General features: G+C 70.9%; 33 protein-coding genes (1 of these 33 only partly in view). 13 read left to right on the top strand and 20 right to left on the bottom strand.

Features of this window, described 5'->3' with window-relative positions:
- From AB0F52_RS28445 to AB0F52_RS28480, 8 genes are all read right to left on the bottom strand, one after another.
- Nucleotides 1-5, bottom strand: the 5' portion of a protein-coding gene (locus tag AB0F52_RS28445; RefSeq protein WP_360177427.1) for an NAD(P)-dependent oxidoreductase. The gene continues 832 nt to the left of window position 1, outside the view; 5 of the gene's 837 nt are visible here — the first part of the coding sequence; its start codon is at nt 3-5; the stop codon falls past the left edge of the window.
- Nucleotides 6-13: 8 nt separating this feature from the next.
- Nucleotides 14-1,180, bottom strand: coding sequence for an acyl-CoA dehydrogenase (locus tag AB0F52_RS28450; RefSeq protein WP_360177430.1), 1,167 nt, complete (start codon nt 1,178-1,180; stop codon nt 14-16).
- Nucleotides 1,177-3,126: a biotin carboxylase N-terminal domain-containing protein gene (locus AB0F52_RS28455; protein WP_360177433.1), complete on the bottom strand. Its 1,950-nt coding sequence runs from the start codon at nt 3,124-3,126 to the stop codon at nt 1,177-1,179. The genes AB0F52_RS28450 and AB0F52_RS28455 overlap by 4 nt, the downstream gene beginning before the upstream one ends.
- Before the next feature lie 7 nt (nt 3,127-3,133).
- Nucleotides 3,134-4,732 carry a carboxyl transferase domain-containing protein gene (locus tag AB0F52_RS28460; RefSeq protein ID WP_360177436.1) on the bottom strand — a complete coding sequence of 533 codons (1,599 nt, stop codon included), beginning with the start codon at nt 4,730-4,732 and terminating at the stop codon, nt 3,134-3,136.
- Nucleotides 4,729-5,877, bottom strand: a complete 1,149-nt coding sequence (locus tag AB0F52_RS28465; protein ID WP_360177439.1) for an acyl-CoA dehydrogenase family protein — start codon at nt 5,875-5,877, stop codon at nt 4,729-4,731. The genes AB0F52_RS28460 and AB0F52_RS28465 overlap by 4 nt, the downstream gene beginning before the upstream one ends.
- A complete protein-coding gene (locus AB0F52_RS28470) occupies nt 5,874-7,562 on the bottom strand; it encodes an acyclic terpene utilization AtuA family protein (RefSeq protein WP_360177442.1) in 1,689 nt (562 codons plus the stop codon). Before AB0F52_RS28470 ends, AB0F52_RS28465 begins: the two co-directional genes overlap by 4 nt.
- Nucleotides 7,559-8,350 carry a TIGR03084 family metal-binding protein gene (locus AB0F52_RS28475; RefSeq protein WP_360177445.1) on the bottom strand — a complete coding sequence of 264 codons (792 nt, stop codon included), beginning with the start codon at nt 8,348-8,350 and terminating at the stop codon, nt 7,559-7,561. The genes AB0F52_RS28470 and AB0F52_RS28475 overlap by 4 nt, the downstream gene beginning before the upstream one ends.
- A 123-nt stretch (nt 8,351-8,473) precedes the next feature.
- Entirely contained in the window at nt 8,474-11,695 is a 3,222-nt protein-coding gene (locus AB0F52_RS28480) for a HEAT repeat domain-containing protein (RefSeq protein ID WP_360177448.1), read from the bottom strand.
- Between the two features lie 256 nt (nt 11,696-11,951).
- On the opposite strand from AB0F52_RS28480, the gene AB0F52_RS28485 reads away from it, so the two are divergent.
- The 5 genes from AB0F52_RS28485 (at nt 11,952) to AB0F52_RS28505 (ending at nt 17,958) form a co-directional block, all read left to right on the top strand.
- Entirely contained in the window at nt 11,952-12,284 is a 333-nt protein-coding gene (locus AB0F52_RS28485; RefSeq protein ID WP_360177451.1) for a hypothetical protein, read from the top strand.
- Nucleotides 12,285-12,309: 25 nt separating this feature from the next.
- Nucleotides 12,310-13,149 carry an enoyl-CoA hydratase-related protein gene (locus tag AB0F52_RS28490; RefSeq protein WP_360177454.1) on the top strand — a complete coding sequence of 280 codons (840 nt, stop codon included), beginning with the start codon at nt 12,310-12,312 and terminating at the stop codon, nt 13,147-13,149.
- The gene (locus AB0F52_RS28495; protein WP_360177457.1) at nt 13,146-13,730 is read left to right on the top strand and encodes an acetoacetate decarboxylase family protein; all 585 of its coding nucleotides are present in this window, start codon (nt 13,146-13,148) and stop codon (nt 13,728-13,730) included. The genes AB0F52_RS28490 and AB0F52_RS28495 overlap by 4 nt, the downstream gene beginning before the upstream one ends.
- Before the next feature lie 225 nt (nt 13,731-13,955).
- Nucleotides 13,956-16,868, top strand: a complete 2,913-nt coding sequence (locus AB0F52_RS28500) for a ribonucleoside-diphosphate reductase subunit alpha (protein WP_360177460.1) — start codon at nt 13,956-13,958, stop codon at nt 16,866-16,868.
- Between the two features lie 16 nt (nt 16,869-16,884).
- Nucleotides 16,885-17,958: a ribonucleotide-diphosphate reductase subunit beta gene (locus tag AB0F52_RS28505; protein ID WP_360177463.1), complete on the top strand. Its 1,074-nt coding sequence runs from the start codon at nt 16,885-16,887 to the stop codon at nt 17,956-17,958.
- 48 nt (nt 17,959-18,006) lie between these two features.
- Here the strand turns inward: AB0F52_RS28505 and AB0F52_RS28510 are convergent, their stop codons facing one another.
- Together AB0F52_RS28510 and AB0F52_RS28515 are read right to left on the bottom strand one after the other, a co-directional pair.
- Nucleotides 18,007-18,465, bottom strand: coding sequence for an NUDIX domain-containing protein (locus tag AB0F52_RS28510; protein ID WP_360177466.1), 459 nt, complete (start codon nt 18,463-18,465; stop codon nt 18,007-18,009).
- Between the two features lie 17 nt (nt 18,466-18,482).
- Complete coding sequence (locus AB0F52_RS28515; protein ID WP_360177469.1) at nt 18,483-18,887, bottom strand: pyridoxamine 5'-phosphate oxidase family protein; 405 nt, start codon at nt 18,885-18,887, stop codon at nt 18,483-18,485.
- 82 nt (nt 18,888-18,969) lie between these two features.
- On the opposite strand from AB0F52_RS28515, the gene AB0F52_RS28520 reads away from it, so the two are divergent.
- From AB0F52_RS28520 to AB0F52_RS28535, 4 genes are all read left to right on the top strand, one after another.
- On the top strand, nt 18,970-19,908 hold the full coding sequence (locus AB0F52_RS28520) for an AraC family transcriptional regulator (protein ID WP_360177472.1): 939 nt from the start codon (nt 18,970-18,972) through the stop codon (nt 19,906-19,908).
- Between the two features lie 131 nt (nt 19,909-20,039).
- Nucleotides 20,040-21,500 carry a cytochrome P450 gene (locus AB0F52_RS28525; protein ID WP_360177554.1) on the top strand — a complete coding sequence of 487 codons (1,461 nt, stop codon included), beginning with the start codon at nt 20,040-20,042 and terminating at the stop codon, nt 21,498-21,500.
- 237 nt (nt 21,501-21,737) lie between these two features.
- A complete protein-coding gene (locus AB0F52_RS28530) occupies nt 21,738-23,555 on the top strand; it encodes an EAL domain-containing protein (RefSeq protein WP_360177475.1) in 1,818 nt (605 codons plus the stop codon).
- Nucleotides 23,556-23,941: 386 nt separating this feature from the next.
- On the top strand, nt 23,942-24,403 hold the full coding sequence (locus AB0F52_RS28535) for a peroxiredoxin (RefSeq protein WP_360177478.1): 462 nt from the start codon (nt 23,942-23,944) through the stop codon (nt 24,401-24,403).
- On the opposite strand, the gene AB0F52_RS28540 is transcribed toward AB0F52_RS28535, so the two are convergent.
- From AB0F52_RS28540 to AB0F52_RS28555, 4 genes are all read right to left on the bottom strand, one after another.
- Nucleotides 24,400-24,930: a GNAT family N-acetyltransferase gene (locus AB0F52_RS28540; RefSeq protein ID WP_360177481.1), complete on the bottom strand. Its 531-nt coding sequence runs from the start codon at nt 24,928-24,930 to the stop codon at nt 24,400-24,402. The genes AB0F52_RS28535 and AB0F52_RS28540 overlap by 4 nt on opposite strands.
- Before the next feature lie 38 nt (nt 24,931-24,968).
- On the bottom strand, nt 24,969-26,180 hold the full coding sequence (locus AB0F52_RS28545) for an LCP family protein (RefSeq protein ID WP_360177483.1): 1,212 nt from the start codon (nt 26,178-26,180) through the stop codon (nt 24,969-24,971).
- 97 nt (nt 26,181-26,277) lie between these two features.
- The gene (locus AB0F52_RS28550) at nt 26,278-27,531 is read right to left on the bottom strand and encodes a cyclopropane-fatty-acyl-phospholipid synthase family protein (RefSeq protein ID WP_360177486.1); all 1,254 of its coding nucleotides are present in this window, start codon (nt 27,529-27,531) and stop codon (nt 26,278-26,280) included.
- 95 nt (nt 27,532-27,626) lie between these two features.
- A complete protein-coding gene (locus AB0F52_RS28555) occupies nt 27,627-28,319 on the bottom strand; it encodes an alpha/beta fold hydrolase (protein WP_360177489.1) in 693 nt (230 codons plus the stop codon).
- Between the two features lie 118 nt (nt 28,320-28,437).
- Here AB0F52_RS28555 and AB0F52_RS28560 point away from each other — a divergent pair, with 118 nt between their 5' ends.
- On the top strand, nt 28,438-29,166 hold the full coding sequence (locus AB0F52_RS28560) for an SIS domain-containing protein (protein WP_360177492.1): 729 nt from the start codon (nt 28,438-28,440) through the stop codon (nt 29,164-29,166).
- A gap of 107 nt (nt 29,167-29,273) precedes the next feature.
- Nucleotides 29,274-30,440: a serine hydrolase domain-containing protein gene (locus AB0F52_RS28565; protein WP_360177495.1), complete on the top strand. Its 1,167-nt coding sequence runs from the start codon at nt 29,274-29,276 to the stop codon at nt 30,438-30,440.
- A gap of 136 nt (nt 30,441-30,576) precedes the next feature.
- Here AB0F52_RS28565 and AB0F52_RS28570 read toward each other — a convergent pair whose 3' ends face one another.
- Nucleotides 30,577-32,448: an ABC transporter ATP-binding protein gene (locus AB0F52_RS28570; protein ID WP_360177498.1), complete on the bottom strand. Its 1,872-nt coding sequence runs from the start codon at nt 32,446-32,448 to the stop codon at nt 30,577-30,579.
- Between the two features lie 98 nt (nt 32,449-32,546).
- Nucleotides 32,547-32,978, bottom strand: coding sequence for a MarR family transcriptional regulator (locus AB0F52_RS28575; protein ID WP_360177501.1), 432 nt, complete (start codon nt 32,976-32,978; stop codon nt 32,547-32,549).
- A gap of 72 nt (nt 32,979-33,050) precedes the next feature.
- Between AB0F52_RS28575 and AB0F52_RS28580 the strand changes: the two genes are divergently transcribed.
- A complete protein-coding gene (locus AB0F52_RS28580; RefSeq protein ID WP_360177504.1) occupies nt 33,051-33,905 on the top strand; it encodes an LLM class flavin-dependent oxidoreductase in 855 nt (284 codons plus the stop codon).
- 33 nt (nt 33,906-33,938) lie between these two features.
- Nucleotides 33,939-35,291 carry a glycosyltransferase 87 family protein gene (locus AB0F52_RS28585; RefSeq protein WP_360177507.1) on the top strand — a complete coding sequence of 451 codons (1,353 nt, stop codon included), beginning with the start codon at nt 33,939-33,941 and terminating at the stop codon, nt 35,289-35,291.
- On the opposite strand, the gene AB0F52_RS28590 is transcribed toward AB0F52_RS28585, so the two are convergent.
- The 4 genes from AB0F52_RS28590 to AB0F52_RS28605 all read right to left on the bottom strand — a co-directional run bounded on the left by AB0F52_RS28590 (nt 35,278) and on the right by AB0F52_RS28605 (nt 41,058).
- Nucleotides 35,278-35,487 carry a helix-turn-helix domain-containing protein gene (locus tag AB0F52_RS28590; protein ID WP_003071237.1) on the bottom strand — a complete coding sequence of 70 codons (210 nt, stop codon included), beginning with the start codon at nt 35,485-35,487 and terminating at the stop codon, nt 35,278-35,280. The genes AB0F52_RS28585 and AB0F52_RS28590 overlap by 14 nt on opposite strands.
- Before the next feature lie 178 nt (nt 35,488-35,665).
- A complete protein-coding gene (locus AB0F52_RS28595; RefSeq protein WP_360177510.1) occupies nt 35,666-37,294 on the bottom strand; it encodes an ABC-F family ATP-binding cassette domain-containing protein in 1,629 nt (542 codons plus the stop codon).
- A gap of 165 nt (nt 37,295-37,459) precedes the next feature.
- Entirely contained in the window at nt 37,460-38,110 is a 651-nt protein-coding gene (locus AB0F52_RS28600; protein WP_360177513.1) for an acVLRF1 family peptidyl-tRNA hydrolase, read from the bottom strand.
- Nucleotides 38,111-38,169: 59 nt separating this feature from the next.
- Entirely contained in the window at nt 38,170-41,058 is a 2,889-nt protein-coding gene (locus tag AB0F52_RS28605) for a S8 family serine peptidase (protein WP_360177516.1), read from the bottom strand.
- Between the last annotated feature and the right edge of the window lie 399 nt (nt 41,059-41,457).

The following is a 41,457-nucleotide window of genomic DNA, read 5'->3' on the forward strand; positions in this document are numbered from 1 at the left end:
GACATGTCGGCTCCTAGTAGGACTTCGGGAGGCCGAGGCTGTGCTGGCCGACGAAGTTGAGCACCATCTCGCGGCTGACCGGCGCGATCCGGCCCAGGCGCACCGCCGTCACCAGCGTGCCGAGGCCGTATTCGGTGGCCAGGCCGTTGCCCCCGTGGGTCTGCACGGCCTGATCGGTGGCCCGGATGGCGACCTCGGCGGCGGCGTACTTCGCCATGTTGGCCGACTCCCCTGCGCCGAAGTCGTCACCGGAGTCGTAGAGCGACGCCGCTTTCTGCGTCATCAGCTTCGCGAGTTCCAGCTCGATCTTGATCTCGGCGAGCGGGTGCGCGAGGCCCTGGTGGGTGCCGATCGGCGCGCCCCAGACCCGCCGCTCGTTCGCGTAGCCGACGGCCTTGGCCAGCGCGTACCGCGCGATGCCGAGGGAGAACGACGCGCCCATGATGCGTTCCGGGTTGAGGCCCGCGAACAGCTGCGCGATCGCCGCGTCCTCCTCGCCGACCAGCGCTTCGGCCGGGAGCTTGACGTCGTCGAGGAAGAGCGAGAACTGGTCCTCCGGCGCGACGATGTCCATCGGGATCTTCGTGTACTCGAAGCCCTCCGTCCCGGTCGGCAGGATGAACAGCGCGGGCTTGAGCTTGCCGGTCCTCGAGTCCTCCATGCGGCCGACGACGAGCACCGCGTCGGCCTCGTCGACGCCGGAGATGTAGACCTTGCGTCCATTGAGGACCCAGCCGTCACCGTCCCGCTTCGCGGTGGTCGTGATCTTGTGCGAGTTCGACCCGGCATCGGGCTCGGTGATCGCGAAGACCATCCGCTTGGTGCCGTCGGCGATGCCGGGCAGCCACTGCTTCTTCTGCTCTTCGGTGCCGAAGCGGGAGATGACGGTGCCGCAGATGGCCGGCGAGACGACCATGAGCAGCAGCGGCGAGCCCGCGGCGGCGAGTTCTTCGAGCACCGCGGCGAGGTCGGCGATGCCCGCGCCCCCGCCACCGTACTCTTCGGGGATGTTGACGCCGAGGTAGCCCAGCCGGCCGGCCTCGTCCCAGAGTTCGTGGGTCTTCTCGTCGGCGCGGGCCTTGCGGGCGTAGTACTCGTGCCCGTACTTGGCGCCGAGCTCGGCGACGGCCTTCCGGAGGGCGATCCGCTCTTCCGGCTCGATGAAGTTCATGGCATTCATGCTTCGTCTCCCACCACAGCTAGGATCGTGCCCACTTCGACCTGTTGGCCCACGGTCACCGGCAGCTCGGTCACCACGCCGTCGGCGGGGGCGGCGATCCGGTGTTCCATCTTCATCGCTTCGAGCCACAGCAGGGGGTCGCCGGCCTTGACCGCGTCCCCGGCCTGCACGGCGAGCCGGACGACGGTGCCCGGCATCGGCGCGACGAGCGAACCGGCGGCCAGCGCCGCGTCCGGGTCGGCGAACCGCGGTGCCGCCGTCAGCGCGACCGAACCGAGCGCGGAGTCCACATAGGACGTGCCGTCCTGGCGGGCGACGTCGAACGCGCGCCGCACCCCGGCGACGTCCAGGATCACGCGCCCCGGCTCAGCCGACACCAGCTCGGCTTCGAACCCGTCCGCCTTCAGGCCGTCGCGGGTGAGCGAGTAGACGACCTCGTACTCGCGGTCCGCGACCGAGAAGACCTTGCGCTGCCCGGCCGAGCGGACGTTGCGCCAGCCGCTGGGCAGCCGCGCCTGCGTGGTCGCCGACGCCCGGTTGCCCGCCGCGTCCGCCAACGCCGACGCGAGGGCCGAGAGCCGCTCGGTGTCCACCGTGGCCAGGGGGGCGGCCAGGGTGTCGAGGCCGTGCCGGTCGAAGAACGCGGTGTCCGTCTCCCCGGCCAGGAAAGCTTCGTGGCGCAGGATGTTCACCAGGAGATCGCGGTTGGTGACCACACCGTGGATCTTCGCCGCCGACAAGGCCTTCGCCAGCCGCCTCGCCGCTTCGGCGCGGGTGGGCGCCCAGGTGATCACCTTGGCGAGCATCGGGTCGTAGTGGACGCCCACCACCGAGCCGCTCTCGAAGCCGGAGTCCAGCCGGAGCCCAGCGCCTTCGGTGAACTGACGGTCCACATCGGGCACTTCGAACGTGTGCAAGGTGCCGCTCTGCGGCTGCCAGCCCGCCGCCGGATCCTCGGCGTAGAGCCGGACCTCGATGGAGTGTCCCACCGTGGGCGGCGGGTCGGCCGGGAGGCGCTCGCCCTCGGCGATCCGCAGCTGCAAGGCAACCAGGTCGAGCCCCGTGACGTTCTCGGTGACCGGGTGCTCGACCTGCAGCCGAGTGTTCATTTCGAGGAAGTAGAAGCGGCCGTCGGGCCCGGCGAGGAACTCGACCGTGCCCGCGCCGACGTAGTCGATCGCCTGGGCGGCCTTGCGCGCGGCGTCGAACAGCTCCGCGCGCAGGGCGTCGTCGACGAACGGCGAGGGCGCCTCCTCGACGACCTTCTGGTGGCGGCGCTGGATCGAGCACTCCCGCTCACCCACCGCCCACACCGTGCCGTGCCGATCGGCGAGCACCTGGACCTCGATGTGGCGTCCGGTCTCCAGGTAGCGCTCGCAGAACACAGTCGGGTCGCCGAACGCCGACGCGGCCTCCGCACTGGCGCCTTCCACCGCCTCGGCCAGCTCGTCGAGCGACCGGACCACGCGCATCCCGCGACCGCCACCCCCGGCGGACGCCTTGACCAGCAACGGCAAGTCTTCGGAGGTCACCGACGCCGGGTCCAGTTCGGACAGGACCGGCACCCCGGCCGCGGCCATCAGCCGCTTCGACTCCACTTTGGAGCCCATGGTCTCGATGGCCTCGGGCGGCGGGCCCACCCAGGTGAGCCCGGCGTCGAGCACGGCGCGGGCGAACGCGGCGTTCTCGGACAGGAAGCCGTAGCCGGGGTGGACGGCGTCGGCGCCGGTCTCGGCCGCGGCCTTGACCAGCAGCTCCGCCCGCAAGTACGTCTCCGACGGCGCGTTGCCGGGCAGCCGGACGGCCGCGTCGGCTTCCCGGGCGTGCGGTGCGGCGGCATCGGCGTCGGAGAACACCGCGACGGTGCCGATCCCGGCGTCGCGGCAGGTGCGGAAGACGCGGCGGGCGATCTCGCCGCGGTTGGCGACCAGCAGGTTCTGGATCATCGCTCGCTCACATCCGGAAGACGCCGAAGCCCTCGGCGCCCTTCACTGGTCCATTGTGGATCGCGGACAGGCTCAGCCCCAGCACGGTGCGGGTGTCGCGCGGGTCGATGATGCCGTCGTCGTAGAGCATGCCGGAGAGGAACATCGGCATCGACTCGGCCTCGATCTGGCCCTCCACCATGGCACGCATGGCTTTGTCGTGTTCCTCGTTGTACTCCTGGCCGCGGCTCTCGGCCGCCGCGCGGGCCACGATGGACAGCACGCCGGCCAGCTGCGCCGGGCCCATCACCGCGGACTTGGCGCTCGGCCAGGCGAACAGGAAGCGGGGATCGAAGGCGCGGCCGCACATCCCGTAGTGCCCGGCACCGTAGGACGCTCCCATCAGGACGGACAGGTGCGGCACCTTCGAGTTCGAGACGGCGTTGATCATCATCGCGCCGTGCTTGATGATGCCGCTCTGCTCGTACTCCTTGCCGACCATGTAGCCGGTCGTGTTGTGCAGGAACACCAGCGGGGTGTGGATCTGGTTGGCCAGCTGGATGAACTGCGCGGCCTTCTGCGACTCCTCGCCGAACAGCACACCCTGCGCGTTCGCCAGCACGCCGACCGGGTAGCCGTGGATGCTCGCCCAGCCCGTCACCAGCGACGAGCCGTAGAGCGGCTTGAACTCGTCGAAGTCGGAGCCGTCGACGACACGGGCGACGACCTCGCGCGGGTCGAAGGGCACCTTGAGGTCGGTCGGCACGATGCCGAGCAGGTCCTCGGCGTCGTAGAGCGGCTCTTCGTAGTCCGGCTTCGGCGAAGGCCCCTGCTTGGTCCAGTTGAGCCGCTTGACGATGTTCCGGCCGAGCCGGATGGCGTCCTGCTCGTCGGCGGCCAGGTAGTCGGCCAGGCCCGAGGTCCGCGCGTGCATCTCGGCGCCGCCGAGCGACTCGTCGTCGGACTCCTCACCGGTCGCCATCTTCACCAGCGGCGGCCCGCCGAGGAACACCTTCGCGCGTTCCTTGACCATCACGACGTAGTCCGACATGCCCGGCAGGTACGCGCCGCCCGCGGTGGAGTTGCCGAAGACCAGCGCGATCGTCGGGCAGCCCGCGGCCGAGGCCCGCGTGATGTCCCGGAAGATCCGGCCGCCCGGGATGAAGATCTCCTTCTGCGTCGGCAGGTCCGCGCCGCCGGACTCGACGAGGTTGATCGACGGCAGCCGGTTCTGCGCGGCGATGTCCGCGGCCCGGAAACTCTTCTTCGTCGTCCACGGGTTGCTCGCGCCGCCCTTGACCGTCGGGTCGCTGGCCGAGACCAGGCACTCGACGCCTTCGACGACGCCGATGCCGGTCACCAGGCTCGCGCCGACGCGGTAGTCGGTGCCCCACGCGGCCAGCGGCGACAGCTCCAGGAACGGCGAATCCGCGTCGAGGAGCAGCTCGATGCGTTCCCGCGCGAGGAGCTTGCCGCGCTTGCGGTGCCGCTCGACGTACTTCTCGCCGCCGCCGGCGACGGCTTTGGCGTGCTCGGCGTCGATCTCGGCGAGCTTCTCCAGCATCGCCTCGCGGTTCGCGCCGAACTCGGCGGCCCGCGTGTCCACTGTGGACCTCAGAGCAGTCACGAGGTGTATCCCAATCGCTTCGCGGCCAGGCCGGTGAGGATCTCGGTGGTGCCGCCGCCGATGCCGAGGATCCGGACGTCGCGGTAGTGGCGCTCCACTTCGGACTCGCGCATGTAGCCGAGCCCGCCGTGCAGCTGGACGGCCTCGTTGACCACCCACTCGGCGGCCTCGACGGCGGTGTTCTTGGCGAAACAGGCTTCGGCGATGACCTCTTCACCGGAGACGTGCCGGATCGCGGCCTGCCGGGTGTAGGTGCGGGCGACGTCGATCTTCCGCGCCATTTCGGTGAGTTTGTGCTGGACGACCTGCCGCGAGATGAGCGGACGGCCGAACGTCTCGCGCAGCCGGCACCAGTCCAGCGTCAGGTCGAGCGCGCGCTGGGCGTGCGCGTACGCCTGCACGGCCAGCGACAGCCGTTCGGTGACGAACTGGGTGGCCACCTGCGCGAACCCGCTGTTCTCGGCGCCCACCAGGTGCTCCACCGGCACCCGGACGTCCACGTAGGACAGTTCGGCGGTGTCCGAGCAGAGCCAGCCCATCTTCTCGAGCTTGCGGCTCACCGTGAACCCCGGTGTCCCGCGTTCGACGACGATCAGCGAGAGCCCGTGGGCGCCGTCGCCGCCGGTGCGCACGACCGTCGTCACGAAGTCCGCCCGGCACCCGGAGGTGATGAACGTCTTGGCACCGTTGATGACGTACTCGTCGCCCTCGCGCACAGCGGTGGTCCGGATCCCGGCGACGTCGGAGCCGCCGTCCGGCTCGGTCACGGCGAGGGCGCCGATCTTGGCCCCGGCCAGCGTCGGCCGCACCCAGCGTTCGACCTGGACCGGGTCGCCCGCCTCGGCGATGTGCGGCACGGCGATGCCGCAGGTGAACAGCGACGCGAAGAGCCCGCCGGAACCGCCGGCGTAGTGCATCTCCTCCGCGACGACCAGAGCGTCGAGGTAGTTGCCGTCGCCGCCGCCGATCTCTTCCGGGAAGGCGACGCCGAGCAGGCCGAGGTCTCCGGCCTTGCGGTGCAGGTCCCGGGGCAGTTCGCCGGCGCGCTCCCAGTCGTCGAGGTGCGGCAGGACCTCCTGCTCGGCGAACTTCCGCACGGTCTCGCGCAGCTCGGCCCGTTCGGGCGTCCGGAAGGGATCGGTCACAGCAGGACCTCCGGGACGTCGATCTCCCGCGACCGCAGCCATTCGCCGAGCGCCTTGGCCTGCGGGTCGAACCGGGCCTGCGACGCGACACCCTCACCGAGGAGGCCTTCGACGACGAAGTTCATCGCCCGCAGGTTCGGCAGCAGGTACCGCGTCACCGGCAGGTCCGCGGTCTCGGGCAGCAGCAGCTTGAACTCCGCGACGGTCAGCCGGTGCACCAGCCAGCGCCACGCCTCTTCCGACCGCACCCAGACGCCGAGGTTGGCGTTGCCGCCCTTGTCGCCGCTGCGCGCGCCGGCGATCATGCCGAGGGGCACCCGCCGCACCGGCCCGTGGCCGAGGGGTTCGGGCAGCGCCGGTTCGTCCACTTCGGACATGTCCTGAGTAGACGCCGAAGGCGCGATGTCGACCCGCATCCCGTCCGGCAGCACGGCGACGTGCGGCACTTTCGCGGCGTCCACGTAGGCCGCGGTGTAGACACCGTACGGCGAGGCGTCCGACGGCGGCGCCGTGACGTGGAACCCCGGGTAGCTGGCCAGCGCGAGTTCGACGGCCGCGCCGGTGAACGCGCGCCCGGCGACCTTCGGGTCGGCGTCCTTGACGGCGACGTGCAGGAGCGCACTCGCGGCCTGCTCGGTGTCGGCGTCCTGGTGGTCGGTGCGGGCGAGGGTCCAGCGGACGTCGGCCGGCGGCCGGTCCTTCATGGACGCTTCGAGCTGTTCCCGCACCAGCGCGGCTTTCGCCTCGATGTCGAGTCCGGTGAGGACGAACGTCGTCTCGTTGCGGAACCCGCCGAGGGTGTTCAGCGCGACCTTCAGCGTCGGCGGCGGGGCTTCCCCGCGGACGCCGGAGATGCGCACGCGATCGGGTCCGTCCTCGGTCAGCGAGAGCGTGTCGAACCGGGTCGTGACGTCCGGCCCGGCGTACCGCGCGCCGGTGATTTCGTACAGCAGCTGCGCGGTGACCGTGCCGGCGTTGACCACGCCGCCGGTGCCGGGGTGCTTGGTGATGACGCTGGAACCGTCGGCCTCGATCTCGGCGATCGGAAACCCGGGCACGCCGAGGGAGTGCTCGGTGAAGAAGGCGTAGTTGCCGCCGGTGGCCTGGGCGCCGCATTCGATGACGTGCCCGGCGGCGACCGCGCCGGCGAGGGCGTCGAAGTCGTCACGGGCCCAGCCGTAGTGCGCGGCGGCCGGGCCGACGATGACGGAGGCGTCGGTGACGCGCCCGGTGACGACGACGTCGGCGCCCGCGTTGAGGCACTCCGCGATGCCCCAGGCGCCGAGGTAGGCGTTGGCGGTCAGCGGTTCGCCGAGGTCCAGCTCCTCGGCCCGCGCCACGAGATCGTCGCCTTCGACGTGCGCGATCTTGACGTCGAGACCCAGGCGATCGGCCAGCTCCCGGAGCGCGTCCGCGAGCCCGGCGGGATTGAGCCCGCCCGCGTTGGCGACGATCTTGACGCCCTTTTCCTTCGCCAGGCCGAGGTTCTCCTCCATCTGGCGCAGGAACGTCTTGGCGTAGCCGCGGTTCGCGTCCTTCATCCGGTCGCGGCCGAGGATGAGCATGGTCAGCTCGGCCAGGTAGTCGCCGGTCAGGACGTCGAGGGCCCCGCCGGTGAGCATCTCGCGGACCGCGGAAAACCGGTCGCCGTAGAAGCCCGAAGCGTTGCCGATGCGGTACGTCATGCGAACTGCCCCGGCTTGCGGCCGTTCCCGGGCGGACCCGCGAAGGCCTGCGCGATGCCGAGCCATTCCTCGACGTCGGCGCCGTGGGCGACCAGATCGGTGTCGGCCGGGTGCCGCCGCCGGGTGACGACGAGACAGAAGTCCACCGCGGTGCCGGTGAGCTTCTGCTCGGCGTCCTCGGGGCCGAACGCCCAGGTGGAGCCGTCGGGCGCGATCAGTTCGACACGGAACTCCTCGGGCGGCGGCGCGAGCGCGTGGACCTTGTAGGCGAAGTCGCGGGTCCGGGTGCCGAAGCGGGCGATGTGCCACAGCCGCGCGGTGGGCTCACGGGTCAGGCCGAGGGCGTCGAAGATGTCTTGGCCGTGCGCCCAGGTCTCCATCATCCGCGCGGTGGCCATCGAGGCGGCGCTCATCGGCGGCCCGTACCAGGGCAGCTTCTGCCCCTCGGGGACGGCGGCGAGGGCCGCGGCGAGCAATACGCGCCCTTCGCGCCAGTCTTCGAGGATTTCCCCCGGCGGCCGCTGCGCCACGGCCGCGGCCCCGTCGTCGACGTAGGTCTCCCCGCCTTTGAGGAGCTCTTCGACCTCGGCCGGCCAGTCTTCCGGGTGCGCGGCCGCGATCAGGGCCTTGCGATCGGTCCAGGCCAGGTGCGCGATCTGGTGCGCGATCGTCCACCCTTCGGCCGGTGTCGGCCGTGCCCAGTCCGCCGCGGGCAGGTTCGCCACCACGTCTTCGATCGTCCGTGTCTCCGCGTCGAGATCCCCGAGGATCACGCCGAGATCCGCCATCGCCCGCCTCCTTGCGTCTCGGGCCAGCGTGGCACCGGGAAGGAGAAAAATCAAGCACGCCTGATTGTTTCGCTCCGGACGCTGCGAACCACCGGACCGGAACCTCCGTCGGCGTGGTCCGGACTAGCGCCGTTCCAGGGAGAACCGGCGGAGGACCTCGAACGCCCGGCCGCGATCAGCTCTCGGCACCCTCCGATCGCGGCTCAGGTCGTCGATCAGGTCGATGATCGTGACCCGATCCAGGTCGACGTGGCCGACGGGGTCCACACGGAAGTCTTCCGAGGTGTGCGTCCGGACGTCCACCGCGTCCGGCAGCCGCGCGTGCTCGCCGAGCAGAAGATGGGCGAGCAACTCGGCCGCGTCGACCCGGGCTGCCCCCGCCACGCTCCGGTCACCGATGAAGTCGAGGAGGGTGCGAACCGCGGCGGGCCGATCGACGGATCCCTGGAGGCCCGCGACGAAGACGCGGGCGCGGTCACCGAGAGAACGGTCGCCGACCAGCGAATTCACCGCGTCGGCTCCGCGACGGCCACCGGTCTCGAGCATGATCTCGAGGATCCGGAGCCGGCCGTCGTCGTCGAGTGTCGTGTCCCGGACCAGCAACTCGAGCAGTTCCATCGGGTGGTACTCCCCCAAGGCTGCCAGCATTTCGACCGCACCGATCCGCACGTTGTGGTCACTCAAGTGCTGCGTCGCGATGCGTTCGAGCTCCTTCAGCGCTTCCTTGTCCCCGTGTTCGGCCAACGCACCGGCAGCACGGATCCCGACGTGGGGATCGATCGAACGGTCCGAGGCCAACTTCGACAACGCGTTCTCCGCCTTGGAACCACCGTGCTTGACCAGCGCACGCACCGCCTCCTCGCGCACGTAGACCGGAAGGTCCTCGGCCCGGGCCAATCCGTCGAGCAGTTCGATCCCGCGCACGTCCCCCGCACCGGCCAGGACACCGGCGGACCGGACCCGCGAGTACCCGCTCATCCTGGTGTCCAGGGCGAGTTCGGCGAACAGATCCGCCGCCAACGCGGCTTCGTGGCCGCGCAGGGTCATGACCGACGCGACCCGTTCCCGCCCGGCCAACGTGGCGTCCCGGGCGAGATCGACGAGTAGGCGGGACACGTGGTCCGGATCCAGCGACTCGACCCGCGCCGCCAGGGTGGCCCGCATCCGCGAGCCGATCGACTTGTTCCTCGCCAGCTCGTCCAGGAGCCCGACCGCGGCGGTGACATCGACGTCGAGGTCGACGACGGCCTCGGCCGCCCTAGCCCGGACAGCGGGGTGGAGATCGGCGTCGCGGGCGATCGAGCGCAGCCGGTCGAGCGCGTCCTCCGCACCGATGGAAGCCAGCAGGCGCAGGGCCAGGAAAGCGTTTTCGAACCGCTCATGATCACTGCGCACCACTCCTCGAGCGAGACGGGGAGGTGCGGGATTCGAGGTGTTGCCCAGGACCCAAACCAGGTCCACGAGCTTCCTCGCCATGGCCAGGATGACGCGGCGCGGAACATCGGTGCCGAGGCGGAGCAGCACGGCGATGAACCCGCACCCGGCCAAGCCGCCGCGGTCGACGAGCCGGAGCAAGTGATCGGCGACCGCGTCCTGGACTTCGCCGCACTGGTCGAGCACGAACCCCGTGAACGAGGTGTCCACCTCCGGCGGCGGCGGGACGCGCCGGCCGAGAACCTGTTCCAAGAGGGGAACGCGGCGCTTCCTCCCGAAGAGGGCGGCCAGCGACTCCAGGCTGGCCGGCGCCGACCGCGTCGCGTGGGTCGCGGCCAGGAACTCTTCGACCGTCTGGTGGAAGAAAGACAGTACCCCGCCGCGCAGGATCACCAGGCCGCTGCGAAGCAACAGGCTTTGCAGGTACTCGTGCCAAACGGTGGCTGGTACTCGTTGGGGGCATGCGGCACCGGGCAGCCCGGAGATGATGTCCAAGATCGAAGCCGGACAACCACCGCGTAGCTCTGCCGCCGATCGGGCGATCAGTTCGGGCAGCCGTTCGAGGGTCCGCCAGCCGTCCTTCAGTGCCTCGTCCCCGTAGCGTGCCAAGCCGGCTCGCACCTGAGCCTGGATGCCCGACAGGTCCGCGCTCTGCATGCGCCGGGTCAGCTGCTCCACGTACTTGCGGTAGATCTCGCCGCGGCTGGCCGGCAACGGAGCGTCCGGGTTCGCACCGTGCAGCTGACAGAGCAGCGCCGCCATCAGCGGCGTCCGGGCCAGCCCGAACACCCTGGTCCGCCGCACCGCGCTCGCGAACCGCTCGGCCACCCGGTCGGGATACGAGAGTCCAAGGACCCGGAACCAGTCGGCGGAAACGCGGTTCAGATCCGACCAGGTGAACGGTTCCAACTCGTACACCGGAGCCTGCGCCCCGAGGACCGCGAGCTCCCAATCGGGCAGGGGACGGGTCGCGATGACGAACCGGTACTGACGTCCACGGGTGCCGTCGGAGATCTGCTCCAGCGCGGCCAGGAGGTTCCGGCGGGCGGCCGGATCGGTGATTTCGTCGAGCCCGTCGACCATGACGAGCCACGGCACGTCCTCGTACGGGCACTCCTTGAACAAGGCGTCCGGCAGCTTCTCGAGCAGGCCGAAACTGCTCAGTTCGGCGGTCGCCGCCTCCGCGAGCGCAGCCGCCAGCGGTTTGCCCGACAAGGCGGCCGCGGGCACGAGGATCGGCAGCGGAGTTTCGAGTTCACCCGCCTTCCTCGCTTCCACAGCACGGATCAAGTGGGTGCGGAAGAGACTGGTCTTGCCTCCGCCGGGGGTGCCGACGACCACGCAGATGCGATCTCTGTCCAGAATCTCTTCGGCGGACATCCGGCCCGAGACCCGCCGGGGCGGCGGCACGGACGTCCACGAAGCCGCCTCGCCGACCAAGGCGGAGACCGGGCCCGTGAGTTTCCCGGGTGCCGCCGACCGCGCGCGCGGCTCCCCCACCCGCACCCGCTGACGGACGTAGACCTCGGTCAGCGGCGGCGTGTTCCCCGGCAGCACACCCGGGTACGGGTGTTCTCGAGCCGCCCGTACGGCCGCCGCGATGTAGTCGTCGATCAGGGCGTGGACCGGACGGTCAGGCGGCTCGGGCTCGGTTCGCGTCCGGCTCTTGGCGGATCGGTCGGGCTGGGCAGCTTCCAGCAGGTCGGCCCAGTACCGCTCGGCGGGAGCGGTGACGCCGGCCTGTTCGCTCCAGACCCGTACCAGTGCGAATACGGCGGCCAAACTGCCCGCCGATGGCGTTTTCGCCTTCGAAAAATCTTCTGCCAGCCAGTCGCTGAGCCGCTGCCCCCGAAAATCGGCGACGAGATACGGCGACTTGCGCAGGATCCGTTCGGTTTCGTCCTGCGACAACGGACGGAGTCCGGCTTTGCGCCGCGCGGCGTCGGCCTTACCCCTGAGAGCGCGCAACTCGTCGTACAAGCGCCGCTCACTCCGCGTAGCGATATCTCCCTCCCCGCCGCCATTCCTCCCCCGCAGCGGGTGAAATCGCCACCCGAAGCAGCGTGCAGCGTAGCCCACGACCTGCCCGCTTCACCCGTTCGATACCCCGACGCGCCGGAGCCCGACGAAGGATCTTCCTCTACCACCCCATGACCGAGGAGGACCCGTGCACAACCGGAAACGCGAACGCGACGAGAACGCGACAACAACGGAGCAGATCCACGCCATCTCGGACGAAGAATTGCGCCGAGATCCCACGGACACCGGTTCTCCGTTGCTCACTCGGGTGATCGGCCTTGCGGTCACCGGCGACCGGGAAACCTTTGTCAGGATCGTTTCGCTGTTCATCCTGGTGGTCGGCGCCGTGGTCCTGGTTGGCACGGTGCTCCCCTGGGTCGCCGCTGCCGCAGCCGGGGGCGGTACGGCCTGGGCGAGCCGCCGGACTCCCCGCCGGGCCGTCGCCGACGCTGCGAACCCACTATTGACATCTTGCCAGTAGTGCCGGACTGCAATAGCTTCGTCGCATGGCCGACTACGCCGAGATCACCTACGCCGTCGCGGACCGGATCGCCACGGTCACGCTGAACCGGCCCGAGGCGCGCAACGGCTACACGATCCGGATGGCCGACGAGCTCGGTGCCGCCATGGACCGCGCCGATCGTGACGAGGACGTCCGCGTGGTCGTGCTGACCGGGGCCGGCACGGACTTCTGCGTCGGGGCCGACCTCTCGCAGGGCGGGTTCGACTTCGATCCCGCCGAGGGACCGGGCCGGGAGTGGCAGGAGCCCGCCGGCCGGTGCTCGAAGCGGATCTTCACCATGAACAAGCCCGTGATCGCCGCCCTGCACGGGGCGGCCGTCGGCGGGGGCATCACCATCACGCTGGCGTGCGACTACCGGCTCGCGTCGGAGGACTCGCGGTTCGGGTTCGTCTTCACCCGCCGCGGCATCTACCCCGAAGGCGCGTCGGCGTGGTTCCTCCCCCGGCTCGTCGGGATGGGCACCGCGCTCGACTGGATGATCAGCGGCCGGGTGTTCCCGGCGGCCGAAGCCCTCGAAAAGGGCCTGGTGCACCAGGTTTTCCCCACCGGGACCGTGCTGGACGAAGCGAGGAAGCTCGCGAAGGAGATCGTGGAGAAGACCGCCCCGGTGTCGGTCGCGGTGACCCGCCAGCTGCTCTACCGGATGGCGAGCGCCGACTCGCCGTTCCCCGTGCACGAACTCGACTCGAAACTGATCGGCGGCCTCGGCGCGAACCCGGACGCCGTCGAGGGTGTCCTGTCGTTCCTGCAGAAGCGGCCGCCGTCGTTCGGCATGCGCGTCGAGAAGGACCTGCCCGACTACCTGCCCTGGCTGGAGAAATGACCTCGTACCCGCCGCAGCCCTGGAACCTGGTCGCCGACGCCCACGTGTCGATCTGGCGGGTCCCCGCGCGCGACGTGCACCCGGGCGCTCTGTCCCTCGCCGGGTACACATGCGTGTTCACCGCCTGGATCGCCTACCGCGAGCCCGGGCAGCTCAGCTACCACGAACTGCTCGCCGCCGTCCCGGTGCGGGGGAAGCGGACCACGTGCACGATCACGCGGATCTGGGTCGACTCCGAGGTCTCCCTCGCCGGCGGCCGCGAGCTGTGGGCCATCCCGAAGGACCTCGCGGCCCTGCAGTTCACCGACCGCACGTACACCGCGGCGACCGGTGACGACTGGATCGCCACCGCGGCCTTCACGCCGAGGCCGGGTTCGCCGCTCGCCCTCCCCAGCCGGTTCGACGTCCTCCAGGACCGCGACGGCACCCCCGTGCGCACCCCGGTCGGCGCGAAGATCCGGCCCCGGCTCGCCGCGGCCGACTGGACGATCAACGCGGGCGGCCCGCTCGGCTACCTGGCCGGCCGGCGCCCGTTCCTGAGCCTCGCCCTGCCCGGCAGCGAGCTGGTTTTCGGGGCTTGAGCAGCACCTCTGGGTGATCACGCGACCCCGCCAGGGTGAACTCACGACACGCCATCTGGGGTCCCGCGCGCACATCGACCCCAACATGTAGTCTCCTAACACCGGCAGCCCCCAGCGACGGGGAGACCGCTGCAGAGGGCGGCCGGGCAGCTTGCAAGAAACCGCAGCGCACGGCCTCATGACGCCGTGTGGCGATCGAACGCGCCCGAAAACTTGGAGACACGCATGTCAGTCGAAACCGGTCAGCGGCCCTCCGGGACCGCCTCACCCACCGCGATCCGGGTCATCCGGCGGGACGGCAGCGTGTCGCCGTTCGACGCCGGGAAGATCTCGGTCGCGCTGACCAAGGCGTTCCTCGCGGTCGAGGGCGGCGACGCCGCCGCGTCCTCCCGCGTCCACCACGTCGTCGCGGAGCTGACCCAGCAGGTGGAGACCACCCTGCTGCGCCACGCCGGCCCCGAGACCGCCCTGCACATCGAGCAGATCCAGGACATCGTCGAGCTCGCCCTCATGCGCGGTGAGCACCACAAGGTCGCCCGCGCCTACGTCCTCTACCGCGACGAGCGCGCCAAGGCCCGCGAGGCCGCCAAGCCGGCCGCGACCGAGGTCTCGCTGAACGTCAAGGGCACCGACGGCGTCCTGCGCCCGCTCGACTGGGCCCGCGTGTCCCACGTCGTGGGCGAGGCCGTCGCCGGTCTCGAAGACGTGAGCGCCGAGCCGGTGCTGGCCGAGGCCAAGCGCAACCTCTACGACGGCATCAGCGCCGACGAGCTGGCCCTGGCCCAGGTCCTGGCCGCCCGCGTGCTGGTCGAGCAGGAGCCGAACTACTCCTACGTCTCCGCGCGGCTGCTGCTGGACAAGCTGCGCGGCGAGGCGCTGAGCTACCTCGCCGGCACCCCGCGCCTGGCCAGCCAGGACGAGATGGCCGGCGAGTACCCCGCGTACTTCCGCGCCTACCTGCGCCGCGCGATCGAGCTGGAGCTGGTCGACGCCGAGCTGCAGCGCTTCGACCTCGACAAGATCACCGCCGCGATCCGCCCGGAGCGCGACCTCGACTTCGGCTTCCTCGGCCTCCAGACGCTGTACGACCGGTACTTCCAGCACCACGACGGCACCCGCTTCGAGCTGCCGCAGGCGTTCTTCATGCGCGTCGCCATGGGTCTCGCGATCCGCGAGGACGACCGCGAAGCCCGTGCCATCGAGTTCTACGAACTGCTGTCGAGCTTCCACTTCATGGCCTCGACGCCGACGCTGTTCAACTCGGGCACCACGCGCCCGCAGCTGTCGTCCTGCTTCCTGACCACGGTGGACGACGACCTGGACTCGATCTTCCAGGCGTACAAGAACAACGCGCTGCTGGCCAAGTACTCGGGCGGCCTCGGCAACGACTGGACCCCGGTCCGCGGCCTCGGCGCGCACATCAAGGGCACCAACGGCCAGTCCCAGGGTGTCGTGCCGTTCCTCAAGATCGCCAACGACACCGCCGTCGCGGTCAACCAGGGCGGCAAGCGCAAGGGCGCGGCCTGCGCGTACCTCGAGACGTGGCACGTCGACATCGAGGAGTTCCTCGACCTGCGCAAGAACACCGGTGACGACCGCCGCCGCACCCACGACATGAACACCGCGAACTGGGTGCCGGACGAGTTCCTCCGCCGCGTCGAGGCCGACGCGCAGTGGACGCTGTTCTCGCCGAACGAGACGCCGGACCTGCACGACCTCTACGGCAACGAGTTCGCCACCCGCTACCGCGAGTACGAGGCGATGGCCGACCGCGGCGAGATCAAGGTGTTCCGGCGCGTCCGCGCGGTCGACCTGTGGCGCCGCATGCTGACCATGCTGTTCGAGACCGGCCACCCGTGGATCACCTTCAAGGACCCGTGCAACCTGCGCTCGCCGCAGCAGCACGTCGGTGTCGTGCACTCGTCCAACCTGTGCACCGAGATCACGCTGAACACCACCGTCGACGAGGTCGCGGTCTGCAACCTCGGTTCGGTGAACCTCCTCAAGCACGTCACGCCCGAAGGCCTGGACACCCAGCGCCTCGAGAAGACCGTGCGCACGGCCGTCCGCATGCTGGACAACGTGATCGACATCAACTTCTACACGATCCCGGAGGCGCGCCGCTCCAACCTGCGCCACCGCCCGGTCGGCCTGGGCATCATGGGCTTCCAGGACGCGCTGTTCGAGATCGGCGTCCCGTTCGCCTCCGACGAGGCCGTGAAGTTCGCCGACGTCTCGATGGAGCACCTCTCCTACTACGCGATCTCGGCGTCGACCGACCTCGCCGAGGAGCGCGGGCAGTACCAGTCGTTCGAGGGATCGCTGTGGAGCAAGGGCATCCTGCCGATCGACTCGCTGCAGCTGCTCATCGACGCCCGCCAGGGTGACGGCCTCGACGTCGACACCTCGTCCACTTTGGACTGGGCGCCGCTGCGCGAGCGGGTCAAGACCGTCGGCATGCGCAACTCCAACGTGATGGCGATCGCGCCGACCGCGACGATCTCCAACATCTCGGGGGTCGGCCAGTCGATCGAGCCGCTGTTCCAGAACCTGTTCGTCAAGTCGAACATGTCCGGCGACTTCACCGTCGTCAACCCGCACCTGGTCCGCTCGCTCAAGGCGCGCGGGCTGTGGGACGAGGTCATGGTCAGCGACCTCAAGTACTTCGACGGCAGCCTCGGCCAGATCGACCGCGTGCCGGACGACCTGAAGGCGCTGTACGCCACGGCGTTCGAGATCGAGTCGAAGTGGATCGTCGACGCCGGTTCGGTGCGCCAGAAGTGGATCGACCAGGCGCAGTCGCTGAACCTGTACATCGCGGCGCCGAGCGGCCGCAAGCTCGACCAGCTCTACCGCTACGCGTGGCACAAGGGCCTCAAGACCACGTACTACCTGCGCGCGCAGTCCGCGACGCACGTGGAGAAGAGCACCCTGCGCGGCACCGACGGCAAGCTGAACGCCGTCTCGGCGACCCCGGCCCCGGCGGCTCCCGCCGCGGCTGCCCCGGCCCCCGCGCCGACGCCGGCACCGGCGCCTGTTCCCGCGCCTTCGCCCAAGCCCGAGCCGGACGTCGACTTCGTCGCCACCGAAGGCGCCGCCTGCCGCATCGACGACCCCGACTGCGAAGCCTGCCAGTAAAGGAACCCCTGTACAGATGACCAACGTGGAGACGACGGACGCGACCGGCCTCGGGGAGATCGAGGTCGGCGCCGCCCGGATCAACGTCGACGACAAGCGCATGATCAACGCGCGCGCCGACGTCAACCAGCTGCTGCCGATGAAGTACACCTGGGCCTGGGAGAAGTACCTGGCCGGCTGCAACAACCACTGGATGCCGACCGAGGTCGCCATGCAGGCCGACATCGCGCTGTGGAAGTCGAAGGACGGCCTCACCGAGGACGAGCGGCAGATGCTCAAGCGCAACCTGGGCTTCTTCGCGACCGCGGAGTCCCTGGTGGCCAACAACATCGTGCTCGCGGTGTACCGGCAGATCACCAACCCCGAGTGCCGCCAGTACCTGCTGCGCCAGGCGTTCGAGGAGGCCGTGCACACGCACACCTTCCAGTACATCTGCGAAAGCCTCGGCCTGGTCGAGGGCGAGCTGTTCAACATGTACCGCGAGGTTCCGTCCATTTCGGACAAGGACGCGTGGGCGCTGAAGTACACGCAGCACCTGGAGGATCCGGACTTCAAGACCGGGACGCCGGAAGCCGACACGGCGTTCCTGCGTGACCTCGTCGCGTTCTACGTGATCTTCGAGGGCATGTGGTTCTACACCGGCTTCGCGCAGATCCTGTCGCTGGGCCGCCGGAACAAGATGGTCGGCATCGCCGAGCAGTACCAGTACATCCTGCGCGACGAGTCGATCCACCTGAACTTCGGCATCGACTGCATCAACCAGATCAAGATCGAGAACCCGCACCTGTGGACCGAAGAGTTCCAGGCCGAGGTGCGCGGGATGCTGAAAGAGGCGTGCGAGCTCGAGGTCAAGTACGCGCGCGACACCATGCCGCGCGGCATGCTCGGCCTGTCGGCCCAGTTGTGCGAGCAGTACATGCACTTCATCACCGACCGGCGCGCGCAGCAGATCGGGCTGGCCCCGATCTTCGGCGAGACCGAGAACCCGTTCCCGTGGATGTCCGAGGCGATGGACCTGAAGAAGGAGAAGAACTTCTTCGAGACCCGCGTCATCGAATACCAGTCGGGCGGCGCGCTCGACTGGGACTGAGCTCCCGAGGCACCCGGCCCCGCCCTGGTTCGCCAGGGCGGGGCCGGTTCACGTCGTGGCCACTCGCGCGGCCAGTTCCGCGTCCAAGGGGCTCATGTCCGCCTCGACGGGGTCGCCGGGCGACCACCAGCGGAAGCCGAGCCCTTCGTCGCCGAGGGTCAGCCGCGGCGCGGTGATCAGTTCGGTCCGGTAGACGGCGAGGGATTCCCGGCGGGCGGGCTCGGTCAGGGCGAACTCGGCCACCACGGCGAAGGTCAGCGCCGCCCCGCGGATGCCGGTTTCCTCGGCCAGCTCGCGCGCGGCGGCTTCGCGGCAGGTTTCGCCGGGCTCGCGCATCCCGCCGGGCAGTTCCCACTGCCTGCGACGCTTGTCGAACATCATCAGGACGGCGCCGGCGTGGACGGCCACCACCAGCGCCGCGGGCAGCGCCGGCAGATCCCGTTCCGCGATCGGGCGCACGGCGAGCAGCGCGGTGCCCGCTCGATCGTGCAGGGGCAGCTCGGCCACGTCGGCATCGTCTCCCGTCAGTAGGCGTAGCGGCGCACGGTTTCCGGGTGGAGCACCAGCCGCACCTGGTCCGCCTTCAGGATCGCCTCGAGATCGGCCGCGCGCACCGGGTCGCCGAGATCCCAGTACCGGGCCGCCAGGCGGGCGGCGAGGTCGTGGGCGCCGCCGGGTTCCACCGAAACCCGGCCCGCCACCGACACCCACCGTTCCCGCTCCCCCACCGGCGCCGCGACCACGATCGACGCCCGCGGGTCGCGGCGCGCGCGGCGTACCTTGAGCGCGTCCGGTTCGGTGAACAGCTGGATGAGGCCGTCGTCGGTGGCCTCGAACCACACCGGGCGGGGCTCGCCGGCGGCCACGGTCAGGAAGCCGTGCAGGGGGCGGCGGAGGAACTCGAGGTCGTCGGAAGTCAAGGCGGTCATGGTCGCCATTCAACCGGACGCGTCCGGACGATCCCATGGGCGAGAAGCCGGATTCCCTGTCCATTCGTCTAACCTCGAGGGTGTGGACGTCTTCGGTGACCTCTTCCGCGGCGTACGCGCCCACGGCTCGCTGTTCGGCAGCTCGGCCCTGTCGCCACCGTTCTCGCTGCACTTCGTCGACGGCGCGCCGCTCACCCTGTGCACCGTGCTGTCCGGCGGCGGCTGGATCGTCCCCGAGCGGGGCACCCCCGAGCCACTGAGCGCCTACGACACCGTCGTCGTGCGCGGCCCCGGGACGTTCACCTTCGTCGACGAAATCGGCACTGCCGCCGAGCCCGTCGCGTGCGGCGAGTACTGCGCCGCACCGGAACTGGGCGGGACGCGGCACCGGCGCGGCTGGCGCGACGACGGCGAGGGACCGACCACGCTGATCGTGGGCGCCTACCCGGCCGGCGGGGAGGTCAGCCGCCCGCTGCTGGACGCCCTGCCCGCCGTGCTGCGCGTCGGCGGCGGGGGCACCGGCGACGCCGTCCTGGACCACCTCGCCGCCGAGGTCGCCGCCGACACGCCCGGCCAGCAGGTGGTGCTCGACCGGCTGCTCGACTGGATGCTCGTCTGCACCCTCCGCGAGTGGTTCGACCGGCCCGGCGGCGAACCCCCGGCGTGGTGGAGCGCCCAGCGCGACCCGGTGACCGGCCCCGCGCTGCGCCTGCTGCACGACGAGCCTGCGGCGCCGTGGACGGTCGCCGCGCTGGCCACGCGCGCCGGGGTTTCCCGCTCGACCCTGGCCAAGCGGTTCGCCGAGCTGGTCGGCGAACCACCGCTCACCTACCTCACCCGGCGCCGGATGGCGCTCGCGGCGGACCTGCTGGCCGAGCGGACCGCCACCACCGTCTCGGAAGTCGCCCGCCATGTCGGGTACGCCGACGCCTTCGGCTTCAGCGCGGCGTTCAAACGGGTCCGCGGCGTCACGCCGAGCGAGTACCGGCGAGCGGTGGGCAAGTCCACGAGCACGCAATGAGAAACCGGTGAGCATCCGGTCACAGCGACCGGCCCGGCCCCTCCCGCATCACCCGAAAAGAGGGCCGGCGAGGTGTTGTCAGACCGTCAACAAGGGTGCATCGTGGAGGACAGCCGATCTCGACGCAGGAGGTGGTCACTTTGCCGGGCACCGTGAGCCGAGCCGCCGAAGCACTGCGCGAACGCGTGCCGACGCTGACCGCACTTCCCCTGCCGCCCAAGGTCGACGAGCGCTGGCTGCGGTCGCGCTGGCCCGTCGAGGAACTCGCGACGCCACCCGCGGGCAGCGGCCTCAAGCCGGTGCCCGGGGACGCGGGACCGCCGGTGGTCGGGCACATGCTCGAGATGATGCGCTTCGGCCCGGCGTTCGGCCTTCGCCGTTACGAGCTCTACGGCCCGGTGTCGTGGACCGGCGGCTTCGGCCGGAAGATCGTCGCGCTGTCCGGGCCCGAAGCCACGCAGATCGCGCTCGTCAACAAGGACAAGGCGTTCTCGCAGGAGGGCTGGAAGTTCTTCATCGAGAAGTTCTTCGAGCGCGGCCTGATGCTGATGGACTTCGGCGAGCACCACCTGCACCGCCGGATCATGCAGGAGGCCTTCACGCGCCCGCGGCTGGCCGGCTACGTCGCCGAAATGGGGCCCGCGCTGCGCGAAGGCGTCGCGAGCTGGGGCTCGAGCGAGCGGCCGCGGCTGTACTGGGCGCTCAAGCAGCTGACCCTCGACGTCGCGACCCGCGTGTTCATGGGCATGCGCAGCGGCGGCGACGCGGCCCGGATCAACCGCGCGTTCGTCAGCTCGGTGCGGGCCGGCACCGCCTTCGTGCGCTTCCCGGTGCCGGGCGGGCGCTGGTCGGCCGGGCTGCACGGCCGGAAGGTCCTCGAGCGCTACTTCGGCGAAAACCTGCCCGCCAAACGACGTTCGGGCGGCGACGACCTGTTCACCGCGCTCTGCCAGGCCACCACCGAGGACGGCGACCGGTTCTCCGACACCGACGTCGTCAACCACATGATCTTCCTGATGATGGCCGCGCACGACACGACGACCATCACCAGCAGCGCCATGGCCTACTACCTGGCCAAGCACCCGGAATGGCAGGAACGCGCCCGCGCGGAGTCCCTGGCCCTGGGCGACGACCTGCCCGACATCGCGGCGCTGGAGCGGCTGGAGACCCTCGACCTCGTGATGAAGGAGGCGCTGCGGCTGGTCGCGCCGGTGCCGTCGCTGACCCGCCAGACCGTCAAGGACACCGAAGTGCTCGGCCACTACATCCCGGCGGGCACCCTGGTCGGCGTCTCGCCCACGGTCAACCACTTCACGCCCGAGTGCTGGACGAACCCCTTCGCTTTCGACCCCGAACGCTTCGCCGAACCGCGGCGCGAGGACAAGTCGCACCGGATGGCGTGGATGCCGTTCGGCGGCGGCGCGCACAAGTGCATCGGGTTGCACTTCGGCGGTCTCGAGGTGAAGTTGCTGATGCACGAACTGCTGCGGGCGTACCGCTGGTCGGTTCCGGAGAGTTACACCGCGCGCTGGGACTACGTCTCGCTGCCGGTGCCGGCGGACGGGCTGCCGGTCTGCTTGACCCCGCGCTGACCCGGCATCCGTCCACCACCGCATACACTAGGTAACGAAAAGTTACCGTTTGTGGAGATTCGTTCACTCGTTCAGCCGGTAGACACCCCGTCACGCACATGATGGCGTGGCATCGATCGTGGGCGAAGGCTGCCTGGTGTGGCTTCATGATCCCCGACACCGTGTCCGACCTGGCCATACCTGTGCGTGAAGAGGTGGAGTGTGCCTGAACCCGGTGCCGCGTCAGGGCTACTGGACGTGGCGCGCCGGTGGGCGGCGACGTTGGCCGACACCAAAGGAGTAACGCTTCCCCCGGAGGAGCTCGAGGCCCTGCTGCTCGAGGTCGCGAACGAAGCGGTCGACCAAGCCGGCTCGCAGCACGACGGCGCGCTGCTGCGGTTCACCGCGCTGTACGCCGCGTCGCCGATGGGGATCGCGCTGGCCGACCCCGACGGCGCCATCGTGGAGGCGAACCTCGCCCTCGGCCAGCTGCTCGGTTGCTCGCCGCATCGGTTGCGGGGCAGGCACATCACCGGCCTCGGCTCGACCGACCACGACGTCTCGCGGCTCAAGGCAGGCTTGGAGCAGGTGCGCACGGGCCGCGACCGCTACCAGGAGCGGATGCTGCTCGACCACACCGAAGACGGCCAGCTCTGGACCGACGTGACGCTCGCCCGGCTGCCCGGCGACCGGCCCGGTTCGGTCTACCCGGTGCTGATGGTGTCGGACGCCAACGAGCTGCACCTGCTGCAGGAGCGGCTGCTGCACCAGAACGTGCACGATCCGCTGACCGGGCTGCCGAACGCGTCGTCGTTCACCACCAAGCTCGAAGCCGCGCTCGGCGCCGGCGCGCGCGACGACATCGCGCTGATCTACCTCGACGTCGACGGCTTCAAGGTGATCAACGACGGTCTCGGCGCCGGGGTGGGCGACCAGGTGCTGCGCGGGGTCGCCAGCAAGCTGTCGGCGGTGTTCACCGGCCACCACGACGGGTTCGTCGCCCGGTTGTCCGGCGACGGCTTCGCGGTGCTGCTGCGCGGCGAGCTGGCGGCGACCGAGGTCGTCGGGCTGGTCGAGCGGGCCCTGGAGGACCTCAACGAGCCGATCTACCTCGGCGGGCACGGCATCGGCGTCAGCGCGAGCGCGGGCATCGTCGTGCGCGCCGCGGTCGAGGGCGGCGCCGCGGAACTGCTGCGGGCGGCGGAGATCGCGCTGCACCGGGCCAAGGAGGCCGGCAAGGCGCAGTGGATGCTGTTCGACCCGGAGCTGGACGCCCGCGACCGCGGCCGCTACCAGCTGGGCGCGGTGATCGCCGGCGCGCTGGAGAACGGCGAGTTCTCGCTCGTCTACCAGCCCACGGTGAAGCTGTCCCGGCCGGACGAGCTCGCCGCGGTCAACGCCGGGCTGCGGTGGAACCACCCGGAGAAGGGCGAGCTCGGCTCCGACGAGTTTTACCCGCTGGCCCAGACCACGGGCATGACGGTGCCGCTGGGCCGCTGGCTCCTCGCCGAATCCCTGGCGGCGACGGCCCGCTGGCGCACGCACCTGGGCGACGCGGCACCGGACGTCTGCGTGCGGCTCCCGGCCCGGCTGGCCATCGACCCGGACCTGGTGCTGCTGGTGAAGGAGCAGCTGGACAAGCACGAGCTCCCGGCACGGGCACTGAGGCTGTGCACGGACCGCGACTCGATGCTCGACCCCCGCGGCGAGGTCCTGGACTCCCTGGCGGTCCTGGCCGACCTGGGCGCCCAGCTGGTGCTGACGATCTCGGGGTCGGCGGACCTGGAGCTGATCCCCCAGCACCGCCTCCCGGTGCGGCACGTGATCCTGTCGGGCCCGGTGGTCGACGCGCTGGACACGGACGACCCGGCGGAGCCCGACCTGCGCCACTTGACGCAGCTGATCACCCGGGCCCGCGAACTGCACTTGCGGGTGGGGGCGGAGGGAGTGCGCACGCACGAGCAGGCGGCCCGGCTCCGCCAGCTCGGGGTGATCGCGGCCCGCGGCCCGTTCGTGGCGGATTCGGCAACGGGCGACGAGGTCGACGAGATGATCGCCCGCCACCCGCGAACTTGAGCGAATCCACCGCCGACGAGGCGGCCCTCAACCGGCACCGACGGCCCACGGCCGAACCCAACCACCCGCCCTACACCTCCCCCGCCCCTCGTCCCCGCCGCAGTCAACACCGGAGAGCCGGGGTCAAGGGTGAGCTTGCTCATCGCGAAGCGACGCCGAAGGCGCCCTTGAGGCCGGCTCTCCGGTGTCGAACAATCAAAGGACGAGGAGCGGGGAAACCACGCAACCAGAGGAGTGGGGAACCACGCAACCAGAGGAGCGGGGAACCACGCAACCAGAGGAGCGGGGAAACCACGCAACCAACAGACCGGCACGACCAAGCCGGTGAAGCGCTGGCTCCGAAGACCCGGCAGGATGGGTTCTGCCGCCGACGAGAAGGGACGTCCATGGACGCCGGAGACCTCGCCCCCGATTTCACGCTGCCCGATGACGAGGGCCAGGAGCGCACGCTCTCGGACTTCCTGGCCACCGGGCCCGTGGTCCTGTTCTTCTACCCGGCCGCGATGACCGGGGGCTGCACCGCCGAGAGCTGCCACTTCCGCGATCTCGCGGCGGAGTTCGCGGCGGTCGGCGCGCACCGCGTCGGGATCAGCCCGGACGCCATCACCAAGCAGCGGGCCTTCTCGGCGGCCAACAGCTTCGACTACCCGCTTCTGTCCGATGTGGAGGGTGAGGTCGCGAAGCAGTTCGGCGTGTGGCGGAAACTCCTGCCCATGCACACCAAGCGCGCCACCTTCGTCATCGGCGAAGACCGGAAGATCATCGCGAAGATCAAGAGCGAGCTCAACTTCACCGTCCACGCCGATGAGGCGCTCAAGGTGCTGCGGGAGCGGAACAAGGTCTCCTAGCGAGGGACGAGCCGCCACACGTGGTTGGTGCCCGTGCACGCCGGGGCCAGCGGCTTCTCCGCCGGTTCCGAGCGCACCCGGGTGAAGCCGAGGCGCGCGGGCACCGCTCCACTTCGGACGTTCCGCTCGTCGTGCTTGATCTCGACGTACCCGGCGCCGAGGCGGAACGCCTCCTCCGTCAGCAGCGTGACGGCCCGGGTCATCAAGCCCCGGCCGACGAAGCCGGCCGCGAGCCAGTAGCCGATTTCGACGCCGCCGTCGCGGCGCACCACGCCGATGCCGCCCGCCACCTCCGAGCCCAGCCGCAAAGCGTACGAGTACGCTTCGCCGCTCTCCCAGTGGTTCGAGGTCAGCCGGAGGAACTCCGCCGCGTCGTCGTCGGTGTACCCGTCGGCGACCCAGATCAGGAACGGCCTCAGGTGCGCCAGCGAGCCGCTGACGACCGCCGTCAGCACGGGCCGGTCGCCCGGGTGCCAGCGGGTCAGCGTGAGGTCACCTTCGCGGTAGGTCTCGGCCGGGGTTTCCATGCAGCTCATGGTGCCCCGGCCGGGACGTCACGCGCGAATCAATTCACGATCACGCTGTCGGGGACCTCGGTGTCGTTCTTCAGCGCGTCGAACAGCTGCTTCGACTTGGCCTTGTCCCAGTTCTCCGCCGACCCGCTGGTCACCGGCACCGTCGTCGTCACCACGCCGCCGGAGGAGATCCCGCGCATCGCGATCGCCAGGCCGGCGAGGTTGTGCACGTGGTCGCCGGAATCCATGGTCAGCGCGTCCGGGGCCGAGGACAGCAGCGGGAAGAAGTCGAACGGGTTCAGCAGCGTGCCGGGGCTGGCGATCTGGCTGACCAGCGCGCCGATGAACTTGCGCTGGTTGGCGACGCGGTCGAGGTCCGACCGCGGCGTCGCGTCGCTGTGGCGCATCCGGACGAAGCCGAGCGCCGACCGGCCGTCGAGCGACTGGGGGCAGCCCGCCTTGATGCTGATCCCCGTCACCGTGTCGTTCATGTCCTTGTCGATGCACATCTCGACGCCGCCGATCGCGTCGACGATCTTGGCGAACCCGCCGAAGCCGATCTCCGCGTAGTGGTCGATGTGTAGGCCGGTCGCGCCTTCGACGGTCTGCGCGAGCAGCTTCGGGCCGCCGAGCGAGAACGCCGCGTTGATCTTGTTCTTGCCGTGGCCGGGGATCGACACCTGCGAGTCGCGCGGCAGCGACAGCAGCGTCGGCTTGGAGCTGTTGTCCGGCAGGTGCGCGACCATGATCGTGTCGGTGCGCTGCCCGCCGCCCGCCGCGGCGACGTCGCCCGTGGCGAGCCGTTCCTCGTCCTCCGCGGTCAGGCCTTCACGGCTGTCCGAGCCGACGATCAGCCAGTTGGTGCCGGACGCGGCCACCGGGCGGCCGGAGTAGTCCTCCAGCGCGTCGACGCGCTTGATCGAGAACTCGAGGTACACCCAGATGCCGGCGAGGAACACGACGAACGCGAGCACCAGGGCGCCCAGGACCTTGCCGATGCTCCAGCGACGCCGGCGCGGCGGCCGGGACGGCGGGTAGTCGTCCCCGGCCGGGCGGCCGGGCGGGTCCTGCCGCGGCGGCGGGGGCGGGGCGTACTCGGGGTCGCGGGTGCCCATCGGGCGGGTGCGCTCGTCGTACGGGCTGCGGCCCCGCCCGGGCAGCGGCATCATCTGCGCGCGCTGGTGGTCCCGGGAGCGGCCGCCAGGCGGCCGGGGCGGCGGCATCCGGCGCCCGCCGTCGTCGCCACGGTACGTCATCACCATCACCCAATCCCGATCCGGACAAAACGTGTCGCCGTCAGTACACCGCACGTCCTCGACAGGAGGACGTGCGGCACCGGGGTCGGGTTGCCGCGACCGGTTACCGGCCGGTTGCCTCGTAGCCGAACTGGTGGACCTTGAGGTACCCGGACCGGAACCCGGCCTCGGAATAGGCCAGGTAGAACTCCCACATCCGGCGGAAGACGTCGTCGAACCCGAACCCGGCGATGTCGGCCCAGCGGTGCAGGAACCGTTCGCGCCACCACCGTAGCGTGCGCGCGTAGTCCTGGCCGAACTCGCGCATACCGGCCAGCTTGAGCCGGGTGTCCGCCTTGACGCCCTCCTCGATCGACCGCACCGACGGGATGAGGCCGCCCGGGAAGATGTACTTGTGGACCCAGCCGTAGGCGCGTGACGCCGCCATCATCCGGTCGTGGTCCATGGTGATGGCCTGCAGGCCGAACCGCCCGCCGGGGCGCAGCCGGTCCCCGATCGTGGCGTAGAACGCCGGCCAGTAGGACGCGCCGACGGCCTCGATCATCTCGACGCTGACCACGGCGTCGTACCGGCCGCTCGACTCGCGGTAGTCGCACAGCTTCACTTCGACGCGGTCGGAGAACCCGGCCGCCGCGATGCGTTCGGTCGCCAGCGCGCGCTGCTCCTCCGAAATGGTCAGTGACGTCACGTGCGCGCCGCGGGCCGCGGCGCGGATGGCGAGTTCACCCCATCCGGTACCGATTTCGAGGACGTCGCTGCCGTCGCGGACGCCGGCGTAGTCGAGCACGCTGTCGATCTTGCGGTGCTGCGCGGCGGTGAGGTCGTCGCCGGGGCCGAACAGCGCCGAGGAGTACGTCATCGACTCGTCGAGGAAGGCGCCGAACAGGTCGTTGGACAGGTCGTAGTGGCGGTGGATGTTCGCCCGCGCGCCCTCGAGGGTGTTCTCCTCGGACGGCGGCTGCGTCCGCTCGGCGAGCCGGCGGAACTTCTGCAGCACCGGCGGGACGAGCGTGGCCATCCGCTCGGCGAACGGCGTGAGCACCTCGGCCAGGTCGGACGCGGTCCAGTCACCGGCCATGTAGGACTCGCCGAAGCCGATCTTGGCGTCGACGCCCATGCGGTGGAAGAACGCCTCGGGGCGCAGGATCCGCATCTCGGGTGCCTCCGGGCCGCCGGCGCCGAGCACGGTGCCGTCCGGGAAGGTCGCCCGGACGTCGAGCGGGCGGATCGCGTGGCGGAACAGCGCGGCGGCGATCCGCGCGCGCAGCGCGGAGTGCGGCGGGGTGGCCAGGCCCGGCCACCGGGTCCCGTCCGGGACGTCCCGGGCCGACGCCCGGTCAGCGCTCGAAGTGGTCACGGGTACTCCCTCCGGCCGGCCAGGTTCGCCGGTGATCGATCGTAGTCGCCGCACCCCCGCGGCGCGTGTCGCCGAATGCCCTGATCGGGGCACTTTCACACCGGTATCCGCAGCCGGTCGGGCCCGCTCGCGGCCCACGCCCCGCGGAGGGTCCCGCCGTCGTCCCCGGCGAGCAGATCCAGGGTGAACGCCACCGTCAGCCGGGTCCAGACCCGGGCTCGGCGCAGCATCGCGTGACCCTCGTTGGCGATTTCGAACCGGGCGACGCGGGCGGCGACGTCCGCGGCCCGTTCGGCGTAGGCGTGCGATTCCGCCGGGCTCGTCATCCGGTCGCGGGTGCCGTGCACGACGAGCACCGACTTCCCGGCGACGGCGTCGACCGGCTCGCCCCGCGGCGTCCACGGCGCCAGCGCGCAGACGCCGCGCACGGCCGGGTCATCGGCCACGCGCAGCGCGACCCGTGCCCCCATCGAGTGACCGACCAGCACGACCGGCAGGCCGGGGTGGTCTTCGCGGATGCGGTCGAGGGCCCAGCGGGCGTCGCCGACCGGGTCCTCGGCGGGCGCGTTCCAGCCGTAGCGGCGGTTGCGCAGCAGCCGCACCTCGACGCCGTCCTTACGGCCGGCCCGGTGCAGGGCGCGCGCGATCGGGACCATCCTGACGTAGGCCAGTTTCCAGGGCGGCACGGTGCCCGTGCCCCGCTCCGCGCCGCCGTGCAGCACGAGCACGACCGCCCGGGTCCGCCCCCGCGCCGGCCACCCGGCCACCGCCGGATCCACCTCGCCCACCCGCGTCCTCCTGTTCCCCCGCCATGCGGGTCAACCTCGGTCCCCCACCCGGCTATTCCACCGCGCGAAGTGGTCCGCACGGTAGATTCGGCGCCCGATCCCCGACGGAAGGGTGGGTGTGGTGAGCGCCACGGACATCGCCGGCAGCGTCGCCCGGCAGCTGGCCGAAGTCGAGCAGGTCAACGCCGAATCGGTGCGGGCCGCGGCGGACCTGGTGCTGGGGGTGATCCGGGCCGACGCACTGGTCTACACCGCGGGCGCCGGGCACTCGCTGGCCGCGGTCGCCGAGACGTTCTACCGGGCCGGCGGGCTGGCCTGCGTCTATCCGCTCTACCACCCGGAGCTGCTCCCGCTGCACGGCGCGGTGTCCAGCACGCGGACCGAGCGGCGCAGCGGCCTGGCCGCGGAAGTGCTGGCCGAGCGCGCGCCGGGGCCGGACGACGTGCTGGTGGTGTTTTCGACGTCCGGCGTCAACCCCTACCCCGTCGAGCTGTGCATCGAGGCGCGCAAGCGGGGTGCGGCGGTCATCGCGGTGACGTCGCGGGCGTGCGTGGCCGCGGCGCCGAAGCGGTCGTCGAGCACCCTGGTGGAGCAGGGCACGGTGGTGCTGGACTCGCTGGTCGTCCCGGGTGACGCGAGCTACCCGGCGGACGCGCCGCGTACCGCACCGCTGTCCACTGTGGTCAGCGCGTTCCTGTGGAATCTCGTGCTGGCCCAGGTCTACGACCGCGGAACGGCCGAGGGCCTCGACGTCCCGCTGTGGCGGAGCTCCAATGTGGAGGGTGGCGACGAGGCGAACGCCGCGCTGCTGGCGAAGTACGGCGAAATCGTCCCCCGGCTGCGGTAGTTCGTCGGAAAGCACCGGCCGGGCACGTCTTGACGGACGCGCCCGGCCGTTTTAGCGTCGACATACCGACTGGTCGGTGCGGACCGGTCGCTCCCGGAGGAGGTCCGATGGACAGCGCCACGGCGACGGTGCACGGCGAGTGCGCGCCCGGCTTCGAACCGGTGCGCGAGGCCTTCGAGGAGAACTTCCGCTCCCGCGGCGAGCTGGGGGCCGCGTTCACCGCCATCCGGCACGGCGAGGTCGTCGCGGACCTGTGGGGCGGCTGGTCCGGACCGGAGCGCGCCCGGCCGTGGCAGCCGGACACCCTGGCCAACGTCTGGTCGACGACCAAGGGCATGACCGCGCTGTGCGCGCACAAGCTCGCCGACGCGGGCGAACTCGACGTGGACGCGCCGGTCGCGAAGTACTGGCCGGAGTTCGCCGCGGCCGGGAAGGCGGAGATCCCGGTGCGGTGGCTGCTTTCGCACCGGTCCGGCGTGCCCGGGATCGGCCCGGACCGGCCGGTGCGCGTCGAGGAGCTGTACGACTGGGACCTGATGACGTCGCTGTTCGCGGCCCAGGAACCGCTGTACGAGCCCGGGTCCGCGGGTGGCTACCACGCGCTGGCCTACGGCTGGCTCGTCGGCGAAGTCGTCCGCCGGATCGCCGGGCAGGGCATCCGCGAGTTCTTCGCCGAGCAGGTCGCCGGGCCACTGGGCGCGGACTTCTCGATCGGCCTCGCCTCGGCCGCCGACCTGGACCGCTGCGCGACGCTGGTCGACCCGGTCATGACCGAGGAGATGGCGAACGCGCTGGCCACGGCGTTCGCGGCGGCCGGTCCGGTCGCGCAGGCCGCGTTGATGAACCCGCGCGTCCAGGGCCACGATGCCAACGACCCCGCGTGGCGGCAGGCGGTCATGCCGGCGTTGAACGGCCACGGCACGGCCCGCGCGATCGCGACGATCTACGCCGGCCTGGCCGACGGCACCCTCCTGTCGCCGGCGGCCCTCGCCCGGGCCCGCGAAAGCCAGGGCAAGGAGATCGACGCGGTCCTCGGCCTCCCGAACGAGTGGGGCCTGGGCTTCTACCTCGGCAGCGACGCCCGCGGCTTCGGCCCCAACCCCGCCGCCTTCGGCCACGACGGCCTCGGCGGTTCCACCGGCGCCGCCGACCCGGAGAACGGCATCGCCTTCGGCTACACCCTCAACCAGCTCGGCCCCCTCATCCGCGACGACCCCCGCAAAATGGCCCTGGTCACCGCCCTCTACACGTGCATCGAGGGGCATCACGCGTGATCAGAAGGGACACACGCGTGATTGAAGGGGGCACTCGCGTGATTGAAGGGGCATCACGATGATGCCCGCCCAATCACGAGTGATGCCCCTCCAATCACACGTGATGCCTCCCCAATCACAGGTGATGCCCCGCTGATCACGCCACGGCGGGTTCCTGGTCGGCGAACTGGGTTGCGTGGAGGGTGGCGTAGCGGCCGTTGGCGGCCAGGAGTTCGTCGTGGGTGCCGCGCTCGACGATTTCGCCGTGTTCCAGGACCAGGATCTGGTCGGCCGCGCGGACCGTCGAGAGCCGGTGGGCGATGACCAGGGCCGTGCGGCCGACCAGTGCGTGCGTCAGGGCCTCGCCGACGGCGGCTTCGGACTCCGAGTCCAGGTGCGCGGTCGCCTCGTCCAGGATGACGACCTTGGGCTGGGCCAGGAGCAGCCGGGCGATGGTCAGCCGCTGGCGTTCGCCGCCGGAGAGGCGGTAGCCGCGCTCACCGACCGTCGTGTCGAGGCCGTCGGGCAGCGAGCGCGCCAGCTCGCCCAGCCGGGCCCGCTCCAGCGCTTCCCAGATCTCGCCGTCGGTGACGCCGGGGCGCGCGTACGCCAGGTTGGCGCGGATCGTGTCGTGGAAGAGGTGCCCGTCCTGCGTCACCACGCCGACGGTTTCCCGCAGGGAAGCGAAAGTCAGCTCCCGGACGTCCACATCGGACAGCCGCACCGAACCGGAGTCGACGTCGTAGAGCCGCGGCAGCAGCGACGCGATCGTCGACTTCCCCGCGCCCGAAGACCCGACCAGCGCGACCATCTGCCCGGGCTCGGCCCGGAACGAGATGCCGTGCAGCACCTCTTCCCCGCCGCGGTGGTCGAGCGTGGCGACGTCCTCCAGCGAAGCCAGCGAGTACCGGTCGGCGGCCGGATAGCCGAAGCGGACTCCCGCGAACTCGACGGAGACGCCCCCGGAGACGGAAAGAGCACGCGCGGCGGGCTTCTCCTTGATCATCGGCTCCAGGTCGAGCACCTCGAAGACCCGCTCGAACGACACGAGCGCCGTCATGACGTCGACGCGGACGTTGGCCAGCGCGGTCAGCGGCGCGTAGAGCCGGGTCAGCAGCAGCGCCAGCGCCACGACGGTGCCGGGCGCGAGCTTGCCGGTCAGCGCGAGGTAACCGCCGAGGCCGTAGACGAGCGCCTGCGCCAGCGCCGAAACCAGGGTCAGGCTGGTCATGAACCAGCGGGTCAGCATCGCGGTCCGGACGCCGATGTCCCGCACGCGCCCCGCGCGCACCCCGAAGTCGTCCGCTTCCTGCACCGGCCGGCCGAAGAGCTTCACCAGCGTCGCGCCCGGCGCGGAGAACCGCTCGGTCATCTGCGTGGTCATCCCGGCGTTGAGGTCCGCGGCTTCCCGCTGCAGCCCGGCCATCCGGCGGCCGAGCCGGCGCGCGGGGATGACGAAGATCGGCAGCAGCACCAGCGCGATCAGCGTGACCTGCCACGACAGCGTGAGCATGACGGCCAGCGACAGCGCCAGCTGGATGACGTTGGTGACCAGCCCCGACAGCGTCGCGGTGAAGGTCCGCTGCGCGCCGATGACGTCGTTGTTGAGCCGTGAGACCAGCGCGCCGGTGCGGGTGCGGGTGAAGAACGCGATCGGCATGCGCTGGACGTGCTCGAAGACCGCGCGCCGCAGGTCGTAGATGATGCCCTCGCCGATGCGCGCGGACTGCCAGCGCTCGATCAGGCCGAACCCGGCGTCGGCGACGGCCAGCGCGGCGATCACCACGGCGAGCCAGATGACCAGCGTGACGTCGCGGCCGCCGACGATCGCGTCGACCACCTTGCCCGCCAGCACGGGCGTCGACACGGCGAGCACGGCCGAGACGACGGTCAGCACGAGGAAGGCCAGCAGGCGGCGCCAATGCGGCCGGGCGAAGCGCGCGACGCGGTTGAGCGTGCCGCGCGTGAGCGCCTTCGGGGTGTCGCCGGCGCGCATCGCCGAGCTCCACAGCCCCCACATGTTGTCCACGGGAAACCCCCAGGATCAGAAACCTCTACTTTAGCTGAGGTTTTCGCCGGATATGACCTGGACAACGCGCTCGTTGCCCGTTTGCTTCCCGAGGTCGTTCACTCGGCGCGAACGACCCGGTGCAGGGCGGCGCGCAGCCGCTCGGCATCCTCGGCCGACAGCGGTTCCAGCAGGAGCGCCTCGGCCTGCCGCGTGACTTCCGCCCCCGCCTCGCGGACGCGCTCCCCCTCCGGAGTCAGCAGCACCAGGCGCTTGCGCCGGTCGCCCGGCGCCACCTCGCGCCGGACCAGGCCCTTCGCCTCCAGTTCGTCGACGAGCGCGACCATCGTCGTCCGGTCGACGCCGAGCCGGGCCGCGCCGTCCTGTTGCGACCGCGCCGGCCCGTCACCGAAGAGCGTGAGCAGCGCGAGCTGCCGCCCGGTGACCCCGAGCGGGGCATACAGCGGCTCGGCCAGCTCGGCCAGCCGCAGCTGGGCGTGCTTGAGCAGGTAGCCGAGCCGCTGGGTGACGGCGAGGGGCGCGCTGGACATGGGCAGACCCTACACCTACGCTGATCGTCAGTTTGACTGATGATTTTACAAACTGATGATCAGGAGTTCCCCATGACCGCCATCGGGCTCAAACCACCCCAGCAGCACATCGGCATCGCCGCGCTCCGCGAGATCTGGGCGATCGCCGACGACGCCGGCTTCGACGGCTGCTGGGTGTTCGACCACCTCGCCCCGATGGGCCCCGATCGCACCGGCGACATCTTCGACGGCTGGAGCCTGCTGGCCGCGATGGCCGAAGCCACGAAGCGGGTGCGGATCGGCTGCCTGGTCTCCGGCAACACCAACCGGCACCCGGGCACCTTCGCCAAGATCGCCGTGACCGTCGACCACCTCTCCGGCGGCCGGCTCGACGTCGGCCTCGGCGCGGGCGGCGACACCCTGACCGACACGATGATGGGCACGCCCACGCCGCCGGCGGCGGAACGCGTGGAAAGACTGGCCGAGACCTGCGAAATCCTCCGTCTGCTGTGGACCGCGCCGGTCACCGACCACCAAGGCCGCCATTACCGCCTGACCGGTGCGATCAGCGATCCGAAGCCGCTGCAACGACCGAAACCCCCGCTGTGGCTGGGCAGCAGCGGCGAAAAGCGCGGCCTCCGCGTCGTCGCCGAGCACGCCGACGTCTGGCTCAACGCGGCCCTGCCCGGAACGGAAATCGCCGAGCTGCAACGGCTTTCCCGTGTCCTGGACGAGCACTGCGCGGCCGTGGGCCGTGATCCGGCGACCGTCCGCCGCGCCGTGCAGTTCCGGCTGCCGGCCGACGCGGACAGCGCCCTGCGTCTCACGCAGAGCTACCTCGAGGCCGGGTTCACCGAGCTGGTGCTGATGCCCGCCGGCCGCGACGACGTCGTCGCGGCCTCCGAAGCGGCCGCGAAGCTGCTGCCCCGCCTGCGAGACGTCGGCTGAACCGGGCGGCGGCCCCCTCGGTAGCCTGACGACGTGGGAACGGAGCTGGGCCAGGCGCCCGCATGGCGGCGCGCGGCCCGGCTCTTCACGGCGCCGTCGCGCCCGGGAGAGGCCGCCCCCCTGCGCTGGGACCTGGGGTTCTACCTGGCCTGCCTGGCTTTCGCGCTGCCGACCGCGCTGGTGTCCGAGTTCTACGGCTACCGCGTCTGGGGCAACTTCGCCACGGTCGCGTACGGCTTCGGCGCGGCGCACAGCGGCTACCTGCTGCTGTCCGCACGAAGCGGGCGTACGCCGCGTGGCGTAGCCGGTTCACGCTGGTGCGGGATCGCCGCGGTGGCACTGTTGGCGATGATCCTCCCCTTGGCACTTCTGGTGATTCGGCGCCTGACCGGAGTGGACTGGCTGATCACGCCGTTCTCGTGGGCCGCGCAGCCCGAGGTCTGGGTGATCGAGCGGTCCGCGGATCTGCTGCTGCACCACGGAACGCCGTACGTCGACGTCACCGCGCTCGGCCGGCCGCCCGTGGTAAACGATTACACGCCCTACGGGCCGGTCATGGCGATCTTCGGGCTGCCGCGGGCGCTGTTCGGCGGCACGCCGCTGACCGACGCGCTCACCGACGCCCGCTGGATGTTCGCCCTGGCCGCCTGCGCGTGCGTGCTGGGCACGCTGAAGCTGCTGAAGTGGCCGCGGGTGCCGGTCGGCGCCGCGCAGCTCGCGCTGGCCTGCCCGCTCACCGCGCTCACCTGGGCCGTGGCCGGCCCGGACCTGGCGATCGTCGGCCTGCTGGTGCTCAGCTGCGCGCTCGCGGCCACCGGGCGGGTCGCCTGGTCGGGCCTGGTGCTGGCGCTGGTCGTCAGCGCCAAGCTGATCGTCGCGCCCGCGGCCGCCGTCCTGGCGGTGCTGGTGCTGGTGCGCCGCGGGAACGGGCTCGACTGGGCGGCGCTGGGCCGGTTCGCGGCGGCGCTGGTGGCGACGACGGCCGCCCTGCACCTGCCGGTGTACCTGGTGGATCCGGCGGCGTTCGTCGAGCACGTCGTGCGGTTCCCGCTCGGGATGGGCGTGGTGCGGTCGCCCGCGGCCAGCCCGCTGCCGGGCCACCTGATCGCCGAGACCGGCCCGGTCGGCCAGGTGGCGGCGTTCGTGCTCGTCGGCGCCGCGGCCGTGGCGATGGTGGTCTGGCTGGTGCGCCGGCCCCCCGCGAACGGCTCCGGCGCACTGCTGCGCACCGCCGTCGGACTCGGCGCGTTGATCCTGCTCACCCCGGCCACCCGGTACGGCTACCTGGTGTACCCGCTGGTCCTGCTCGGGGCCCACCTGGCGTTCCGCGTGGCCGAAGTTCCCGCTGCGCCCCCCGCGCAGCAGTCCGCGACTACTTCTTCTTGACCCTGGTGGCCCCGCCACGCCCCCGCAGCTGGACGCCGGACTCCGACAGCACCCGGTGGACGAACCCGTAGGACCGCCCCGTCGACTCCGCGAGCGCCCGGATGCTCGAGCCCTTCTCGTATTTCTTCTTCAGGTCAGCGGCTAGCTTGTCGCGCGTGTTGCCGGTGATCCGCGCGCCTTTCTTGAGATCAGCCACGTCGATCGCCTTCCCGCCGAGAGTGTTCTGGGCCACATATCGGCCCCTGCCGGGGCAATGATCGAACACTGAGCGCCGGAATGCCAGACGACAGACGCGAAACAGCCGAAATTGCGATCACATTGGGCCATTCCAGTGCTCTACGGCGAGTGATCTTGCACCCGAATGGACGCACGCCTCACGCGAGCTGGACAAGTTCGAGGTAGTCCGCCGACCAGTGGTCCTCGGTCCCGTCGGGCAGCAGGATGACCCGCTCGGGCTCCAGCGCCTCGACCGCTCCCGGGTCGTGCGTCACCAGGACGACGGCACCGGCGAAGCTGCGCAAAGCGTCCAGGACCTGGGCCCGGCTGGCCGGGTCCAGGTTGTTCGTGGGCTCGTCGAGCAGCAACACGTTGGCAGCACTGGAGACCAGGCCCGCCAGCGCGAGCCGGGTCTTCTCGCCACCGGAAAGCGTGCCGGCGGGCTGGTCGAGTTGTTCGCCGGTGAAGAGGAACGAGCCGAGCAGGTTCCGCAACTCCTGCGCACCGGTGTCCGGAGCGAGGTGTCGGATGTTTTCCCACACCGACGCATCATGATCAAGAGTTTCGTGTTCCTGTGCGTAATACCCCAAGCGCAATCCGTGACCCGGAACGACCGATCCGGTGTCCATGGATTCCATTCCGCCCAGCAGCCGGAGCAAAGTCGTCTTTCCCGCGCCGTTCAGCCCGAGTACGACGACCTTCGAACCGCGGTCGATGGCGAGATCGACGCCGGTGAAGATTTCCAACGAGCCGTAGGACTTCGAGAGGCCCTCGGCGGTGAGCGGGGTGCGGCCGCAGGGCGCGGGTTCCGGGAACTTGATCCGGGCGACCTTGTCGGCGTGGCGGGTGTCCTCGAGGGAGGACAGCATCTGCTCGGCGCGGCGCGCCATGTTCTTGGCCGCCACGGCCTTCGTCGCCTTCGCGCCGAGCTTCGCGGCCTGCTGCTGCAGGGCCGACGCCTTCTTCTCGGCGTTGGCGCGCTCACGGCGGCGGCGCTTCTCGTCGGTGGCGCGCGCGTCGAGGTAGCGCTGCCAGCCCATGTTGTACAGGTCGAGCTCGCCGCGGGTGGCGTCGAGGAACCACACCTTGTTGACCACGTCGGCCAGCAGCTCGACGTCGTGGCTGATCACGACCAGGCCGCCGTCGTGCTGCTTGAGGAAGCCGCGCAGCCAGTTGATGGAGTCGGCGTCGAGGTGGTTGGTCGGCTCGTCGAGCAGCAGGATCGTCTCGGACTTGCCGCCGGCGCCGGCTTCGGCCGCGGCGAACAGGATCCGCGCCAGCTCGACGCGGCGGCGCTGGCCACCGGAAAGCGTTCCCAGCGTCTGCGCGAGGACGCGGTCGGCGAGGCCCAGGTTGGAGCAGATCCGCGCGGCTTCGCTCTCCGCGGCGTACCCGCCGAGGGAGGCGAAGCGCTCTTCGAGCCGGGCGTAGCGGTTGATGGCCTTGTCGCGCGCGGCCTCGTCCACGAGCTCGGCCATCGAGGCCTGCGCCTTCTCCATGTCGCGCATCAGCTTGTCCAGACCACGCGCGGAGAGCACGCGGTCCTTCGCCGTGACCGACAGATCGCCTTCGCGCGGGTCCTGCGGCAGGTAGCCGAGCTCGCCGGTGCGGCGGACGTCGCCCGCGTGCGGCTCGCCTTCGCCGGCGAGGACCTTCAGCGAGGTGGTCTTGCCCGCGCCGTTGCGCCCGACGAGGCCGATGCGATCGCCGGGCTGGATGCGGAGGGTGACGCCGTTGAGCAGGATGCGCGAACCCGCGCGCAGCTCAAGGCCGGTGGCCGTGATCAAGGAAACTCCCGTGGACGGGGGTGAACGGAGGACAGCGCTCGAGAAGGGAGCGTTTTGGAGGACAGCGTCAAGCGACCGCTCGGGCCGCGGCGTCACTCCAGCTGGATATCCACGGAGTCCAGTGTACGGGCTGCGCGCCAGCGGATTTTCCGGACGTGGCCGCACTCACCCGTCGCGTAGCGTGACCTGCACGGACAGCGCCCGCACGGCGGCTTCGCCGAGCACGGCGCGGCTCGGCTCGCCGACCTCGATCACCCGCGGTTCCGCCCGGGCGAACAGCGGGGCCAGCCGGCGGTCCGCACGCAGCTCGTCGAGCGCCCGGCGATCCCCGCCCAGCACCACGGCATCCACTTCGGACAGCCGGGGCACGAGCACTTCGAAGACGTCCTTCGCCGCGTCCTGGAGCGCGTGGCGCGCCTGGCCCGCGCGACGCCGGGCGAAGCGCTGCTGCGACCACCCGCCCGCGGCGGAGCGGCCCTGCACGAGGTGCCGGTCGGTGCGCGAGACCTCGATCCGGCCGTCCCGCGCGATGCCGACGCTGTGGCCGCCCTTCCGCACCAGCACGAGCGCGATGCGCCGGGGCGCCAGCGCGTGCGCCACCAGGGCGTCGAGGGAAGGGTCTTCGAGCGGTCCGAAAGGGACGGTCGCGGTGGCGGTGGTCCCGTCCGCCGCGGTCACGCGCACTTCGTGCGGCGTGGCCTCGGTCGCCACCGCTCCCCCGTGCCCGCCGGCGAACCGCTCGAACCAGCCGGCGAGGCGTTCCGGCGGTACTTCGACGGCACGTCCGCCACCCGGGACCTGCCGCGCCTTCGCCACGGGGAAACGGTACGGGGCCGCCGCGATCACCGCGACAGCCCCGTACCGGTGGTAGTGCGTTACAGCGGGTGCACCGGACCGTTGTTCGTCACGCTCCGCACGTTCGACGGCGCGCCGGCCGCCGGGGGCTGGACGAACCCGTTGATGTGCAGTGCGACCGAACGGATGAAGCCGGCGTCGCCGCCCGCCGCGTCGACCACACCGAACGTCCACGTGCCGTCGGCCGCCGCGCCGGCGAGGTTGCCGGTCAGGGCCTGCGTCGGCCGCCACGAACCGGTGAACGGCGCGTTGGCCGATGTCACCGTGCTGAACGCGGTCGCCGCGTTGTCGGCGAAGACGACCTGGCACAGGTTCTTGCCCGAGCCGCCGTTGCGCTGGAACACCGTGGCCTTCGCGCCCGAAGGCGACGTCAGCGTGCCGACCAGGTCACCGACGTAGGAGTGGTTGAGCCCCACCGTCGTCGAGGTCGAGTCGGTGCTGCACGTGGTGCCGTCCACGGAGAACGTCACCTTGGACGCGCGGCCCACCCCGGTGACCGGGATGGTCACCGACGCCCCGACCGGGCTGTTGTCCGGGATCGCCACCGGCTCGCCGGCGTAGGCGAAGTCCTGCGCGACCGGCGACGGGGTGCCGACCGGGAGCGCGAAGGACGTCGTCGTCGGCGAGTGCGCGCCGGCGAAGGTGACACGGGCGTTCAGCACCACCGGCACGCCGAGCTGCTGGCTCGCCGGGACGGTGATGGTGAAGTCGTTCACGCCGGTCTGTCCCGGGCTGATGGTGCCGTAGGACTTCGAGCGCGGTGCCACGGTGACGCCCGGGGTCGGGCTGGTGAGCACGACGCTGGTGGACACCGCGGTGCCGTCGCCGTCGTTGGTCACCGGCAGCGTCACCTTGGCGGTGTCGCCCGGGTCGAGCGCCGAGCCGCCGTCGGCCGGGGTGACCGTCGGCTGCTTCGCCACCGCGAGGGGCTGCGGGCTGGCGCCGGTGTAGGCCAGCACCTTGTCCGCGAGGATGACGCCGGACCCGGTGAAGTTGTCGCGGCCCGGGGTTTCGATGTCGATCGCGGTGTTGATCAGCGCTTCCCGCACCTCCGCGGGCGGCAGGCCCGGGTTGCCGGACAGCACGAGCGCGGCGATGGCGGCCGCGTGCGGAGCGGCGGCCGAGGTGCCGAAGAACGGGTTGAACCCGCTCACGCTGGTCTGCACGCCGTCGGCCGCGGTGATCTCCGGCTTGTTCCGGACCTCACCACCGGTCGAGGACACGTTGCCCGGGGTGATCGGCGTGCCGTTCGCCTCGTAGAACACGCGCCGCGGACCGTCGGAGGTGAACCGCTCGGCCTTGGTGGCACCGCTGAACGAGCCCGGGTACGGGCCCGCCGGGTTGGCCGGGTCGCCCGGCTCGAGGGCCCGGCCGAACGCCTTGGCCGCCGGGGCCGCCGCGACGCTGAAGGCGTCCCGCGCGGCCGAGTGGCCGACCGTCACGCCCGGGGTGTTGTAGGCCTTGAGCCCGTCGGCCGAGTCGGAGAACCGGCCGCGCAGCGCCGAAAGCGACAGGTAGCGGTTCGCCCCGGAGAACTTCACGACGGCCAGGCGCAGCCCGGTGCCGCCGAAGGCCGGCGTCTGCAGGATCTCGTACGGGTCCTGGGTGCCGTCCTGGACGTTCTGGCTGAAGCTGACCACGGCCCCCGCGGAGTTGAGCAGGTAGAGGTCGTAGTCGTTGGCGGACGCGCCGAGCGGGTCCGACCAGTGCAGCGTCACCGGGACGCCGGCCGAGGACGCGTTCGAGATGGGCTCGTAGATCTGGTTGCCCGCCGCGCCGGCGAAGTTGTGCGCGGTGCCGGCGAACTTGCCGACCGACTTGCCGGAGTCGACGAAGTCGCCTTCCCAGTGCGCGGCGGTGCCGCTGGCGACGTTGCCTTCGTTGCCCGCGGACGAGAAGTACAGCGCGCCGTCGGCGGTCACGTCGTTCACGGCCTGGGCGATGATCCAGTCCTGGAACGGCGATTCCTTGAAGTAGATGACGTCGTCGACGATGACGTCGCAGTGCGACTCGAAGCGCAGCTTGCGGATGTTGTCCGCGAAGCTGGCGTCCGAGTTGAACGCCGAGGCGAAGCCGAGCGCGGCGCGGGGCGCGAGATCGTGGATGATCTCGAGCATCGCGGTGCCCTCGTCGCCGTCGCCCTCCTGGCCGGCGATGACGTCGACGTCCGGCGGGAGCTCGCCCTTGGCCTGCGACGCCGCCAGAGAGTCGACGCCGTCCGACAGGGCGCACGCCTTGACGCCGACACCGGTGACGCCGAACTGCTGGCGCGCGAGGTCGGCGTTGTGCGCCCGGTCGCCTTCGCTGACCAGCGGCGCGGCCGCGGCGGCACTGCGCTGGGTCTTGGCGCTGATGGCCTTCTGCAGCTCGCCGGCGATGCGGTCGGCCTTCTGCTGCTTGGTTTCCGCCTTGGTTTCGGACTTGCCCGGCGTCGTCGCCGGCGTCGCCAGTTCCCGGGCGGTCATCGCCTGGTCGGCCTGCTCGACGCGCTTGACGTCGCCGCGCGCGGCGATCTCGCCGACCTTGTCGAGCGGCACTTCGGCGCGGACGCTGCTGTAGCGGTCGGACACCGCGCGGATCCCCGCCCCGGCCTTGGTGAGCCCGGCGAGGAGGTCCGGCGAGACCTTGCTCGCGCGGATGTCGACCAGGACGGTCCCGGCCGCGGAGACGGTGGCCCCAGACTGCAGTGCGTTCAGCTGCTTTCCCACGCCCTTGGCGGCGACGAGCAGCTTGCTGTCCAGTTTGGACTCAGCGGCGGTGCGGCCCGCCTTGACCGCCTGCAGGGCGGCGATTTGCTGTTGCGCGGTTTCACTGAACGCGTCCGGACCGGACGCGGGAGCGGCCCCCGCGACAGGCGGGGAAACCAGGCCGAGCGCGGCGAGCAGTGCCGCGGCTCCGGCGGTGAGCACAGTGGATCTCGATCTGTTGGAACGGGTACGGCGCACGGGCGCCCTCCGATTCTCCAGGCGCGTGCCCCGACTCACGCTGACCGACGCCGGTGATCACCGGCAGGCCCCAGTCAAGTACCGGTAGTTCTCCGTAAACATCAGCCGTTCGAGTGACAAAGGACGGATAATTTCCCGAATGGGACGGATGACGTAGGCCGTTCAGCGCAGCGGTGAACCGGTCACCGGACACGCACCGGACAAATGATCGTCCCACCACTGTCGGCAAGGGAGACCACGGAGTGGGAAGTCCACAAGCGCCAGACCGGACCGTGCAACCGACGAAGCCACGAGGAAAGTTCGTTACGGCGCACTGGGGGGCGCGCGGCGGTGCGGCGCGGCGGTGCGGCGCGGCGCGCGGCG

The sequence above is a fragment of the Amycolatopsis sp. NPDC024027 genome (assembly GCF_040638975.1).
Classification (GTDB): domain Bacteria; phylum Actinomycetota; class Actinomycetes; order Mycobacteriales; family Pseudonocardiaceae; genus Amycolatopsis.

What these genes read in the sequence shown, in the direction of transcription:
- AB0F52_RS28505 (WP_360177463.1), top strand. Translation starts at nt 16,885, where the DNA reads ATGACCAACGTGGAGACGACGGACGCGACCGGCCTCGGGGAGATCGAG.
- AB0F52_RS28490 (WP_360177454.1), top strand. Translation starts at nt 12,310, where the DNA reads ATGGCCGACTACGCCGAGATCACCTACGCCGTCGCGGACCGGATCGCC.
- AB0F52_RS28565 (WP_360177495.1), top strand. Translation starts at nt 29,274, where the DNA reads ATGGACAGCGCCACGGCGACGGTGCACGGCGAGTGCGCGCCCGGCTTC.
- AB0F52_RS28455 (WP_360177433.1), bottom strand. Translation starts at nt 3,126, where the DNA reads ATGATCCAGAACCTGCTGGTCGCCAACCGCGGCGAGATCGCCCGCCGC.
- AB0F52_RS28540 (WP_360177481.1), bottom strand. Translation starts at nt 24,930, where the DNA reads ATGGAAACCCCGGCCGAGACCTACCGCGAAGGTGACCTCACGCTGACC.
- AB0F52_RS28470 (WP_360177442.1), bottom strand. Translation starts at nt 7,562, where the DNA reads ATGACGTACCGCATCGGCAACGCTTCGGGCTTCTACGGCGACCGGTTT.
- AB0F52_RS28500 (WP_360177460.1), top strand. Translation starts at nt 13,956, where the DNA reads ATGTCAGTCGAAACCGGTCAGCGGCCCTCCGGGACCGCCTCACCCACC.
- AB0F52_RS28515 (WP_360177469.1), bottom strand. Translation starts at nt 18,887, where the DNA reads ATGACCGCCTTGACTTCCGACGACCTCGAGTTCCTCCGCCGCCCCCTG.
- AB0F52_RS28495 (WP_360177457.1), top strand. Translation starts at nt 13,146, where the DNA reads ATGACCTCGTACCCGCCGCAGCCCTGGAACCTGGTCGCCGACGCCCAC.
- AB0F52_RS28575 (WP_360177501.1), bottom strand. Translation starts at nt 32,978, where the DNA reads ATGTCCAGCGCGCCCCTCGCCGTCACCCAGCGGCTCGGCTACCTGCTC.
- AB0F52_RS28475 (WP_360177445.1), bottom strand. Translation starts at nt 8,350, where the DNA reads ATGGCGGATCTCGGCGTGATCCTCGGGGATCTCGACGCGGAGACACGG.
- AB0F52_RS28450 (WP_360177430.1), bottom strand. Translation starts at nt 1,180, where the DNA reads ATGAATGCCATGAACTTCATCGAGCCGGAAGAGCGGATCGCCCTCCGG.
- AB0F52_RS28545 (WP_360177483.1), bottom strand. Translation starts at nt 26,180, where the DNA reads ATGGTGATGACGTACCGTGGCGACGACGGCGGGCGCCGGATGCCGCCG.
- AB0F52_RS28580 (WP_360177504.1), top strand. Translation starts at nt 33,051, where the DNA reads ATGACCGCCATCGGGCTCAAACCACCCCAGCAGCACATCGGCATCGCC.
- AB0F52_RS28535 (WP_360177478.1), top strand. Translation starts at nt 23,942, where the DNA reads ATGGACGCCGGAGACCTCGCCCCCGATTTCACGCTGCCCGATGACGAG.